This window comes from Methylicorpusculum oleiharenae (genome assembly GCF_009828925.2).
Classification (GTDB): Bacteria; Pseudomonadota; Gammaproteobacteria; order Methylococcales; family Methylomonadaceae; genus Methylicorpusculum; species Methylicorpusculum oleiharenae.
Genome location: NZ_WUTY02000002.1, coordinates 346,030 through 403,700 on the forward strand (window position 1 = coordinate 346,030; position 57,671 = coordinate 403,700).

General features: G+C 47.4%; 51 protein-coding genes and 1 riboswitch (2 of these 52 only partly in view). Of the genes, 39 read left to right on the forward strand and 12 right to left on the reverse strand.

Features of this window, described 5'->3' with window-relative positions; translation table 11 throughout:
* From GO003_RS24955 to GO003_RS25100, 30 genes are all read left to right on the forward strand, one after another.
* On the forward strand, positions 1-120 hold the end of the coding sequence (locus GO003_RS24955) for a hypothetical protein (RefSeq protein WP_159653803.1). It extends 213 nt beyond the left edge of the window; only the last 120 of its 333 coding nucleotides appear in the window; its start codon lies beyond the left edge, outside the window; its stop codon occupies positions 118-120.
* Between the two features lie 79 nt (positions 121-199).
* Complete coding sequence (locus GO003_RS24960; protein ID WP_159653805.1) at positions 200-517, forward strand: hypothetical protein; 318 nt, start codon at positions 200-202, stop codon at positions 515-517.
* An 81-nt stretch (positions 518-598) separates the two neighbouring features.
* The gene (locus tag GO003_RS24965; RefSeq protein WP_159653807.1) at positions 599-2,401 is read left to right on the forward strand and encodes a VWA domain-containing protein; all 1,803 of its coding nucleotides are present in this window, start codon (positions 599-601) and stop codon (positions 2,399-2,401) included.
* 306 nt (positions 2,402-2,707) lie between these two features.
* Positions 2,708-3,427 carry a hypothetical protein gene (locus tag GO003_RS24970; protein ID WP_159653809.1) on the forward strand — a complete coding sequence of 240 codons (720 nt, stop codon included), beginning with the start codon at positions 2,708-2,710 and terminating at the stop codon, positions 3,425-3,427.
* A gap of 90 nt (positions 3,428-3,517) precedes the next feature.
* Positions 3,518-4,336, forward strand: a complete 819-nt coding sequence (locus tag GO003_RS24975) for a hypothetical protein (protein ID WP_159653811.1) — start codon at positions 3,518-3,520, stop codon at positions 4,334-4,336.
* A 306-nt stretch (positions 4,337-4,642) separates the two neighbouring features.
* Entirely contained in the window at positions 4,643-5,092 is a 450-nt protein-coding gene (gene ssb, locus GO003_RS24980) for a single-stranded DNA-binding protein (RefSeq protein ID WP_159653813.1), read from the forward strand.
* A 144-nt stretch (positions 5,093-5,236) separates the two neighbouring features.
* Positions 5,237-6,175: a phage recombination protein Bet gene (bet, locus tag GO003_RS24985; RefSeq protein WP_159653815.1), complete on the forward strand. Its 939-nt coding sequence runs from the start codon at positions 5,237-5,239 to the stop codon at positions 6,173-6,175.
* 87 nt (positions 6,176-6,262) lie between these two features.
* The gene (locus GO003_RS24990; RefSeq protein ID WP_159653817.1) at positions 6,263-6,436 is read left to right on the forward strand and encodes a hypothetical protein; all 174 of its coding nucleotides are present in this window, start codon (positions 6,263-6,265) and stop codon (positions 6,434-6,436) included.
* A 2-nt stretch (positions 6,437-6,438) separates the two neighbouring features.
* Positions 6,439-7,503 (forward strand): YqaJ viral recombinase family nuclease, encoded by a 1,065-nt coding sequence (locus tag GO003_RS24995; protein WP_159653819.1) that lies wholly within the window; start codon positions 6,439-6,441, stop codon positions 7,501-7,503.
* A 90-nt stretch (positions 7,504-7,593) separates the two neighbouring features.
* Entirely contained in the window at positions 7,594-7,947 is a 354-nt protein-coding gene (locus tag GO003_RS25000) for a hypothetical protein (protein WP_159653821.1), read from the forward strand.
* 81 nt (positions 7,948-8,028) lie between these two features.
* Positions 8,029-8,526 (forward strand): hypothetical protein, encoded by a 498-nt coding sequence (locus tag GO003_RS25005; protein WP_159653823.1) that lies wholly within the window; start codon positions 8,029-8,031, stop codon positions 8,524-8,526.
* Positions 8,527-8,625: 99 nt separating this feature from the next.
* Positions 8,626-8,763 carry a hypothetical protein gene (locus tag GO003_RS25010; protein ID WP_159653825.1) on the forward strand — a complete coding sequence of 46 codons (138 nt, stop codon included), beginning with the start codon at positions 8,626-8,628 and terminating at the stop codon, positions 8,761-8,763.
* Positions 8,760-9,086 carry a hypothetical protein gene (locus GO003_RS25015; protein WP_159653827.1) on the forward strand — a complete coding sequence of 109 codons (327 nt, stop codon included), beginning with the start codon at positions 8,760-8,762 and terminating at the stop codon, positions 9,084-9,086. The genes GO003_RS25010 and GO003_RS25015 overlap by 4 nt, the downstream gene beginning before the upstream one ends.
* Before the next feature lie 91 nt (positions 9,087-9,177).
* Entirely contained in the window at positions 9,178-9,441 is a 264-nt protein-coding gene (locus tag GO003_RS25020) for a hypothetical protein (protein ID WP_159653829.1), read from the forward strand.
* Positions 9,442-9,443: 2 nt separating this feature from the next.
* A complete protein-coding gene (locus GO003_RS25025; protein WP_159653831.1) occupies positions 9,444-9,677 on the forward strand; it encodes a hypothetical protein in 234 nt (77 codons plus the stop codon).
* Between the two features lie 99 nt (positions 9,678-9,776).
* On the forward strand, positions 9,777-10,415 hold the full coding sequence (locus GO003_RS25030; RefSeq protein ID WP_159653833.1) for a hypothetical protein: 639 nt from the start codon (positions 9,777-9,779) through the stop codon (positions 10,413-10,415).
* Between the two features lie 380 nt (positions 10,416-10,795).
* The gene (locus GO003_RS25035; protein WP_159653835.1) at positions 10,796-12,403 is read left to right on the forward strand and encodes an ATP-binding protein; all 1,608 of its coding nucleotides are present in this window, start codon (positions 10,796-10,798) and stop codon (positions 12,401-12,403) included.
* 554 nt (positions 12,404-12,957) lie between these two features.
* Positions 12,958-13,185 (forward strand): hypothetical protein, encoded by a 228-nt coding sequence (locus GO003_RS25040; RefSeq protein ID WP_159653837.1) that lies wholly within the window; start codon positions 12,958-12,960, stop codon positions 13,183-13,185.
* The gene (locus GO003_RS25045) at positions 13,182-14,252 is read left to right on the forward strand and encodes a DUF7146 domain-containing protein (RefSeq protein ID WP_159653839.1); all 1,071 of its coding nucleotides are present in this window, start codon (positions 13,182-13,184) and stop codon (positions 14,250-14,252) included. Before GO003_RS25040 ends, GO003_RS25045 begins: the two co-directional genes overlap by 4 nt.
* Before the next feature lie 9 nt (positions 14,253-14,261).
* On the forward strand, positions 14,262-14,540 hold the full coding sequence (locus tag GO003_RS25050) for a hypothetical protein (RefSeq protein WP_159653841.1): 279 nt from the start codon (positions 14,262-14,264) through the stop codon (positions 14,538-14,540).
* Between the two features lie 185 nt (positions 14,541-14,725).
* Positions 14,726-15,151 carry a hypothetical protein gene (locus GO003_RS25055; protein WP_159653843.1) on the forward strand — a complete coding sequence of 142 codons (426 nt, stop codon included), beginning with the start codon at positions 14,726-14,728 and terminating at the stop codon, positions 15,149-15,151.
* Positions 15,152-15,157: 6 nt separating this feature from the next.
* A complete protein-coding gene (locus GO003_RS25060; RefSeq protein WP_159653845.1) occupies positions 15,158-15,721 on the forward strand; it encodes a metal-dependent hydrolase in 564 nt (187 codons plus the stop codon).
* A 53-nt stretch (positions 15,722-15,774) separates the two neighbouring features.
* Complete coding sequence (locus tag GO003_RS25065; RefSeq protein ID WP_159653847.1) at positions 15,775-16,557, forward strand: hypothetical protein; 783 nt, start codon at positions 15,775-15,777, stop codon at positions 16,555-16,557.
* Positions 16,558-16,633: 76 nt separating this feature from the next.
* Positions 16,634-16,718: riboswitch (cyclic di-GMP riboswitch) on the forward strand.
* A gap of 85 nt (positions 16,719-16,803) precedes the next feature.
* Entirely contained in the window at positions 16,804-17,223 is a 420-nt protein-coding gene (locus GO003_RS25070; protein WP_159653849.1) for a hypothetical protein, read from the forward strand.
* A 628-nt stretch (positions 17,224-17,851) separates the two neighbouring features.
* Positions 17,852-20,434, forward strand: coding sequence for a TonB-dependent receptor domain-containing protein (locus GO003_RS25075; RefSeq protein WP_231089278.1), 2,583 nt, complete (start codon positions 17,852-17,854; stop codon positions 20,432-20,434).
* Between the two features lie 406 nt (positions 20,435-20,840).
* Positions 20,841-21,506, forward strand: a complete 666-nt coding sequence (locus tag GO003_RS25080) for a response regulator transcription factor (RefSeq protein ID WP_159653853.1) — start codon at positions 20,841-20,843, stop codon at positions 21,504-21,506.
* Positions 21,503-22,828, forward strand: coding sequence for an ATP-binding protein (locus GO003_RS25085; protein WP_159653855.1), 1,326 nt, complete (start codon positions 21,503-21,505; stop codon positions 22,826-22,828). The genes GO003_RS25080 and GO003_RS25085 overlap by 4 nt, the downstream gene beginning before the upstream one ends.
* Positions 22,825-24,147, forward strand: a complete 1,323-nt coding sequence (locus tag GO003_RS25090; protein WP_159653857.1) for a TolC family protein — start codon at positions 22,825-22,827, stop codon at positions 24,145-24,147. Before GO003_RS25085 ends, GO003_RS25090 begins: the two co-directional genes overlap by 4 nt.
* Before the next feature lie 100 nt (positions 24,148-24,247).
* Positions 24,248-25,228 carry an efflux RND transporter periplasmic adaptor subunit gene (locus GO003_RS25095; RefSeq protein WP_231089279.1) on the forward strand — a complete coding sequence of 327 codons (981 nt, stop codon included), beginning with the start codon at positions 24,248-24,250 and terminating at the stop codon, positions 25,226-25,228.
* Complete coding sequence (locus GO003_RS25100; RefSeq protein ID WP_231089280.1) at positions 25,225-28,290, forward strand: efflux RND transporter permease subunit; 3,066 nt, start codon at positions 25,225-25,227, stop codon at positions 28,288-28,290. The genes GO003_RS25095 and GO003_RS25100 overlap by 4 nt, the downstream gene beginning before the upstream one ends.
* A gap of 456 nt (positions 28,291-28,746) precedes the next feature.
* On the opposite strand, the gene GO003_RS25105 is transcribed toward GO003_RS25100, so the two are convergent.
* The 7 genes from GO003_RS25105 to GO003_RS25135 all read right to left on the reverse strand — a co-directional run bounded on the left by GO003_RS25105 (position 28,747) and on the right by GO003_RS25135 (position 38,666).
* Positions 28,747-29,280, reverse strand: coding sequence for a DUF4400 domain-containing protein (locus tag GO003_RS25105; RefSeq protein ID WP_159657529.1), 534 nt, complete (start codon positions 29,278-29,280; stop codon positions 28,747-28,749).
* Between the two features lie 87 nt (positions 29,281-29,367).
* Entirely contained in the window at positions 29,368-29,928 is a 561-nt protein-coding gene (locus tag GO003_RS25110; protein WP_159657527.1) for a hypothetical protein, read from the reverse strand.
* Between the two features lie 11 nt (positions 29,929-29,939).
* On the reverse strand, positions 29,940-31,766 hold the full coding sequence (gene traD, locus GO003_RS25115; RefSeq protein WP_159657525.1) for a conjugative transfer system coupling protein TraD: 1,827 nt from the start codon (positions 31,764-31,766) through the stop codon (positions 29,940-29,942).
* Positions 31,756-33,978 (reverse strand): MobH family relaxase, encoded by a 2,223-nt coding sequence (gene mobH, locus GO003_RS25120; protein ID WP_159657523.1) that lies wholly within the window; start codon positions 33,976-33,978, stop codon positions 31,756-31,758. The genes traD and mobH overlap by 11 nt, the downstream gene beginning before the upstream one ends.
* A gap of 5 nt (positions 33,979-33,983) precedes the next feature.
* Complete coding sequence (locus GO003_RS25125; RefSeq protein ID WP_159657521.1) at positions 33,984-34,700, reverse strand: PH domain-containing protein; 717 nt, start codon at positions 34,698-34,700, stop codon at positions 33,984-33,986.
* The gene (locus GO003_RS25130) at positions 34,700-36,049 is read right to left on the reverse strand and encodes an ATP-binding protein (RefSeq protein WP_159657519.1); all 1,350 of its coding nucleotides are present in this window, start codon (positions 36,047-36,049) and stop codon (positions 34,700-34,702) included. The genes GO003_RS25125 and GO003_RS25130 overlap by 1 nt, the downstream gene beginning before the upstream one ends.
* A 172-nt stretch (positions 36,050-36,221) precedes the next feature.
* Positions 36,222-38,666: an MBOAT family O-acyltransferase gene (locus tag GO003_RS25135; RefSeq protein WP_159657517.1), complete on the reverse strand. Its 2,445-nt coding sequence runs from the start codon at positions 38,664-38,666 to the stop codon at positions 36,222-36,224.
* A gap of 12 nt (positions 38,667-38,678) precedes the next feature.
* Here GO003_RS25135 and GO003_RS25140 point away from each other — a divergent pair, with 12 nt between their 5' ends.
* Complete coding sequence (locus GO003_RS25140) at positions 38,679-38,969, forward strand: hypothetical protein (protein WP_159657515.1); 291 nt, start codon at positions 38,679-38,681, stop codon at positions 38,967-38,969.
* A 423-nt stretch (positions 38,970-39,392) separates the two neighbouring features.
* Here GO003_RS25140 and GO003_RS25145 read toward each other — a convergent pair whose 3' ends face one another.
* The 4 genes from GO003_RS25145 to GO003_RS25160 form a co-directional block, all read right to left on the reverse strand.
* The gene (locus GO003_RS25145) at positions 39,393-40,364 is read right to left on the reverse strand and encodes an AcrVA2 family anti-CRISPR protein (protein ID WP_159657513.1); all 972 of its coding nucleotides are present in this window, start codon (positions 40,362-40,364) and stop codon (positions 39,393-39,395) included.
* Positions 40,365-40,547: 183 nt separating this feature from the next.
* Entirely contained in the window at positions 40,548-41,621 is a 1,074-nt protein-coding gene (gene dnaN, locus GO003_RS25150) for a DNA polymerase III subunit beta (RefSeq protein ID WP_331001678.1), read from the reverse strand.
* Between the two features lie 279 nt (positions 41,622-41,900).
* On the reverse strand, positions 41,901-45,359 hold the full coding sequence (locus tag GO003_RS25155) for a YhaN family protein (RefSeq protein ID WP_231089281.1): 3,459 nt from the start codon (positions 45,357-45,359) through the stop codon (positions 41,901-41,903).
* A 7-nt stretch (positions 45,360-45,366) separates the two neighbouring features.
* The gene (locus GO003_RS25160) at positions 45,367-46,623 is read right to left on the reverse strand and encodes a metallophosphoesterase family protein (protein ID WP_231089282.1); all 1,257 of its coding nucleotides are present in this window, start codon (positions 46,621-46,623) and stop codon (positions 45,367-45,369) included.
* Between the two features lie 210 nt (positions 46,624-46,833).
* Between GO003_RS25160 and GO003_RS25165 the strand changes: the two genes are divergently transcribed.
* The 5 genes from GO003_RS25165 to GO003_RS25185 are packed head-to-tail and all read left to right on the forward strand — an operon-like array spanning position 46,834 to position 53,192.
* Entirely contained in the window at positions 46,834-47,721 is an 888-nt protein-coding gene (locus tag GO003_RS25165; protein ID WP_159658564.1) for a helix-turn-helix transcriptional regulator, read from the forward strand.
* Positions 47,718-48,962: a hypothetical protein gene (locus GO003_RS25170; RefSeq protein ID WP_159658563.1), complete on the forward strand. Its 1,245-nt coding sequence runs from the start codon at positions 47,718-47,720 to the stop codon at positions 48,960-48,962. The genes GO003_RS25165 and GO003_RS25170 overlap by 4 nt, the downstream gene beginning before the upstream one ends.
* Positions 48,959-49,516, forward strand: coding sequence for a condensin complex protein MksE (locus GO003_RS25175; protein ID WP_159658562.1), 558 nt, complete (start codon positions 48,959-48,961; stop codon positions 49,514-49,516). The genes GO003_RS25170 and GO003_RS25175 overlap by 4 nt, the downstream gene beginning before the upstream one ends.
* Positions 49,513-52,320: a coiled-coil domain-containing protein gene (locus GO003_RS25180; RefSeq protein ID WP_159658561.1), complete on the forward strand. Its 2,808-nt coding sequence runs from the start codon at positions 49,513-49,515 to the stop codon at positions 52,318-52,320. The genes GO003_RS25175 and GO003_RS25180 overlap by 4 nt, the downstream gene beginning before the upstream one ends.
* Complete coding sequence (locus GO003_RS25185; RefSeq protein ID WP_159658560.1) at positions 52,317-53,192, forward strand: hypothetical protein; 876 nt, start codon at positions 52,317-52,319, stop codon at positions 53,190-53,192. The genes GO003_RS25180 and GO003_RS25185 overlap by 4 nt, the downstream gene beginning before the upstream one ends.
* Positions 53,193-53,523: 331 nt before the next feature.
* Here GO003_RS25185 and GO003_RS25190 read toward each other — a convergent pair whose 3' ends face one another.
* Positions 53,524-55,179, reverse strand: coding sequence for a protein adenylyltransferase SelO (locus GO003_RS25190; protein WP_231089283.1), 1,656 nt, complete (start codon positions 55,177-55,179; stop codon positions 53,524-53,526).
* 1,063 nt (positions 55,180-56,242) lie between these two features.
* Here GO003_RS25190 and GO003_RS25195 point away from each other — a divergent pair.
* The 3 genes from GO003_RS25195 to GO003_RS25205 all read left to right on the forward strand — a co-directional run.
* On the forward strand, positions 56,243-56,773 hold the full coding sequence (locus tag GO003_RS25195; protein WP_159651862.1) for a winged helix-turn-helix domain-containing protein: 531 nt from the start codon (positions 56,243-56,245) through the stop codon (positions 56,771-56,773).
* A 10-nt stretch (positions 56,774-56,783) separates the two neighbouring features.
* Positions 56,784-57,236 (forward strand): transposase, encoded by a 453-nt coding sequence (locus tag GO003_RS25200; protein WP_159651864.1) that lies wholly within the window; start codon positions 56,784-56,786, stop codon positions 57,234-57,236.
* 371 nt (positions 57,237-57,607) lie between these two features.
* Positions 57,608-57,671: the beginning of an HMA2 domain-containing protein gene (locus tag GO003_RS25205; protein ID WP_159651866.1), read on the forward strand. 365 nt of this gene lie beyond the right edge of the window; only the first 64 of its 429 coding nucleotides appear in the window; it begins with the start codon at positions 57,608-57,610; the stop codon falls past the right edge of the window.

Consider the following 57,671-nt stretch of genomic DNA (forward strand, 5'->3'; position numbering starts at 1 on the left):
ACTGCTTCCGTTCTAATCCAAAAGGATTGCTCGATTGCAAATTTGATTGAGAGTTGCACCCAATTTTTAACGGATGTCGAATCGCGTATATCTCAAAGCTATGCCGTGAGATTGCTTTGACCCAATCTATTTTTAAACCCCTGAGGGAAACTATTTTTCCTCATGGATCATGGTTTTCCTCTTTTTTGAGAGTAAAACCATGGATACAGATTTGATCACAAAGGTTACCCAGGTTATCCCAAGGCAAGACGGTTCTGAACTTAAAATTGTTGTTGAACAGATGACTGGCCTTGGTTTGCATGGCTCCCTATGGATTTATGTTCATCGTCGCGAAACGATTGATCACCCTTGGATATTGCTTAGCGATAAGCCTCATCCTAATTGGCGATCTATGTCCGTAAATGACTATATTGAGCATGGTCGTTCTGAAATTTTCCAATCAGTTTCTCCTGGAGAAATCCTTAAATTGATCCACATGATTGGCAAACCAATGACTTCATTACAAGTCACTGTGTAATTTTTTAAATTTTATTAACCCTTGAGGTAAACCATTTGCCTCTCGGGCCCATGGTTTGCCTCTTTTATGGAGATACACACCATGAACAATCAAGACTTGAATAACGCCTTTCCAATCGTTGCTGCTGCTTTGGGCAACAAATTTGGCGTCAAAGTTTCTGTTGGCGGAGACGATGCTTATACAACTGGGGATCGCATTCACCTTCCAGCCTTAGACACGGAAGATAACAATATCAAGGATATTGCCTGGGGTTATTTGGCGCATGAAGCTGCGCACGTTCGTTTCACTGATTTTGGTGAGTTTCGAAACGCCGCAACAAATCCGTTACGTAAAAACATCGTTAATATCCTGGAAGATATCCGCATCGAGAAATCCATGCAGGATCCCTATCCAGGTACAAAACGGACTACGGAAAAAGTGGTTGAATACTTGGTGAAAACGGGTGGTTTTGGCTTTGTCACAAAAGATCAAGATCCTCATCCAGCCAAAGTGCTATCGCAATTCATGTTGTTCCGTTTAAGACACGATATTCTGGGTCAAAAAGCCTTGGCTTCGTTCGCGGATTCTGCTGAATCGCTATTGGAAGAAACTTTCCCAACCGGCGCGGTTACCCGATTGTTTGGCCTTTTGTCCGATGTGCCTCATTTGAATGAAACCCGTGATTGCGTTCGGCTTGCCGATCAGATTTTGCGGATGATTCAAGAAGAGCAAGAAAAGGCTGAAGAAGAAGCCAGGCATCAACAGTCGCAACAATCACCGAGCAGCGCTGGTGGACAATCAGATCCGTCTGATGACGCCACCGACGATCAAAGTGATGATTTATCGTCTGATACTGATGATTCTCAACAGAATCAACAGTCGCAGCCCGATAACGCCAATGGCCAATCAGATACGTCTGATCCTGCCGATGACAACTCGGATCAACAGTCTGGACAGGGTGCAACATCATCCCATTCGGGTGCCGATGACCCCTCTCAGGATGCCGAACAATTGGCGCAAATCTTGTCTTCCCTGCTTTCAGCCAGTCAAGATGATTTGCCTGATGATTTGTTTGAAGCCGTGCAAGAGTTGTTGGGTAATCAGCCAAGAAACAGTTACGACTCTGATATTCATTTGCCCCTGGCGATGGAATCGGCGCGTAATCCGTCGATTGGCAATGCGATATTGAATCGAGCCCTTTCTGAATCCGGCAAAATCCGGGCTTCGTTACAAGGCCTGATTCAATCCAGCCGTTATGAACGTCCGATCAACAAACGATCTGGTAACAGAATCGATGGTCGTAAGCTGGTTCGATTGTCTCAAGGGGATTCTCGTGTTTTCGAACGCAGAACTCACAAGCAGGCGCCCAATACGGCTTTACACTTGTTGGTTGATGCGTCGGGTTCGATGAATCGTTGTATCAGCTTGAATTCATCGATCACCCTGGCAGATCTGGCTATGGATTCGGCAGTTGCTTTGGCTTTGGCGCTTGAAGGCATTTCGGGTGTCAATCCGGCGATAACACGTTTCCCACATGAAGATACTGACAACGTCACTCCATTGTTGAAGCATGGCCAAAAGGTTCGTCCCAATGCGGCTGTGTTTTCTGCAATTACCAATGGAGGAACGCCGCTTCATACCGCAATTTGGTATGCCGCTGCGAGTGTTATGGCAACCAAGGAAGATCGCAAGGTCATCATGGTTCTCACCGACGGTGAGCCTGATGATTTCGATGCCACCAAGTCAGTTATCCGGCGCTGTCAAGCGACTGGTATTGAATTGGTGGGTGTGGGAATCTGTATCGACATCCGTCATCTGTTTGATCATTCGATCTGCATCAACAATGTGTCCGATCTGCGTTCAGAGCTGTTCAGAATCAGCAAGGATTTGTTGTTGGCTGCTTGATCTTAAAAAACCGTAGCCATTCATGTTTGAGTGGCTATTTCCTTTCCAGACATTGAGTGCTTTCCTTGTGAAAGCCTCTTTGTCTATTTTTCCCAAGAGGACGTTTTGGAAAGCGTTTAATAGTTTTTCTGATCATTTTTCAAAACGTTTTTTTGTAGTTCTCTAAGAGAACTCAAAAGCAAGTGCCCATTCAGCACTCAAAATAAAGAACCTGTTAAGCGCTTCGGCGTGATTTCTAAACCCACTTGGGAAACACATCCCCGGTGGGGTCTGTGTTTCTCTTATTTTATTTTTGGAGAACATAAAATGACGTCAAACATTCTATCTAAAGGAGTAGAAAAATCCCCTCGGATTGCTTTAATTACCTTATCTTCAGGTGATTGTGGATTGATTTTCAATGAACGTGTCATCATGACCGCTGATCCGAATTTCGAGCCTGTTGACCAGGTTGAGACCGTTGCATTTAATCTTGCCAATGCATTGCCATGTGACATCAATGTTTTCACTATGCCTGTGCCACTGAAAGAAGATTGGAATTGGAGTGATGTTTTGTCTCTTCATCTCAGACCCGATCTTAAGCTTTATCGAGTGGCATATCATGAAGAAATGGGTAACAAGGCCATCTTGCAATTCGATTGTTTTGCTTCTGATCCAGAGCATGCCATTGAGCAAGCAGAAGATGCTTATCCTGGCTCAGAGATTCTTTTTGCTGCTGAATTCGTTGCCACTGAGGATTGCTATCTATGGACGATTCGTGAGGCTTTGGAACAATCGAGGGCAGCATTGCCTGATCAAGCTTTTGCTAGGCAATATAGTGTTCAGCCTGACTTGATTTGCCGAATCAATTCAGCATTGGATGACGTTTCGGATGACGAACATCTCTTGCGACTGCTGACTGAAGCAAGAATTGCTTTGCCATTAGCTTGGAAAAATCAGGGCGGTTGTGATTTGAAATTACTCAGATCGATCGACTTGGTATTGCAGTCAAACGTCTTGCCAGTTCGTGAGTCTGTTATTGTCGAATAATTAATTCTATTAGTTTCAACCCATCGGGGAACATTATTTCCCGACTGGGCATGGTGTTTCCCGTTTCTTTTGTTTAATTGGAGAAATACTATGACTACCCGTCAAAAAACAATTAATTTGGTTATTCACCTTGAAGGCGGTTTAATTCATGCGGTTTACACCGATTCGCCTCTCAATATCCGTGTTGCTATACAGGATCTCGATGTTGAAGGAGCAGACTTGGACGAAATCGCAACTTTTCCAGACGGAACCGAGTTTGTCGGAAGTATCCAATCGGCTGTTTTCAATAGCATGTGTATTGATGAGGTATTTTCCGCTCTGGATTCGTCTTTTTTAACCGAATCCAAAACAGCCGATCCTCAACAGGAAAACTACATCAAAATGCACGCCAAATTCTGTCCAAACTGTGGCTCTGCAAACATTGAGTCTTACGGCGCGATGGAGGCAGATGGCGATCTGGCTTGGTCACATGTGACTTGCGCCAATTGCTCTTCAACTTGGCAAGACAACTATCGTTTGGAATCATTTTCTGAACTTAATGCTACTGCTCTAAAGGTCATTAAGTCTGATTCTGAGCGAGGCTATTGGTCTAATGGTCAGGGATGGGTTTTTGATGTTGCTTCTGCTACTAAATTTTCCATTTCAAGGCTTAGTCTTTATTTGCCAGCTGCCTCTGCTATGGACGCTGAATACATCCATCTTTCTGATGCTACAGACTACATCCCCAATGAAATTAATGTTGGTGATCAGGTTTTTTGGAATGACCCTGACCAAGGGCTAAGTAGCGGTATCTACACCATAGATGCCGTCCTGACCGAAAACGGTAAATTGCTCCACGGTAGCGACATCTGCCTTCTTAAAAATGATGTAGGCTCGCAAGCAGAAGTCTTTGCCCATGAGCTAAGTTAACATTCGAACGAAAGGCACGCTAAAACAGGTGTCTTTCGAATTTCACAGCCAGACGGTATCGTGCATAATGTTCATACCGTCTTCCCAGAATGTTCTTTCAGAGTGCATTGTGGAAAGACGGAATTTTTGCAGTTCTCTAAGAGAGCTCAAAAGCAAGTGCCCATTCAGCACTCAAAATAAAGAACCTGTTAAGCGCTTCGGCGTGATGTTTTTAACGGCATTGCCGTATTTTAACCCTCTGGGAGACTATTTCCTTTGAGGGTAATGGTCTCCATTTTTACTTTACTGTTATTAAGGAGCACCATCATGTACAACAAATCGCAATTAATTGGACGTTTAGGCCGTGATCCAGAAGTTCGCTTTACGGCGGAAGGCAAAGCAGTTGCCAACTTAGCCGTTGCGACCAAGGAATCATGGAAAGATAAAGCCTCAGGCGAGCGTAAGGAAAGTACGGAATGGCATCGAGTCGTTCTGTTCGGAAAGCTTGCTGAAATTGCGCGTGATTATCTTCATAAAGGCGCATTAGTTATGCTTGAAGGTCCTATCCGGACCCGCAAGTGGCAGAAAGATGGCGTTGATCAATTTACGACTGAAATTCATGCCGACACAATGAAAATGCTAGGAGGCAAAAATGATAATTCTTCTGGATCATCAACTTCCTCTATTCGTACAGCTAATTCATCCCCGTCATCATCTAAACAAGAACCTGCTTACAGCGCAGATTTTGACGATGATTTTGACGATATCCCGTTCTAGGAGTCACCTTAGACGCAAATTAGCCTGAACACTGTTCCGTCTTTTTTGAGCGTCGCTAACTATTAACCTTTGCCCTTTGGGACATCATTTGTCCCCTTGGGATTCGTGATGTTCCTTCCTTTTTTATCTTTTAGGAGTTACACCATGACTGTTAGTAAACAATCCCTGTTCAAGAAATTCGCCGATAAATTCAACTTTACCGACGAAAAAAAGCTCACCGACACGCTGAAAGCCACGGCTTTCAAGGTTAAAGACGGTGAAGTAACTGATGAACAAATGACGGCTTTGTTGATCGTTGCTGATCAATATGGGCTGAATCCTTTCACCAAAGAAATATTTGCTTATCCCGATAAGCAAAATGGCATTGTCCCTGTCGTATCAGTTGATGGTTGGTCTCGCATCATCAATCAGCACCCCGATATGGATGGTCTGGAATTCGTCTATGACAGCACCTGGATCACTGATCTTCCAGGCGCTAAACCCTGTCCGGCGTCGATCGAATGCGTCATTTATCGGAAGGGCAGAACTCATCCGGTTCGTATCAAGGAGTTTTTAGATGAAGTCTACCGGCCGCCGTTTCAAGGTACTAAAAATAATCAGCCCTATTCGATCAGCGGGCCTTGGCAATCTCATACCAAGCGTCTGCTTCGGCACAAGGCCTTGATTCAATGCTCTCGTATTGCCTTTGGTTTCACCGGTATTTATGACCAGGATGAAGCTGATCGTATTATCGAAGGCCAGGCAGAAGTTATTATCAATCCTGCTTCAGATCCAAGTGACAATGCCAAGCGCATTCTTCCCAAGCTCATCAAAAGAGCTTCTGAAAACGCTTCATGGCAAGCGGCAATTGATTACGCCGGCGAAAATTTCGCTGGCATTGATTTGAATTTCATTACGCAGGAACTCAATAAGGCTAAAGCAGCTGCTGAAGCCGTATTGCTTGATGCTCAGAATGAAACTCAATTGCCACTGGAACAAGGCGATTCGGCTCCCCATGAGAAAACCATGCCTCCATCGGGAGCCACTGACCCAAAAAAGCCAAACAGTCAGCATTTTACTAAAGCGCGCGAGGCTTTAAGCTGATTGTTTCGTTCTAACACTTAACCCTAATGGGCATCCTTTATGCCCATTTTGGGAATACAGGGTGCCTCTTTCTTTTGGAGAGTCATCATGATTAAAAAGTTATTTCTTAACAAAATACCGGTAAAAAAAATATCGCCTGACGTGTTTGTCAGACGCAATTACGACAAGTACGACCAACCAACCGTGATCCGTCGTCACGGCATGTATTTTCGAGAAAAACTTTGGAAGGTCAAAAAGTCAGATCATCATAAGGGAGATTGATCATGAAAGTGATCAGTCTCACGCAGCGAACGCCAGACTGGCATGCGTGGAGAAATTCGGGTATTTCAGCATCGGAAGCCGATATCGTCTTAGGACTCAATTCTTACAAGACAAGGTATCGTCTCTGGGCAGAAAAAAAGGGACTGATCCTACCTGAAAATCTAGATCGAAATCCCCATGTTCGGCGCGGCATTCGATTGGAACCAGTCGCTCGTCGAGCTTTTGAAGATCGCCACAACACCCTGCTGTTACCCCTGTGTGCGGAATCCGATGAGCACCCGTTCCTGCGTGCTTCATTTGATGGTATTGACGACAACGGTATCCCTGTTGAAATCAAAGCACCAACGGAAGCCAACTTTCGTGACGCCCATTGTGTTGACGATCCTGAAACATCATCGTCCATCATTTCAGAAGAAGATTTTCGCGATGCTCAACAAAATCGAAAGGAATCCAAGTTATACAAGCGCTATTACTTTCAAGTTCAGCAACAGATAGTGGTTGCGAATTCGGACAGGGCTTGGCTTTCGCTTTATCTCAATGAGCGCGAGTATTTGGATATTCCGATTCCTCGTGATGACGCGATCATCAACACGATCATTTTCGAAGCAAGAAAGTTTTGGGAATGCTTGAAGACCAATACACCTCCTGAGAGAGATCCCACTAGAGATGTTTTTATTCCATCTGGTGTAGAGCTCGATCACTGGAATACATTGTCTTTCTCATACCACAATGCCGAGGCAATGATTTTCGATTACAAGTCGAAAATTAAGGCGCTTGAAGAAGAACAATCTCAAATCGAAAGCAACTTGCTGCAATTGATGGGAGATTTTGCGCATGCTGAAAGTGCTGGTTTGCGTGTTAGTCGTTTTCTGCAGCAAGGCACCATTGATTACAGAGCAGCCCTCAAATCATTGGCTCCTGATCTTGATCCCGCTTTTTTGGAGCAGTTCAGGAAATCGCCTTCCGAGCGTTCTCGCTTCACGAGAAAAGATGAAGGCCATGCGTCTGTGCCTTATTCCATGGAAGAAATCATGTCTTCAATTCAACAAGATGATTACTGGTTTTAACTGACCATCAGTCATTTTTTCATTTACCCACCGGGGAACCTCGTCCCCGTTTGGGCACGCACGTTCCCCTTGTTTTTTTGGAGGTGTCATGTGCGCAAAACCTACTTCAAAGGGAAAGACCGCTCTTTCAATTTGGATTTATTTGACGATTGGGACTGGCTATTTGGTCCGGAACCTGTCGTTGAGGAAATTCCCTTGTGGTCGGAACAAGACATCATGGACATCAGCGAATGTCTTCTAGAGGATTCGTTGAGGAACCTGTTCGATACGCGATGTTCGATGAAAACCGTTGCGGAAATTCATCAATGGATGATCGCTATCAACGATCCCAATCCATTTAGTTTTGTGAATTGCTGCAAACTAGCCGGCCTTGATGCCGACGAACTTCGAGATACGATCCTTGATCGCTTGAAACGAATTCGTCGTACTATTCATTTACATTAACCCATACCGGGGAAACACGCTTTCCCCTATCGATGGGCATTGTGGTGTTTCCCCTTTTTTTCTTGAATTAGGAGAAACACCGTGTCCGAAATGAAAAATTTCGCCGTCACCTACACCATCGACTATCAACATCGCGTGGTTGTTGGTGTTTCGGCTTTGAATACCGAATCCGCCATCGAAATTGCCACCAAAGCATTTGATGATGGTGTGATTTGGGACGATACGCCTGAGATGCCGCTTCTTTTCGATGATTACGAAGAAGTTGAAGGCGAAACACTGCAATTTTCTGCTGAAGCAATTCAGGCTTTTCCAGAACCCGATTCTTCGGTCACACAGATCAAAGCCCATCAGTTTGCGTTTTATTGCGCACAGGCTTTGTTGGCTGGCGAAACAACGACAGCGCTTGAATTTGCAAACAAGGCTTTGCCCCAAGTCGTTCCTTCCCAACCGGAAGAATCGACCTGGCAAGTTAAAAGCAAAAATGGTTGCGAGCCTTTCGATGTGACCGCTGTTAATCAGGAAGAAGCGCTTCGTGACGCTTTGTTCGCCATTGGCTGGTCAGTTTCACCCAAAACGTGATCTGTCACTGGTTGTACTCATTTTTTTTAATTAACCCATTGGGGAGATGTTTTGCTCCCTCAGGGTGCTGCATCTCTCTGTTCATTTAGGGAGAAATCCATGCCCAACGAAATCATTGAAAATGCCTTTGCGTATCAAGCCTGCCAGTCGATTTTGGCCGGCGATCAAAAGCCGCAATTGACTACGCCAAAAAAGCATTTCCATCGCTACTGGATGAGCCAGAAACCGCTTGTTTGACTACTGTGCAGTTGCTTGATCTTGCTCAAGATCATCATCTTGATATTTCACTGTCTTTAAACGGGGGCTATCGCACAGGGTTTTATTTGGGGGCAAAATCGCCACTAGGCCTTCATAACCATAAAGGATTCGATGGACTGTCTCATCAAGTACTGCCTGTCGAGCTATTGCGTTATTACCCAAATCCGCTTGAAAAGGTTTGGCGTATCGATCGTAAAACGCCCGCAAAATCGGTCTATCGGACTCTATCCAGTCTTCGTCAATCGATAGTTAAGCGATTTATCAGCCTCTCGTATTGTTCGCCGCTGATTTACTTCTATTAACGCGATTGATTTTAATCTTTAACCCAATAGAGGGACGACCTATTTCCCTCTATCGGAAATTGGGCGTCACTCTTCATTTTAGGAGAGCAACGTGACGCTTAACTTGCAGACATCGATTGTTTCAAAAGAGACCGGATCATTTCTCGTTCGGAAAGTACCCAGTATTTTTACTAATCGTACTGGCAAACTCGACATTGTGATTCACAAAGAAACCGACGGAAGTTGGGGCGCTTTGTATGATGGCAAGCGCTATTTCATTGCGATGATTTTTGAAGCCGAAACCTATCGGCCTATTCGATCCAGTCATTCGGTTCCGAAAGAACTACTGGATAATCTGGTTGCATGGGGATTTTGATCATGAAAGCCAGACTCGAAGACGGCTCGATCGTCACCCTCGAAAAAGACTGTCGTTGCATCGATCACGAAGGACCTCATTGGCTCCATTCCGATCACGTGTACCGCCAACTGAATCTTCAGTTGCTCGGTCAAGGTATGTTGCAAACACAGGCTTTTGCCATCGAAGAGCGCGCCCGGTTAACGCGCAAACTTTCTATTATGAAAGCTAAACGCATCGCCGAACTGCTCGCATAACCGTATTCCTATCCAGGAATAGTGCCGTTAACCCTCGCGGGATCATTTCCGCCCGGGAATGACGCCGCGAATTATAATTTTCAATTCAAGGAGTCATCCATGTCTCACACCCTTTCTTACAAACATTTGGTCATCAAATTCCCGCATGAAACAGTGCAGGAACAACTGGCTGATTTTCCGCATTCCTTTTGGCGAGATCTGTTCATCTTGCTCGAACTCTGTGGTCCCAGCAATTGCACGACTTTTCATCCGCTCACAGGGCGAGAAGTTTATGCCAGAAACTGGACCACTCGCGCCATAGGCGATGCCACTGAAATCATCGAAGAAGCCTGCCGTTCAGCTGCGTATTGCGAAGGCCGGAATCTGCGCTTCTACAGAGAACGCGAGACAACCCCTGAACGCTATATCCGTCGGGTTCGAAGTGCTTTGTCTGCACCGGTATCCGTTCAAGAAGCGAACTATTGGGGAATTTCATTGCACGTTCAACTCGATCAAAAGCTCGTCAAAGACGCCCCGTATGCGATTGACCTACTCAATCAGCATGCGTCCTGGCACGAGAACGATGCCAACGAACGCTATTGGATGTTGTACCCGTTAACGTCCTTAAAGGATGCCGCCATCTTGTTCAAATTTCGGTTTTTACCTTTGTCGTCATGGTGCTTTATAGAAACCAACGGCCCTTGTTTTGAACATGAAGCCCGTGGACTTTTTTCATCATCAAATTCACGCGCTGCCTAAATGCTTGGGGTTTCAATTTTTTATTAAATTCGTCTGCAGTTTTGGCTTGTTCCTCAAGAACGCCCTAACTTAACTAGACAAAATTTTCATGCCACCGAAAGACGACCTTATTCAGGCGTCTTTCGAATTTCACAGCCTGACGGTATCGCGCATAATGCTCATACCGTCTTCCCAGAATGTTCTTTCAGAGTGCATTGTGGAAAGACCGAATTTTTGTAGTTCTCTAAGAGAGCTCAAAAGCAAGTGCCCATTCAGCACTCAAAATAAAGAACCTGTTAAGCGCCTTTGGCGTGATTTTTACTTTTACCCATCGGGAACAATTCAATTCCCATGGGGAATATTTTGTCTCCCGATTTTTTACTTAAATTTGGAGATAAGTCATGAAACAAGTTGCCATGAAAGTTAATCAATCCAACCTGGTCAAAAGCTTGAAATTCAGCTTTACCAATAAGACCACGGTTCTGGGTGAACTCATGCAAAACGCCCGACGCGCAGGCGCAACTTCAGTAAATTTCGATTTTGCACCCGAGACTAAGATTCTTCGCGTGACAGACAACGGTTGTGGCATCGATTCTATCGAGACGTTGTTGACTGTCGCAGAATCGGGTTGGGACGCTGATGTTGTGGCTCAAGAGCATCCATTCGGCATAGGATTTTTGTCGGCTTTGTTTGCCTGCCGACATATCACTGTCGTCAGTAAAAGCGGAAGAATATCCGTCAATACCGATGATGTTCTGTCATTCAAACCGGTTGAAATAACACCTGTCCCAGAATGGGACAACGTAACAACCATTACCATGGTTGCTGTTGATCTTGAATTGAGCCGTGTCGAACATGAACTTAAGCGTCTTGCTTCGGCGTTTCCCATAGCTGTTCTGTTCAATGGCACCGAACTCGATCGTCCTCATGCGATAAATTCCGGTCTTAAATTTTTAGAGACTGAAGTTGGCCTGATTTCTCTTGCTTGTTTTGATCAGCCGAACGTGAACAACTATGCCTATGTCATGTATTTACAGGGCCTACCTATCTACAAGTCCTCAAGCTATGGATCATTTGGTTCGCCTGGTTATCATGTTATTCACCTTGACTCGTCAAAGTTTTTCGGCCGGTTACCTGATCGAGACGAATTGGTTGACAAAGATGAAGTGGTAAATTTGGCAAAGGCTGCTTTAAAAGGCGAAATAGAGAAACACTTGCTGTTAATGAAGTCCAGTATGCCTTTCGAAACATTTGTTGCTTATTACGACATGATCAGTGAATGGGGTTTGTTATCAATTCTCAACGATGTGCCGGTAATTCCCATCAAAGCGTTAACCGAATATTCATCCTATCCGAATTGCTCTGAAGAAAGCTTTGGTGAATTTGAAACTCGTCCAGCTAAACCCATACATCAAAACGAGGTAATCTCTGGCCAAGTCCAGTTGGTAACTTTCGATGAATGTATCGAAGCAGAAGGATCTGCTCTGTCGATGTATGTATTTAAAAAAGGATTCTACGTCTATCCTGCAGGTTCAAAAAAACTGGATGAAGGCCATTGGCTGCTCAATCATCTACGAGATCTCAACCAAGAATCCGTTCGTATTGAACTTATCAATGAATCTCATCGCGCTTATTTCGATGGGCAATTTATTTGTATTAATGCGGTTTTTTGTCAGTCCTATCAGATTTGGGTTGGTGACGATAATGCCGAAATTGACGATGACGCCATGTTTGATGGTTCCAACGCCATTGTTCCCGAAAAGGATACAACTGGCTCTGTTGTAACGCAGGCTTCTTCGTTCCGGGATGAAGGCGATTTTCAACAGTCTGCTTACGATCAAGATGAATATGATTTCTCGCAGTTTGTTGTCGCAAATACCTCATCGGATCCTGCCCATGCCTTGAAGCAATTGCTGCCTGGTTTTAGCGCCTGTCCTTCGGTATTTGGCAAATCATTCGTTGTTACGCTTGATGAAAATGGTCGTGTTGCCTCAGTAACATCTGCCTAATCTTTTTTTCTTTAACCCGACCGGGGATCATTCTCCGTTTCGGATTGATGGTCACCGGTCATTTTTATAAGGAATTATTTATGAATCTGTCCCTTAGTAACCCAGTCGTTCAATCTCAAGTTGCTTCCGATTTGTTTTTAAAGCAAGCCCGTTATGACCGGCTTCATCATTTGAGACGACTTCAATGGCTTAGCCAGCAAGAACCATGCTGGTCATGTGGAACGCCTGTGTCACCGTCCGATGTTTACCAAATGATCAGGGCGAGCAAGCTTGTCCTAGATATGCCTCCAATGGCTTTTAACCATTGCGACATCAACAATAGCCACTACGTTGCTTTACTCGATCAATTCGCATTGAAAAACGCTCTTTAATGAAGCATTTATAAGAGTAATTACTAATTTAACCCCATCTGGGAGAACTCAATCTCCCATTCGGGCGCATGTTTTCTCTTGGATGGTTTTCCTTCCTGGCGGCCGGGGCTTAGTTGATGTTCCCCGACATACGGAGGGCATCAAGTAAGTCTCGGTTGTTGGGACATTACTAGGAGAAAAATCATGTTTTACCACGCTATAAAAATTGGGACTAAAGTTCGTCCCTTTTGTGAAGATGCACTTCCTGATGTCACTACTGATTCTATAGGCGAAGTTATTATGTTTAAAGAAATCGGTCGCAACCGGAGAGATTTTTACACCATCATTCGCTGGGATAACGGAACAGAATCTTTCCTGAATGCCAGGTTCTTCTTCAAAGCCGTAACGGTCGTCGAAGAGGTGGTGGTATGAATACATCGACCCTAAAATCGCACCGTGTTAGAGATTCGGCTCGCGGTGATTGGCTGTCTGTTTTGGATGCCCTTGCCCCAGAGTTGCAAATCGCTATTGATAAACCGGGTCGGCACATGGCCTGCCCTGTTCATGGCGGTAAAGATGGCTTCAGGCTTTTTCGTGATGCCAATCTTTCCGGTGGGGGCGTTTGTAATACCTGCGGGTTCAAACCCGATGGGTTTTCATTATTGATGTGGTTAAGAGATTGGAGTTTTCCAGAAGCGTTGTCGGCTGTTGCCAATGAGCTTGGCCTATTAACTGATTCCAATTACAAAAAGCCTGTTGTTAGACGTAAGCCTTTTGATCATTCAAAATCCGTTGTGGATGATGAACAATTGAAAGTAATCTTTCGGAAAATATTGCAGGGATCTAAACCGATCAGTCATGCTAGCTCCAAACCTCTTCGACTTTATTTACAGTCGCGTGGGTTGGATAGCGCTATCCCGGATTGGCCAGCTATTCGATTTCATCCCAATATGCAGTTCAAGGATGAAGACGGAACCGTCATTGGGCATTTCCCCGCCATGCTGGCATTGGTCGAAAAAGGTAATGAGTTGATTACCATCCATCGAACCTTCCTGACGCAAGAGGGATGCAAAGCCCCGGTCGATTCACCTAAAAAAATCATGCCGGTGCCGTCTAAAAAGCTTCTTGCCGGTTCCGCTGTTCGTTTAGGTTGGCCTGGTCGAGTTCTTGGTGTGACTGAGGGCATTGAAACGGCTTTTGCTGTTATCGAGGCAACCGGCATGGTCACATGGCCTTTGATCTCTTCCTCGATCATGCCTCAGTTTTCCATTCCTATGGGGGTTGAAAAGCTGATTATTTGGTCTGATCTAGATCGCTTGTTTGTGGGTTCTTTTGCGGCTCAAAAACTTGCCGAATGTGCTGAAGCCCAAGGTATTGAAGTGGTCATACATGAGCCCAAAGGCCCTTTGCCTGCCGATATTAAAAGCATTGATTGGCTGGATGTCTTTAATGAGGTCGGTCCGAATGCTTTTGCGCTTCGGTCTTGTTCTTCACTATAGGAGGTATTCATGAGTCGGTATGTCTTTAATGCTTATCAGCTGGATACGACTCCTGGCAATCTATCGTCGCCCTTTTCTCCTTCATTGGATTGGACAGGCGACGATAATGCCTATCTTCTTTGGCTAAGAGAGCGGTTCCGGTCAAGCCCTGAAGTCAGGGAAAGACTTGGCCTTGCGCACAGAGCTAACCGTCGTGCCGATCAGGAACTTGATATTGTCGGTCCTTACCGCCAGGTTCTTCGCTATGCCATCGATAATTATGGAAAAGCCAAGCAGGTAAGTCTGTGAATCTGCTTTCCTCAACCCAAAACCGAACCTGATTCTTTCAGTGTTCGGTTTTTTTTACTCAAAATTCTTGAAATCAAAACAAAAGGCACATCAAAAAGCTTGTCTTTCGATGCGGTGGAAGCCTCATTTTTTCTTTTTAATGCATATAACTTTACCAATCAATTTAGTTTTTGCTTATGAAATCCATGAATCAGATAGTTAATATTTCCAGGCACAACTATTTATTTTTTATCTTTTTTTTGTTCTTTTCAATGCCAAGCAGTTCAGCTCAAACACAGCAATCAGGCACACAATCGCTCAATGAAAGCAGCTCATCTGAAAACCTTACTAACAATGCTCAGACTCAAATTGAAGAAGCGGCCGAACACTTCGATTCGTTCGCTCTGCTGATGCCACAAGTGTTGAATTCGAAACTCCAGTCTTTTTTAAAGCACGGTTTCAAAGTGTTTTTACTCGAAGACCCTCAAACAAAACCTGCTGAAGAGCAGATGATTGACTCTTTGATCAAAGGGCTACAAGCATTGGGCAACTCACTCTCAGAGGATTTAGCGAATAACCCTATTCATCAAGACGTTAAGCCAATACCTAAAAAGCCTAATCCTAAACAGTAATAGACAATGACACCTGTTGGACACTTGATCACTGCTGCATCAATGGCAACGGCATTCATGCGTGTCAATAGTTTATCCTGGACTCATGGAATTGCAGGTCTTCCTGACTTCTTTGTTGTCAATTCATCACTGGCTATGTCCTCTTCCTCTGGGTTGACTTTAATCAGTCTCGGCATGGTTCTCGGCGCCAGAGGTCCGGATCGTCTTGAGTTTCCTGTTTTTAATCGATTAACCAAGGTCAGACGATCATTAATCCCGCATCGCACATTGACGCATTGGCCTGGCTTTTGGATATTGGCTACGGTAATTTCTTGCACTTCATTTTTTGCAATGGATGACATCCTTTTCCAGACGATTGCATGTGTCGCAATCGGATTTTGCAGCGCGTCATGGCTTCATTTGATCATGGATATCATGACACCCACAGGGATTCCTTTGCTCACGCCTTTTGGGAAGCGAACAACGCTTAATCTTTACAAAACCGGATCCTTTGGTGAATGGTTGTATATTTTGGTTTTTTTAATATCCTCTCAGTTGTTAGCAAGCTTGCTTTCCAGTTTTTTCGCGTGAAATAGATTAAGCAATTCGTCATATCGTCATAAATTCATCTGTAGGAATAAATAATGGCTTTGGATACTTTAACTGTTTATGCTGCTTCGAAAACTGAACATTCCGATCATATACTTGTTCGTGTTTATTGGATGACTGGCAAGAATCGTCGCAAAGCGATCGATGTCTCCTTTCCATTGAGTTGCCATGATTACCTGGCTGCCGCTGAAGCTGTAGCCATTCGTTATCTACTTAGCGAGGCGAACATTTTTAATGTCAATCGAACGGGCCTAAACTTAAAGCTTGTCTTTTCAAAAGGCGCAATCAAAAAAATGGCCAAAAATGCGGCAAACAGAAAGAGCTCCCTCAACAATCGAGATCTTTATGAATACGGCTACCCAATCTATACTCGCTATGCTGAAGCCCAGATAGAGGTGTCAAAAGATAAATCTTGGTTCCCAATCCAGGAAGAAATTACTGAGGTCCCGGTTGTCAATAGCCAAGAACTTAAAGGCATCGAAAAGATTGATACAGATTCCTTGGGCGTTATAGCCATAACCCGACATGCCATGGAAAAATATGGTGTGCATTGCGGTACGATCGACATGAACGCAACCTGGAAAAACATCAATCGTCGATTTAAGTCTGGGAAAATCGAGCAGATTGAATTGCCGTCAAAGGTTTTAGCCCACAAATTGAAAAAATATGGCTCAGCCCCGGAAGTATGGAAGCATCCAGACAATCCACTGCATTATGTTTTTTGTAATCGCACTAATCACAAACTCCTTGTGACAGTATTCAAAAAGGATCCTGATGAACTAGTCACATTTAATCCCTCCTTATATAATAAAATCTGACTAAATTATAGAAATACGATCTCGCTGTTTTCTACGGTTAGCACCCTAGACTATCACCGTAGTTAGGAATTTCTGTGACAGATAAAGGCAAACCAGTTGTGAGGCTGAGACGCAAAGTCACCGATCCATGGCATTATGTCAGGGGCAGCGGGATTACCAGAGTCGCGTGACTACCATAATAATAGGCTAGTCCTCCACGATCTATGAATAACCTCAAAGTCCCTGTCTCAAAATAGGAGACAGGAAATGTTCACTTTAGCAAAAGCAATAATTGCTTCAGGCGCATTGATTTACGGTGCTGCCAATATCGATCCAGTTACCCCTCCAGAAAACACTGGTTTTTCATCAAAACCAGCTACAACTAAGTTCCTTTTTGCTCCAGATCAAAAAGCCCCTGACACTTTTGCTCGTAATGGTAGCGACATTGAAGCCAATGTCGAACAAGGCTCAGAGCACTTCGATGACATTGCGATGCAATTTCCTGGTGTTTTGGGAAAAAAACTTCAATCTGTCATGAAGCACGGTTCTAAAGCAATCCTCATGGAGGACTCAGAAACCAAAGCTGCCGAAGAAAAAATGATTGGTTCTTTGGTTCAAGGTCTAAGACATATTGGCGATGCGATGGCCGCAGATATGGTTCGTTCCGCACAAAAGGCTCGCGGCTAGAAATTTGGGCTATTTGCATTCTGGGGTTGGAAATCAGAACGATACATGTTTTTTAATCGCGCAGTTTTGTGCAAAACAGGGTTGGATCGTTGATGAGCGAGGTTACTTGTTATGTGCAATAGTCGGTTGTGCTGTCAATGCTCGTTACCGGCCATCACTTGTCGGTCGGGATGACTATTCAATTTCAACGATTAATACATTCTATAATCCAGTCGAATGTCCGGTATCCGGCGAGCAAATTGAAATTATCACTGTGTCATAACGACCCATTTTTGCCACTCGCGCTTCTCCAAAGCGGTCATTCGGCCAAATCCAGATCCTGCGAACTAGAAAGCTACAAAGCAGTCATTGGCGACCTCAACCAATCGGCCAAAACCGGCCACTGAGGATGCAGGCGAAATTTTCCATTCCTAAGTTCAGCGAATGGCAGCTTTTCGGCGAGCAATTTTGCGTTCTCTTTGGCTTGACCCGGCCAAAACCGGACATTTAGTTTTGTCCTTTTTCATGTAAGACAGTGTCGAATATTTGTCGATATAGAGTCTCTAAAATGCTATAAATAATCATCACTTTATATTTATGATGATCCAGGGATTTTATGCGCATCAATCAAAAGACTCTGCTGTGCCTTTTGGGGCTGCTGCTGTCTCTATCACCCTCACTCGTCCAGGCCCATACCGGCAGCCTGACACTGAGTGGCTGGACTAACGGCTTCAATCATCCTCTGCACGGCTGGGACCATCTTTTAACTATGCTCGCCGTTGGCGTATGGGCGGCGCAATTGGGTGGCCGGGCGGTTTGGCAGCTTCCCCTTGCCTTCGTCGGGGTGATGAGTCTCGGTGGGCTGGCCGGCATGATGGGGGTGTCCGTGCCGGGCGTGGAAACGATGATTCTGCTGTCCGTGTTGGTTTTCGGTTTTCTGGTCGTCCGCAGCATCCGCTTTCAAGCAGTGATCAGCGTGCTCATCGTGGTTTTTTTCGCCTTTTTTCATGGCCATGCGCACGGTCAGGAAATGCCCACTTCGGCCAGTCTGCTGTCATTCGCGCTCGGCTTCATGTTGGCGACCTTACTATTGCATGGTGCGGGCATCCTGGCCGCGCGTCTGGTTATCCTAGCCTTCGCCTATTCTCTGGGCAACAGCGCTTACGCAGAACCGTCTGACAACGCTTCAACCGATAAACCCAACGCCCAAGTTACCAACGGGGAACCGGTGACACTCTCAGAAATGATCGTGACTGAACGCGCCGATTCAATGGTCGGTTATGCCGACAGCGCCTCACAAGGCAATGTGGGGCAGGCGCAGTTGGAATATCGGCCTATTAACCGGCCCGGTGAAATTCTCGAAACAGTGCCGGGCCTCATTACTACTCAACACAGTGGCGAAGGCAAGGCGAACCAGTATTATTTGCGCGGCTTTAATCTCGATCACGGTACGGATTTTCTGACCCAGATCGAGGGTGTGCCGGTCAACCAGGTCTCCAACGCGCACGGACAAGGCTGGACGGATACCAACTTTCTCATTCCCGAATTGATCAAGACCCTCAACTATCAAAAGGGTAATTACTACGCCGAAAACGGAGACTTTTCCAGTACCGGCGCGGCCAATATCAAGTACTTCAACGACCTGCCCGACAACATCGTTAAATTTACCGGCGGCAGTTTCGATTACTATCGGGGTTTAGCGGCGGGATCAAGCAAACTGGGTGATGATAGCAGCCTGCTTTATGCTGGCGAAGTCGTCAATAACGGTGGCCCGTGGACGGTCAGCAATGATTATCTTAAATTTAATGGCGTGCTCCGTTACAGTAAAGAACTTGAAGATTCCGGCTGGAGCGTCACAGCCATGGCTTATCAGGCCGATTGGCAATCAACCGATCAGATCCCCAGGCGCGCAGTTGATTCCGGCGTGATTGGCCGGTACGGGACTCTAGATCCAACTGATGGGGGTAGTAGCCAACGTTACAGCCTGACGGCCGAATGGCATCGTCAGGACGCCGCCGGTGCTACCCGGCTGATGGCGTATGGACTTTATAGCGAAATGGCTTTGTATTCGAATTTCACCTATTTCCTGAATGATCCGGTTCGCGGCGATCAATTTGCCCAACCCGACCAACGCTGGACCTCCGGTCTCAAAGCAAGTCATACTTTTTTTCATCAACTCGGCGCTGCCGATTCCGAGACTACCCTCGGGCTGCAAATCCGAAACGATACTATCGAAAACGGCCTGCTCTTAACCCAAGCCCGAGTAAGTTATGACACCGTTCGAGCAGATGATGTCTGGGTGACCAGTGCCAGTCCCTACGCGGAAAACAAAACGCGCTGGAATGACTGGCTACGCACCACTTTTGGTGTACGCTTCGACGGCTTTCGCTTTAATGTGGACAATAGCAATATCCCGGAAAACAACGGCAACACTACCGACGGCTTGGTCAGTCCAAAACTCGGCATCGTCTTCGGACCTTGGGCGGATACGGAGCTTTACCTCAATGGCGGCCTCGGTTTTCACAGTAACGATGCCCGCGGCGTGAACACACGCGTTGACCCCGCTAGCGGTAAATCGGTCGATGCCGACGGAAATCCCGTCAAACCGGCAGCCCCGCTAGCCCGCACGTATGGCGCGGAAACCGGGCTACGCACCACTTGGGTCAAGGGCTTGCACAGCACGTTGGCGCTATGGTGGCTGGATATTGATTCAGAACTCTTGTTCGTGGGCGATGCCGGCACCACCGAAGCCAGTCGTCCCAGTCGACGCTACGGCGTGGAGTGGGCTAATTACTACTCACCGACTGATTGGTTGACATTCGATGCGGATTTCAGTTTTTCCAGGTCACGTTTTCGAGATGATGCGCCGGAAGGTAATCATATTCCTGGGTCAGTGGAAACGGTCATCGCCTCCGGCGCTACGTTTCATGACCTCTATGGCGGCTTTTTTGGCGGTCCGCGTCTGCGCTATTTTGGCCCGCGATCACTGATCGAAGATAACAGCGTCCGTTCAGACTCAACTATTCTTCTGTCTGCAATGCTTGGCTACGCAGTCAACAAGAACTGGACTGTACAGGCGGAGATGTTTAATCTTCTGGATAGAAAAGACAGCGCCATTGACTACTACTACCCATCCCGGCTGCCCGGCGAAGACGCTGCCGGCATCGATGATGTTCACTTTCATCCGGTCGAACCGATGAGTTTCCGTATCAGTTTGAAAGCAGCATTCTGAACAGGGAGTATTCCAATCCGCCTATCAAATAATCACTATCAGAATGTATATATCGAATGACCGCAATGGGCCGATTGGTTGAGGTCGCCAATGGCGGCTTTATAGTCCTTCAATCCCAGAATATGGCTTCGGCCGAATGGCCGCTTTGGAGAAGCGTGAGCGGCAAAAATGGGTCGCTCGGCGACCGTCCGCTCATCAGATTCATCGCCGAAAAGCTGTCATTGAATTCCGATTCCCGAAAGCTGCCGTTCGTCACTGTGTCAAACCGACCCCAAGCCGCCGTTGATCAACTCCAATAACGAACGACCGTTATCGATACCTTCCCGAACATTCGAAGTGCCTTAACTATTACTTAAATCTTGATCATTTACACTGTTGGCCAGATGAACATACTTTAAAGGTCAACATGCGTTTGATATTAGCGGAAGACGATCCGATGATCGGCCAGTCGATCCGGGATGGATTGCAGTTGGATGGCTTCGTGGTCGATTGGGTAAAAGACGGGGAACAAGCCAAACAAGCTCTATCACATGCGGCGAGCGAGTACGCTTTATTGTTGCTCGACTTAGGGCTTCCGCGCCTATCCGGCCAGGAGCTGCTGGTCGAACTTCGTAAATCAGGCAACGCCATCCCGGTGTTAATCCTAACGGCACGCGATGGGCTTAGTGATCGAGTCCTCGGTCTCAATAGCGGTGCGGACGATTACCTGGTTAAACCTTTTGCCTTGGAAGAACTCGTTGCCCGTATTCATGCGCTGGTACGCAGAAGTGCTGGACGCGGCACTTCAGAGATTGAATACGGCGCCTTACGCATTAATCCGCTGCGTCACGAGGCCTGGTTGCGCGAAACCTTAGTAGACTTATCCGCTCGCGAGTTCGCATTGCTGCATGCTTTGATGGAACAGCCGGGCGCTGTCCTGTCCCGTCCGCAATTGGAAGAGCGCCTCTATGGATGGGGCCAGGAAGTGGCGAGTAATGCGGTCGATGTCCACCTGCACAATCTGCGCCGCAAACTCGGTGTTGATATTATTTTTAATGTCCGTGGCGTCGGTTTTAAAGTGGTGAAGCCATGAACACCTCTATTCGTAAACGGCTAACTTATTGGTTAATGCTCGTCCTACTGGTTGCCGGTATCGCGTTTGCCGTGCCGACTTGGCTGAACGTTCACGAAGAAATTGACGAACTATTCGACAAGGTGTTGCGTGAAGCAGCTTATTCCTTGTCTCATTCAAGCAGCTTGCAAGATGTTAAGCCCAACACAAATAGCTCTGGTTTAAACAGCGATGGGATTGATTTAGTCAGTCAGATCCGTGGCCCGAATGGTCGAATTCTGTTTCGATCCCATTCGTTTTCATCATTACCGCAAGGCGGAAATCTGGGATACGACACGGTTAACTGGCAGAACCAAGATTGGCGAGTATTTAATTTAAAAACCGATAGTGGATTTGTCCAGGTCGCTCAAACGACGCAAGAACGCCGTGAAACCGCCAACGAAGTTGCCTTGCATGTATTGACGCCGTTACTGATTTTACTGCCGGGATTAGCTTTATGGGTTGGCTGGGCGATTGGTCGCGGTTTAGCGCCATTGGCTCATGTGGCTGAAGCTGTGGCGTGTCGCAATCCTCATTCATTAGATCCGATCCCGAATAAGGGCTTACCGGAAGAAGTTGGCATCCTAGTTAGCGCAATAAACACGCTGCTGAGTCAATTGGATCAGGCACTGGCGGCGCAGCGCCAGTTTACTGCTGATGCGGCGCACGAACTGCGTAGTCCACTCACTGCACTGTCCTTGCAAGCACAACTGGCCGAGCGTGCCACTGAACCCGTTCAGCGTGATCTAACTATGCAAACTTTACGACAAGGTATAGCCCGTGCCAGTCATCTGGTTCAGCAATTGCTGATCTTGGCTCGGCTCGATCCGGAGGCTGGCGATTATCCGCTCACGCCGCTATTTTTGGATGATTTGGCGCGGAACGTGGTAGCCGATTTTGCCCCACAAGCCGCCCATAGCCACATTGATCTCGGCCTGTCGCACGCGGATCATGTCAGGGTTGCCGGCACCGAAGAGGCGCTGCGCATTCTCCTCGGCAATCTGCTCGATAACGCCATCCGCTATTCACCAGCAGATGCACGGATTGACGTCAGTGTCACCGGCGAAGCCACTGCGATTCGTCTGGAAGTCAACGACACCGGGCCAGGCATTGCCTTGGATGAGCGGGCTCGCGTGTTCGACCGATTCTACCGCGTATTGAATAGCGCCGAATCAGGCAGTGGTCTTGGCTTATCCATTGTGCGGCGAATAACCGAGCAGCATCAGGCTGATATTAGGCTGGCCGATGGGGATGGCGGCATTGGCCTCAAGGTGATTGTGACGTTCCCGGAGGCGAGCGCATGACGCCTTTTGCTTCCAGTCGTTTTCCAATAACGCTTCTCGCTTTGTCGTTGACTGCCTGTACCCCGCAAGGCAAGGGTTTGAGTGACGTCGCTAACGATCTGGAACAACGTACAGGTCAGCATTTTGCCGAAACCGGTGCCGACGAAACCGCATGGCCCGCCAATATCTCATTAAATGACGGCTTATCCGATGACGAGTTGGTCAGTTTGGCGCTATGGAACAATCCGGCCTTTCACGCGACCTTGGCGGATTTAGGCCTGTCTCGCGCCGATCTCGTGCAAGCTGGGATGCTGCCCAATCCCACCCTCTCGATGCTGATGCCGTTTGGTGCCAAACCTTTAGAAATGACATTGATTTATCCGCTGGAAATTTTCTGGCTACGCCCGCAACGGATCGAAACGGCAAAGCTGGATGTTGAACAGACCGCACATCGTTTGGTTCAGACAGGCTTGGACTTGATCCGCGACGTGCGGGTCGCCCATGCTGAATTGACCTTGGCCAAGGAGCGCCTGAAATTGGCTCACTCCTCCGTTACACTGAATCAGAACATAGCCGAGCTGACTCATGCGCGATTGCGAGCCGGCGACGCTAGTGAACTGGAAGTCACCAATGCCCAAGTCGATTCCCTTCAAGCACAGGAACAACAAGGTCGATTCCGGCACGATTGCGAGATAGCAAAAGAGCGGTTACGTAATTTGGCTGGGTTGAGTCTGGAACAGTGGCCTGAAAACATTAGTGCGGAAAAGTTACCCGATAGTAATAAGTTCGATGCTGAAAAACTGCTGACCGAAGCTTTAAATGCTCGTCCCGACCTGCGTGCCGCAGAAATCAACGTCGAATCAGCAGCCGAACGTATCGGCTTGGCGAAGGCTGAGGTATTTAAACTCACCGCCAGCCTCAACGCCAAGCAAGTGAACGGGCCCTTATTGGCAGGACCAGGCTTAGACGTGACATTGCCTATCGTTAATCAAAATCAAGGTGGTATCGCGCAAGCGCAGGCACGCTTCGATAAGGCCGCCAGGCAATATGTCGCCACCCGACAACGGATTGCCTTGGATGTCCGAGAAGCCCATGCCCGATTGCAACAGGCCAGTGAAAGCCTGAAACAGTGGCAACAGACTATCCTGCCGCCGCTGCGAATTGCCATACAGGATGCTGAAAACGCCTATGCGGCCGGTAATGTCACCTACCTCTTCGTACTCGAAACCCAACGCCGTTGGCTGGACGCGCAATTGAAAACCGCGCAAGCCGCCGCCGATTTACGCCGCGCCCGCGCAGAACTGGAACGCAGCGTCGGCCAGCGTCTGAAGCCTGCTTAACTTAGACATTACTGGACTCCAAGGTCGGATATTTATGAACCCCGCACATCCAAACCACAAGTCATCGACTTGTCGGCTCCTGCTGTCAGTTTTATTACTAATGACCGGCAACCTACCGGCCGCCGAATCAACATCGCCGCCGCCTGCCAAAATCGAACATCCCGTTAAGGAAAGTGATCTGACCAAAGTTGTCTTGACAGCGGAAGCCGTCAACCGGCTAGGCATCGTTACCACGACGGTTGAAAAACGGGGGCTGATGCGCACGCGCTTGTTCGGCGGCGAAATCACACTGCCGGCGCTGAATGCTTCAGCAAACAGTAACAGCCAATCGGTTTATACCATCCTGCCATCGCTGGCACCGGCAGAGCTCGTGCGTTTGGCGCAATCGCAAATTGATGCCGACGGTCAGGTGGAGCAGGCCAAGGTGCAAGTGCAAGCCGCGCAGATAGCCTTGAATCGCACCGAACAGATGCGCCGCGACAAGGTGGGCACCGAACGCTCGGTCGATGATGCGCGAATACAGCTAGGCTTGGCCGAGGCCAATCTAAAAACCGCGTACGAACGCCGCGATTTGCTTGGTCCAGCGCTGTTAGACGTCAACAACCGGAGCACGTTTTGGGTGCGGGTGCCGGTCTATGTCGATGATGTATCGGGATTGAACACCACAGCCCAAGCCCGTGTTGGCGGGCTGAAAGATTCGCCTGAAAATGTCTCTCGTCCTGCCGTGCCGGTCGCTGCGCCGCCTTCCGCCAATCCGGCTGCCGCCACGGTCGATCTGTTCTATGCGGTGAAAAATTCGGATACCTCATTACGCCCCGGTCAGCGGGTCGGTGTTTCAATCCCGCTGCGTAGCGATGACGAAAATCTCGTCGTACCCTGGTCGGCGATTGTGCATGACGTAAGTGGTGGCAGCTGGATATATCAAGTGTTGGAAACCAATAGGTATATGCGCCGACGGGTACAGGTACTGCGGGTGGTTGACGATCAAGCCGCCATAACGGGCGACATCATGGCGGGTATCGAAGTGGTTACTTCCGGTGTGGCCGAATTGTACGGCACCGAATTTGGAGTCGGCAAATGATGCGCTGGTTGATTACTGTTGCCTTACGCCAACGTCTATTAGTGTTGGCCTTGGCTGTGGTACTGGTGATATTGGGTGTGCAAGCCGCCCGGCAAATGCCGTTGGACGTGTTCCCGGAATTCGCGCCGCCGCTGGTGGAAATCCAGACTGAAGCACCCGGATTGTCCACAGAGGAAGTGGAGAGCCTGATCACCGTACCCTTGGAAAACGCGGTCAACGGCACGGCCTGGCTCAAAACCCTTCGTTCCAAGTCGGTGTTGGGTCTGTCGTCAGTGGTCTGTATCTTTCAGGAGGGCACGGATTTGATGCGGGCCAGACAGTTGGTGCAGGAGCGCGTCGCCACCGTCACACCACGACTACCGGCTGTGGCTCGCGCTCCGGTGATGTTATCGCCGTTATCGTCCACCAGTCGGGCGCTGAAGATTGGCGTTACATCGAAAAAACTGTCGCAAATGGAATTGTCCGAATTGGCTTTGTGGACCATTCGCCCACGCTTGATGGCGGTGCCTGGTGTGGCCAACGTAGCCATTTGGGGGCAACGTGATCGGCAGTTACAGGTACTGGTCGATCCTGATCGCCTGGCCGCCAACGGCGTGACGCTGGATGCGGTGGTGCGTGCGGCGGGCGATGCGGCCACCGTATCGGCTGGCGGCTTTGTTGATCTACCCAATCAACGCCTGCCGGTGACCCATGTGTCTTCGCTGCAAACACCGGACGATATGGCGCGCACCGTGGTGCAGTTCACTGGCGGTGCGCCTTTGCGCCTGGGCGATGTGGCTGAAATCGTTGAAGGTCATCCGCCGCCGATTGGCGATGCGGTGATCAACGATGGGCCGGGCTTACTGCTGATTGTCGAAAAACAACCCTGGGGCAATACCTTGGATGTGACTCGCAAGGTCGAAGCGACATTGGCGGCTTTGCAACCCGGTCTGCAGGAGGTCGACATCGATCCGACTATCTTTCGTCCGGCAACCTTCATCGAACGTTCGATAAATAATTTAAGTGATGCACTGATATTGGGTTGCGTGCTAGTCGCTGTAATTCTGATCGCCTTTTTGTTCGAGTGGCGAACTGCCGTGATCAGCCTGTCGGCGATTCCGCTGTCGCTGCTGACGGCTGCGGTGGTGCTTTATTTGCGCGGCGGCACGCTCAACACCATGGTACTGGCCGGCTTGGTGATTGCGGTTGGTGAAGTGGTCGATGATGCGATTATCGACGTCGAAAACATTATGCGGCGGCTGCGGTTGAACCGAGAGGCAGTCCATCCGCTGTCGACATTCCGCGTAGTCTTGAAGGCCTCGCTGGAAGTCCGCAGCGCGGTGGTGTATGCCAGTTTGATCGTAGCGCTGGTGTTCGTACCGGTGTTTTTCCTGGACGGCTTGGCCGGTACCTTTTTTAGGCCGCTGGCGTTTTCCTATTTGTTGGCGATTTTGGCTTCGCTGCTGGTGGCGCTGACCGTAACGCCGGCTTTGTGCCTGATGCTGCTGCCGAATGCTAAGCCGCGAGAAGACGACGCACCGCTGACGCGGGTTTTAAAGCGGCATTATCGCCAGCTCTTGCCGGCTATCGTCAGACGTCCGCAATGGGCAACAGGTTTCCTGCTGGTGGCTTTTCTATCAACGGCCATCGCGTTACCGCGACTCGGTGAGTCGTTTCTGCCCAACTTCAAGGAAACCGATTTTTTGATGCACTGGGTCGAAAAGCCCGGTACCTCGCTGGAAGCCATGCGCCGCATTACCGTGCAAGTTAGTAAGGAACTGCGGGCGATTCCCGGTGTGCGTAATTTCGGTTCGCACATTGGCCGAGCTGAAGTGGCCGACGAAGTGGTAGGGCCGAACTTTACCGAGTTATGGATTAGTTTAGATACGGCGGTCGACTACGACAGCACCGTGGCGAAAATCCAGGCAGTTGTCGAAGGTTATCCGGGCCTGTACCGCGATGTGTTGACTTATCTGCGTGAACGGATCAAGGAAGTGCTGACCGGTGCCAGTGCGACAGTGGTGGTGCGCTTGTTCGGACCTGACTTGGATGTGCTACGAGATAAGGCTGCCGAAGTCAGTAAAACCATCACTGATGTGCCCGGCATCGCCAACCTAAAGGTGGAGCCGCAAATATTGGTACCGCAGATACAGATACGGCTTAAGCCTGACGTGGCGGCCAACTTTGGTTTGACAGCCGGTCAGGTGCGCAGGGCTGCCGGTACGCTAATCAAAGGCAGTAAGGTCGGCGAAATTTACCGTGACCAAAAAGTCATCGACGTGACGGTTTGGGGTGCTGAGCGGGTCCGTCATGATCTCGCTGCACTCAGGCAATTAACTATAGATACGCCATCCGGGGCACGCGTGCCGTTGGGCGATGTGGCGGACATCTACATTGCACCTACGTCGAATGAAATCAAACGAGAAAACGCCTCGCGCCGAATCGACGTTACCTGCAATGTCAGTGGCAACGATTTAGGCGGCGTGGCGAGGGAAATTGAAAACCGCGTGAAAAACCTGACGTTTGCGCAAGGCTATCACCCGGAGTTTCTGGGCGAATACGCAGCACGACAAGCGTCTAGCGAACGGCTGGCGTGGTTGAGTTTGGCTTCATTGCTGGGCATCCTGGTGTTACTGCATGTTGATTTTCGCTCGTTGCGCTTGGTGCTTTTAGTGGCGTTAACCTTGCCGTTTGCGTTGATCGGCGGCGTTGTCGGAGCGTTTTTAAGTGGCGGGGTACTGTCGCTTGGCTCGCTGGTCGGTTTCATCACCGTATTGGGTATTGCTGCCCGAAACGGCATCATGCTGTTAAGCCACTATCGACATCTGGAACAGCAAGAAGGCCAGGTATTTGGGGCGGGATTGGCGATGCGTGGTGCCGAAGAACGTCTGGCACCGATACTAATGACCGCTGCCTGTGCCGGTCTGGCCCTGTTACCGCTAATCCTGAAAGGCAACGTGCCCGGCCACGAAATCGAATACCCCATGGCGGTAGTGATACTCGGTGGCTTGATTACCTCGACGTTGCTGAATCTGTTTTTAATGCCTTCCCTGTATTGCAGGTATGGCAACGCTACAGCATAAAAATTAAAGGAAGTTACAGGATATTCAGTGTCAGAAAACGGGTGACGTGCGGACCTCCAAAGAAGGGAGTTTAAAGAGTTGTGAGTGACTGGTTTTGGCCGGCTCAACCCAAAGAGAACACAAAACTGCTTGCCGAAAAGCTGCCATTCGCTGAACTTAGGAATGGAAAATTTCGCAGGCATCCTCAACGGCCGGTTATGGCCGATAGGGTGAGGTCGCCAATGGCTGCTTTGTAGCCCTTCAGTTCGCAGAATCTGGATTTGGCTGACTGGCCGCTACAGAGAAACAGGACCGTCAAGAATATATCGTAACAAGACAATCTAATCCTACCCAACCTACTCATGAAATATCCGAAAGTCAAATTCCAACCACTTGATCAAGTTCAATGATCAAGCTTGTCGGCCTTCATTCCAACCTCATTTGGCAAATAACCAATTAATTAAAGGGTGACGAGCATTAATAATTTGGATAATTTGCAATCGCCAAACTGATAAAGACACTGATCAATACTGCAAGCACAGGAACAATCGATAACGGGATTGGAATGGGACAAAGTAGCCACAATACAATCATGCAACTCAGAGCTAAAATCATGTGTGCGGAGGTATTATAAAGGGGCGGCACAGGGGAACTGAAAATTTCCAACTTTAGTCTCCTCTCGAATACACCCGCTACAAATCCCATGACAATGGGTAGCCCCAACCAAATCCCGAATTTTGACAAAATAACAAGTCGTAATGCCAGGCTGTAAGCCTGAAGTTTTACCGACGCAGCCCAGTCACCCGGAATATCGGCTATGGCTTCGCCAATAGGGTCGCCGCTATTTCTGAACTTTTCAGAATCATCGTGACGATCTCTGAATTCATTCGCGAACGCTGCAACAACGGTCAGATTTCTTTTGTAGAGGCTAATCAATTCCTGGTTTAATTTTTCTTTCCCGCCCAGAATAGTGATCGCAGCATTGTAATCCGACCTGATAAAGGCAGACATCTTGCCCGGGCTCATTAGCAATGGCAATCCGAGGGGTGTAAAAAACAAGATCATGACCCAAACAAGAAAATGTTTTCCCATTTAGCTTCATTCCAACAGGCCAGCTAATTTTAGTTCTGTCATCGTGAACACTCTTGAAGCGCAAAGCAATTTGCTTTGTGCGCTTTTAAATGCTCCATGAGGTTGTTTGACCCAGGATAATTCTTCGCTCACCGAGGATTTCATTATTTCATCCAAATAGCCGTCAATACTGGGGTCATAAATAGTCCATACACCACTTCGCTTTATCATAAGGGTCATTTCCAGGCATTGAACCAATTCAGATGATACTTTCTGGATAAATACCTTCTGTTCTTTCATGTCGTTATTGTCTTTAACTATCGACCTTTCGGCCTCCGCTAAACCTGCATCAAGACAATTCACCAACAAGCTTTTTCTCTCATTTCTAGGGTCTGGCCAATACAATGTCAACAATGAAGTTAAACGTTGAGACGCCTCGCGGAGATTAGGCCATCGCGCGAATAATTCCTGAGAACCAGAATAGCGTTTTGTCGCCCTGCAAGCTTTCTTCATTTCAACGCAAGCGGAATCAAGCGGTATCGATAAAGGTTTTTTCAATGAAATTATTTCGACTGGGTGATCAAGCATACTATTCAATCCTAATGAGTAATGATTGGCAGCCGTCCCTTGATGACCCTGCCGCCGGCAATTGATGCGATGTAATGGAAATTGGGCAAATGCCCAAGAAGGTGTTGTGGAAATAGATCATGCTCGCCAAATATCAATGACTGGCCGCTGTTTCCCGAATAATTGATGATGTTTTCGGCCGAGTTGACCGCGGTGGATCTGCTTTGCTGAACCGTTTTGATGTAGGTCTGCCCGAATGTTTCGGCAACGAATTGTTGTGTATCCCCGTCTTTGATTCTAAGCGTGATCAGGTTATTGCAGTTTCCGAGCACCTGCCTGGCCCTCGCCTCGTCGCCGAGTCTGGCCACAATATCCGGCAAGGTTTGCGTGGCCATGACCACTTGGAAGCCAGCCCCGCGTCCTTTATTAAGGATCTGGATAAACGGCAGATTGACCACTTCATTAGCCTCGTCCACGAACATAGAAATTCGTCCAGGCTTGTTGCCGCTGTTGTAAATCATCCCGGCTACAGACGCGAAGTCGGCCAGGACGATTGACCCGATCGCCGATGAAACGATCGAATCCGATAATGAATCCAGGCCAACATATAAGACATGTTTGCCAGAAATTATTGTCGATGTATCACAGATGGGTCTTTTGTCCCACGCATCTTCTTCGTTGGGCGATAGAAGCTCGCCTAAATCACCCGAGGTCAGCATGTTCAGAACCGGGATAAGCGATGCGATCATTTTCGAAAAGTGCATCCGGTTATGTTCAACCAGCGAGAGCAAACCGTCTATCCCTTCTGATCCTTTGGGTGTGTTGCTCAATTTTGCGCGATACCACTCGATTGTCGCCAGCCAATCCGAATTGGTAATGGTCTCCATTTTTTTTGCCTTGCCGGCTTTAGCTTTGATGAAAAAAGGCTCCGCACTGCCCCCTTCGCTATTCCAGCCCGCCTCAACCCGGTTGGCGTGCGCTTCAATCGCGTGGACCAGCAATGCTTCTGCTCCACCCTCGATGTAGTAACGCAATTGCTTGATCGATGGCCGCTTGCCGGTCTCCACAAGCCCTTGTGCAACCAGGTTTAGCGTCCTGAACGCGAAGGCCGTAAAGGCATCTGATCCGCCAGTTTGAGAAGGAAGTAATGCCGCTATCCGCGAAGCAATTTCGGTTGTTCGCGTAAAATTTCGCAGGGGATCAAGGCGGATGGATGACCGTGGAAATGCAGGATGAAATAATAAAAAAGCATCTTTTCTGCCCGCTCTTACGCATTCAAGCTCCATCCTATCCCGCAATTCTTTATCGCCTTTCGGATCGATCATGATTACCGTATCGCCGCGGTGAATCGCTTGAGTCACCATGATTTCGTAGGCTCTCGTCTTCCCTGATCCGGTTGTTCCGAACATGATGGTGTGTCCTTCTAGGGATTTCAGAGGAATTAAAACCTCTTTTTCTTTACCCAAATTAAGACCATGAATCCAAGGGCTCCCAGGGCTCTCTTGGTTATGATTCATTTTTGCCCCAGACAACATGTAGTCGATCGCTCGTTGAGTATGGATAGGCATCCAATCGAACCCCCAGCCAAACCACATTCGTTCTGGTTTTAACAATGCCATGAATTGCTCGACACTCAAATACGTCAACATTTCACCCAGCTTTCCTCTACCTACCCAATCAAGGCCTTTAATCGCTGATTTCAATGACATATATCCAAAACACATCCACGGGATCATCATCGCATTCCCGCCTGGCAACATGATGTAGCCGGCAAAGGTAATAGCAGTAGCCACCAGCCAAGCCGATGCAATATAAAGCTCATAAGGCTTTCTTATGTAGGGGTCATAATTACTTGCCATCGAACAAATTCGCCTTTATCAAAAAGTAGCGTGAAGTCCCTTTTCCTGTCTTGGTTAAGCCAGTTATATTCCCGTCTATTAATTTAATTAACCCCGCCGATTTCAATACTGAAATACAGTCATTCAATTCGAGACCGGTTTCTTTCAACCCCTTTGCCATCACTTTCGTAATGCCGCCCGGCAATACTGATAAGTGTTCTTCAGGCAAGCGCTTCAATTTTTTGAGTACCAAGTCGACACGGCCTGTTTTTTGGGTTTTTGATTGCGGATCATTTCCAGTCAAATGACTGATTTCAGATGGCGAGTTTTGCAGTGAATTCGATTGTTTTTTCTTTTTGGTGTTCGTGTTTTCTTCAGGTTCGTTTTTTGATTGCGCTATCAAAAGATCAATTAAAGATTCAACACCTTTATCGCTTGTCATTTCCCCACAGTCCTCATTAAGAAATGGCTTGTTGGCCTGTGCCCAATCTGCTTTTCCGGCCTGTTTCTGGTTGCCTTTTTTATGATGGTTATCGGGTTGCGTGACAGTCACTGCATTATTTTTAATGCTCACTTTGTCCTCATCGACCCGAATTTCATCACCCGCAACGTTATAATCCCTCCCCTCCGGAAACTCGTAGTCTGCGGCATAATCATCATCGTAGTTATTAGCGATCAATTCTTCTGATGATGCCTCAGCTATTGCGTTTGAACCCAGTTCATCTTTTTTTTTGCCTTGTGATAAGGCTTGGCTTTGTTTTTTTAATTGATTGTCTTGTTCAACAAGAGGGTGCTTGCCGCTTTCCTCTCCATTTGATTCAGTCGATGCATTACGTTCATTGTCTTTACGAGCTATCCGCGATTCACGATTTCCTGTTCCTTTTTGATTATGTTTTTTTAAATCTTCCAACTCATTTTTAACTTCTTGCCACTCTAATTCCTCTTTTATCTCCTTTTCGTTCTTATCCTCATCGAGTTCATTCTCTTGATGCGCATCTGTGCATAACTCTTCGTTAATCGGCTGATGGTGTGTCTTTACAAACAAAATCTCAGGCCTTGCTATCTTTAGACTATCCAGACACTTCCTGTCTTTGCTGTCGATCACGGGTACCGAAATTTCGTACACATATCCTCCCAAATGATTTCTGCTCACAATTCCAGCTTCCAGCAGGATATCCGCTAGGACTTCGTTTGTATTCGGAATAAAAGGGCATTCGTTTGCTCTCAGTTCATGTTGCATATCCGTCGCTGCCAAAGGCCATACTAAAAAAACACCATCCTTTCCATGCCAAACTCGGCCATTTTCATCGTTAGGCGTCCACCGTTTTTTCTGCACCAGATGTCTCATGGCATCAATTAACCAGGGTTCCAAATGCATCCCAGGCAATGGTTTACCATAGCGATCCGCGTGACTCCATTCATCACGTTCCATGATTTTGTAGGTCACCGCGGCGAAAATACGTGCCAAGGGATTGCTTTTGTCTTTTTTGTCCTGAAGTGCCGAATAGAGTGTTTTGTAAATCGCCTTTTCGCCGGCAGCCAAAATATCCGCCTGCTCTTTTTGAATTGCTTTGCCCATCATGATGTAGATCGTCGATCGATCTTCGGTTTCGTTCCAGCGGATGTGATAACGCGCCAATTCATTGTTTATCAGCCACTCGTACAATAACTCTCCACCCGGGCGCCACTCGATCCCAAGACCCTCGGCATACACTGAAATTTTCGACAGTGCGGTGATCGCTTCGCAAAACAATCCATTTAAAAAAGCGGCATGCGCCCAAAGTGATTCTTCTTCCTTTCTGATTTCAGGTGTTGACCTCGTCAATATCCGTCTCTCGGCATACCTGATTGAAAACAGGGATACTTCTAAGCAAAAAGCAAATAGCCCACCGATTAATTTGAAGTGGTTTTTTTCCGATGCCGGCAGAAGGTGTGTCATCTCGGCGAGATGTCTGATCGGAGACATCACTTTTTTTTCTACCTCATCTTTGTTATGTTCCCCTGCCAAGCCTCTCGCCAGGATGATCTGCTTGATCATGTCCCTGTTTTTTTCGATCAAATGCTCTACAGGGATCACTGGAATTCCTAAAGGAAATCCAGGCAGTCTTTGGGCATATTCATCGAAAACATCCCATTTTGTTTCTCTGTGCTTTTCAATGGGCTTCTTGTCAAGATTCAACTTACTCTTTTGCGCATTGGTTGTTTTAAAAAGCGCAGCAATTTTTTTGATCATCGCAATTAACCGTGATCTCTGATGTAATCGTCGATCATGCGCTGAATACTTCGCCTTATCGATACCGGGTCAATCATGTTTTTAAATTCAATATCTACAGTTCCATACTTGCCGCTCTTCCCGGTCGTGCCGGCAGAATCCAAACGTAGGGTACCGATTCCTAATAATCTATCTAAAATCCCCTGATGAACCCCAATGGTCTTGATGTCACTAAACCGAATTTGGACCTGGGTTTGAGCAATAATTCCTTTTTTGAGAATTAATCCGTCGTCGTCGATATAGAGTTTTGCGGCAAAATAGCTGTATATAAATCTCAATCCGTAAAGAATTAACAAGATTCCGCTGATTCCTATGACCTCCCCAAAACTCTTCAAGTCAAACCCTGTCGGAATGTTTTCTATTTCTAATAAAGAAACCACTAAACTAACAACCGTGTAGGGCCTTAAAAATATCAGGATTCCTATCAGGATTTGGAAATAATTGGGAATGAATCCTCGCCACGCTTGACGAAAATCATTATTTTTTAAACGGCCATCTTTATTTTCAATTTTCGAAGTATCTTGATTGGATCCAACTTTTTTAGCTGTGAAACCAAGCTGGTTATCAGCCATGACCGAGTATTTTTTCCCTGTCTCTCGTGCGAGCAGTTCACACATATCCAGTGCGTCATCAAAACTCGCAAAGGAATTCATTCTCAAATTGATAGCGTTATTTCTGGCCATTATTGTTTTCCTGCTTGAGATTTTGATGTTGGCAGTCGAACCATCGTGAATCTTGATTTCGTCTCGCCTTTATTACTCATTTGTACGCCAATGACGTAAAACGGTTTGATGTACTGCATCAGCTTCGATTCGATTTTCAGCTTCCGTATCAAGTTGTCCCAATACATTTGGTCAACGCCAAGCACCACCTTGGTCGCAACATTGGAAAAAAAGTCTTCGGAAAAATGCGTCGGCGATTGACTTGCGCAGACCAAGCCAAGCCCAAATTTGCGGCCTTCTTTTGCAATGGTGTTCAGAATGTTGTTCTCATCGTCTCTAAAGAACAAGTGTGCCTCATCGATGATCATGACATCCCTAAGCAATCCCTCTTCTTCTCTTCGAACAGGGCCTCTTTCGAGTGACGATGAAAAGATTTCTTGAAGCCTAAATTCGACAAACATTCGTTTTTCATCTTCACGCAGTGCTGTGATGTCGTAGTGCCAGACCGGATTGGATCGGTCAAATGGAGGGCTTTGGTTCTTGAAAATCCCACTGGCTTTGAGATTGTCGAAACGCTCTACCACGGACTTTAGAACTTCCTTGGATTCATATTTAATGAAGTCCTCCAGTTCCTTGCCGGTTTCAAGGTTTTGGATGTAATCCTTATAGGCTTTGCTTGCCTTTTGACGCAGATCCATCGCTTTCTCGAGCAGTTCTTCATCCGGTTTTGCACCCGGCGCTGAAACCTGTTTCGATATTTTGTAAAGCTTACTGGTGATCTTGTTGAGTTCCTCCAAGGCTCTCCCTGCCTTGGTGTCACTGCCAATGATAAGTTGTTTGAGCTTGATAAAAGCATACCGGCAGGCGTCATCCATGGTTGGGTAGCGCTTTGGATACTTACGATCAAAGCCGTCGTTCAGCACCCATGACTTGTAGTTGTCAGCAAAAAACCCATGAGCGGCATACAGGTCTGTGATCAAATGCCGCATGACCGCTTCTTGTCTTGAGCCGATTGGACGGCATCCGTTAATCGTCGCAATGAAATCCTGCGTGCGTTTCCTAACACCGCCGAAATGCCGGTCAGAACTGACTGCGAATGGATTTAAACCGTATTCAGTGGATTCTGAGAATCTGACTGAAGAAGCGCCTGGTAAGTCGATATCGCCATGCACGTCCATAATATGAATTCTGGGCGCCGGTGAGAAACGACGAGCTTGCTGTATAAAGCGTCTTAAAAACGTGGTTTTGCCCATGCCGGTTTTACCCATGACCAACATATGGGCGTTGACCAGGCAATCAAAATCGCAAAATACCGGTGTTGTTTGATTTTTTGACAAGAGGTAATCATCTTGTCCCAGCTCGATTTTCATAGAAGCACCATGAACCATGCCGGATTGCAACTCTTTGTGGCCCACTGCTCATCCTGATGCCATCCGGATTTTGGTTTTAAAAGTTAAGATTAATAGAATCTTACGAAAAACCTTTTCTCTTCATCGCGGTGAAAGACGCGGTTTTTCGGCCTCTTTAGATGAAATCGTTCGTCTATCTCAATGCGCAATTAATCACCGTCTCAGACTCGACATCCCTAAAGTGCTTATAGTCATAAAAGCGCTGATTCGCGTTTTGATCAGTTGCTAACAAATGCGTGCAATCGCTTATATTCTTTTGTCTTGTCAGTTTGGCAATTTTTGTCCGGAACGCCTCGAGGCGATCCTCACCGTACGCTTTCATGACATGAGGATGTAACGGATTCAAGTAAAATCTGGCATCCACCTTTTCGTCGTCAAGCCACTTGACCAATGCTTCAAAATCATCAAATCGTGACTTGATCCATGGCGGAGCATTAGCGGGTTTGGCGTTTACTGGAAATTGCTTGTTAATGAAGGCGGCTTGATCCCGCGCTATTTCTTGGTCGTAGCGATCTAAAAAGTAACGTCCATCACCGTCAATAGCGTATCTCACCGAATGCATTCCTTTCGCTTCATTAAGCAGTCTGCCCAATCCTTCCGATAAGCTCGATGCGAACAAGTAATCAAAAATGACACGCTGTTTCGTTTCGCCACCGGCTTCTGGATGAAGTCTGTAGGCGGGCCCATACGACTTGATATCGGTAAATGCGATAGGCTCCAAACCATAGACCACTGTTTTTATCGGCACGCCTTTGCGCTTCAATGCTTTTAATGTGGCCAAGATTTCTTCAGGCTTCGCCGCCAGAAAAGCAAGATTGTAGAAAGTCCTCCCCGGAAAACGCTTGTTCAGCAGTTCAGGGTCGACTAAACCCATAATGGATGATCCAACAATAAACGCGTCACGTTGTGGCGACTTTTTCACAGTTCGTTCGACTGGTAGTTCTCTGTTAATGGTTGAAACAATCGCTTCTGCAGAATCCGGAGATCTTTCTTTCGCGTCACGTAATAGATATTCAACCTTCAGGTAACGCTCGTTGGTGGTTGATGAGGTGTATCGACGCCCCATTGAATATTCCGTCTTGAAAATCTGATACGGATTGACGATCACGTTCCAGACAGGCAAACACCAAGCTGCAACACCGCCTGTTAATAGCGCGGCTTTCCAGAACGAATCAAAACTGCCAATAGATAAAGCTTTCATGAGAACCTGACATCCAAATGCTGGAAAAAAAAGGGCTGTGAACAAGGCTAGATTTTTCCCGTTTGCCTCAAGCAGCTGTGCTTCTTTTTGAGCGTTCGCATAGGCCATGCAAACGGTTAGCAGAATTGCGGCCTGAATCACTTCTATACCCGTGACCAGACTCGTCTGGGTACATGTTTGGCAAAATCCTGAAATCATGCTCGGTAGTGCAATTCCGTTTAGACCTAGCATTCCTTTCCAGATAGAAAGCGCTTGCTCAAGCGATTCAGCTCTAAAAACCACCCAAGCGAGGGTGACTGAAATAAATGTCACTGCCATAGCGAGGTTGTCCGGCAATTCAATTTTTAATGTCTGCCAAATACGATGCACCCCGATGAACATACCCTGGAGAATCCCCCAAAGAATAAAAGTCCATGCGGCGCCATGCCAGAGCCCACCAATGGTCATTGTGACAGCGGCTGCTAAAATGCCCTTGAAGAGGCCATTCCTATTGCCACCCAAGGGAATGTAAAGATAGTCTCGTAGGAACCTTGATAAGGTCATGTGCCACCGTTTCCAGAATTCGGCAATGCTTACCGATTGGTAAGGGGAATTGAAGTTTTGTGGCAATAGGATTCCGAACATAAGCCCGATCCCAATCGCCATGTCCGAGTATCCAGAAAAGTCGAAATATATTTGCAAGCCATAACCAACAGCTGCTACCCAGGACTCGAAAAACTGCAAAACCGCATCCGCGGCGAACAGTGGATCGACCTTTTCGGCGACACGGTCAGCAATTACAGATTTTTTGAATAGCCCGACAGCAAACAGGAACAAGCCTTGCGAAAATTGCTGTGCGTTGAAGTTCACCCGATCTTTCAATTGCGGCATTACATCGGAGTAATGAAGGATTGGACCTGCGATCAAATGCGGATAAAACGAAATGGAGAACGCGAACCGTCTCAGGTTGAAATCTTCAACATAGCCCTTGTAACAATCCACCAGGTAAGCGATCACTTGGAAGGTAAAAAATGAGATTCCGAGAGGCAACACTAAATGCATAACCGGCACATCGTTAGCCGTTGCCGCGTTCCAGTTTTCGATGAAGAAGTCTGAGTATTTGAAGTAGCCCAACAGCCCAACGTTGAACAAAAGTCCAGCAATCAGTAGCTTTTTGGACTTTGTTTGAGAAATCCTTTGCCCTACATAAAAATTTGCTACTGCGTTCCCGATAAGGAGTGGGACATATCGCGTATCCCACCAGCCATAGAAATAGATCGAGCAGAGAATGACGAACAACTGCGCATCATGCTCTCGTTCGAGTTTCTGCAGCAACCACCAGGTTGCAATGGAAAAAGGGAGGAAGAAATAAATGAATTCAGGTGAGTTGAATAGCATGTTTGAATCCAAATGATTGAAATCTGCATACTACTCATTGCACAATCACCTCATGGCACCGAAAGATCGCCTAAAAACGACTCTTTCGACTTTGGCTTTTGGATTTTGGGTAACTTGATACGTGGTTTTTTGCCAAGGGATGTGAATGTGTATTTGGGTATTCGGAATTGGGTGGTGAAAAGCGGTGAAGACCGGGCGATCTTGACGCAACGCCAAGCGGTTTACGAGGCCGCTAAGGCCAAAAACCGGAGCGTTGGAGTCGTAACACCCGAAACTGGGATTGGCAGCCAAAAGGCTGTTTAAATCCTGATAAACCAAACAATAATGCGGCGAAAAAACCGACACTACTGTCCACTAATTTTTAACTGATGCGACAACTACGTTGACATTTACCGCTTCCCTTACCCCTATCAGAGCACAAGGAAGTGTTCGGCCCTTGCCATCCATGGCGACTGGATCTTGGCAACCCCTGCCGAGATGACGATTTTTGACTGAGCTGATGATCTTTATAATCAAGTGGCTTTTTGGGCTCCTGTAAATATCTTCCGTTTGCTTTTGCTCATTTTCTACCTTTCATTTCCCGTCAGGGCATAGCTTAAACTACTTCCGGGATTCCGGGGATCCACTTTACAATGCGACATCAAGGAATAAACTGCGTTATATGGACAACTAATCCGACCCGAATGCGTTCACTGGACATTTGTCGTGCTGTCTACATTATTTTCATTACTCCCGATCACCGCCAACCACCATCGGCATGAGCCATTGGTAATTAAAGCGCCGCTCACCATCTCGTGGCCCCGTCCAGAATCCGTGCCAGTGTCCACGCCTGACATGGGTTTTGACTGAGCGGCCAGTGTCCTTCACGGTTTCCGTGTTCGTTCGCAACAGTTCACCGATTTCCCGACCAACCGACCACACGCGCGGCTTATCGGCTGGAAACCATCGCCAGCCACGCTTAGTTTTTGTCCGCTGTGGGCGTTTGGGTGACGTTCCGGGTTCGCGGTCGTTGTCGATTTCCGGCACATCACTGCAGAGGTACAGCAGCAGCGAAATCAACGGATTGATGCTTGCCGCCAGTTGCTGAACATGATCCTTATTCGGCGCAAAGTCTATGCGGTGTGCTTCGGCTTGACGCACTGCTTCGCTATTGGCGCGATCAATGGCCTCGGTCACAGTCCATGGCCCGAGATGCACGGGAACCGGAATCAGATGCTCATCGGTATCGAGCAATAGCCGCAACTCGCTACGGTACGTATTGATGTCGTATTCCAGATGCGCCCAATAGCCATGCAGCAGGCTTCCCAACCAAGTGAGCCCCGGCGTATTTATATAAATACACCATTCCGGCAGCCGATACAGGACCTCGCTAGGCATGTTGCCAACGACAAGCGTATCAGCCAACGCGGCCATAAAATCGGCATCAAATTGATAAACACCCTGGCTGTAACGCCAAGTACCGATTGCCGCCAGTCGTCCCAAATCGATAGCCAGATGCAGCGGTAATCGGCCGCCAGGGTCGATTTGAACGGCGTTGTCAATGCTGACAATCGCGGCCCAACCGGCCATCGGTATGAAGCACCATGATGGCCAATCAGGCAGATCGCGGCTTTTGCTTTGCCGGAATTCGTCTACAAATTTACTAGTAGAGGGGTATAGTCGCATCGCTGCCACTAGGTGTTCTAAGGGACGAATCATTCCAATAAATCTCCCAGTTTCATAGTTGTGGCTGAAAAAATCACAAAAACTGTCATAGCGTTTTTTTCTTGTAATTGTGTACTCATAGCTATCAGTTATATGATTTTACCCGGATTTCGACTAGTTCGAGACCTGCCTGCCGCTACCATCGATTTGTTAAATTTCCATCAAACAGCTCCTAATTCAAATGCGCATCGGCATCACAAGGTACCAAAACAGAGAATCACTTTGACCCTCAATAAAACAGACGCTGGTATTTTCGGCAACCGTCATCTTGACGTCTTTGCCATCTATATTATTCACCGCATCGAGCATGTATTTTGCGTTGAAGGCTATTGAAATAGGATCGCCGTGATAATCGACAACCAAGTCTTCCTCTGCTTCATCATGCTCTGGGTTATCGGTACTTATCTTCAACGAAGCACTTTTTATGTCAAAGCTCACTCCTTTGTATTTTTCGTTGGAAAGTACCTCAACCCGCTTTATCGAGTCTTTTAACAACCCGCGATCTACGATTATCGGATTCAAAAACAATTGATTCACTATGCGATCAAAATTCGGAAACTTATCAGCCACCAACTTAGAAGAAAAAACAACGTTTTTATATAAAGCCTCAAGGGTGTTTCTCGAAACTCTAATTTCTACATCTTCTTCCAATCCATCAAGTAAACAACTTAATTCTTGAACCGCCTTTTTGGGCACTATGATTTTTGCGTTGACCCCTGTTGACCCAATATCTTCCTTGTACACAGCCAAGCGATTACCATCTGATGCTACTAGCTTGAGCATGGCGTCATTGATAGTCATTTCTATCCCGTTTAGGTAATTCCTCTCACTGTTGAGAGCCATGCAAAAAGCCGTTTTATCAAGGCCGTCTTTCAATTTATCTGCTTTGACATTGAAGCAGGTCTCTGCTTCGGTGTGATTGAATTCCGGAAAATCATCAGCGGATAGCGTGTTCAGTATATAACTACAACTGCCTGACGACAGATTGATCTTGTCACCTTCCAAATCAAAATTGATATCGCTACCGGTAGGTAACAGCCTGCAACTATCCAATACCTTTCGTGCATCTAAAGTTATAGTGCCTTCTACGCGTATATCGTTCAGGTTCAATTGAATGACGATCTTAACTTCAAGATCTGTAGCCGTGATAACCAATTTGCTATCACGACATTGGAGAAGTACATTCGAAAGGATCGTACAGGTCTGCCTTTTATCAATGATGCGAGCTATTTGTTGCAGTGGACCTACTATCTATTCCCGGTTTACAGTGAATTTCATCGGCTTTTCCTTTTGTTCAAAAGACGGTTTAGTCCATTGTATTCGTCCGCAAAATAATGCAAGTCTCATTTATTCGACTGGCTGGTAACCGGAGCGGGTGTCGTTGAATCCCTCCGCCTGTTGAATAGCATCGATAGCGGTTTGTAGGGATTTGACAAAACCTAAGTCGCTGCACGCCAAGAAGCCTGTTTTGATTCAGATCCCTCTAATCGTTCGTTGGTCTCTTCTTGGCAGACACAGCGAAGCTACCCATCACAACCATACAACATTCACTTGTTTGCCAAAAACCTCTTGAACTAGTGGAATCAAGTGGTCATGGTGACTAAGAAAAATAACTTGGGTTTGTTCGGATAATGCCTTAAGTGCTTCAAACCCCGCTTTTGATCGGACATCATCGTAGTTGATAAATAGATCGTCTGCGATGAAGGGCAATGGCATGGCCTGCTCCAAGTGCATTTCCAGGGCCGCTAGTCGTAGTGCCAAGTAAAGCTGATCTCGTGTGCCGTCACTCATGCCAGAAATACCAACCAGCGTGCCATCGGAGCGTAGCCCCTCTAGGACCATGGGCTCCCGTTCAAAATCAAGAATCAGCTTGGTAAATGATCCGGACGTTAATGTCGAAAAGATCGCACCCGCTCGTTGCAACAGGGGTCCCTGCTTTTCTTCTCGATAGCGGTCTATAGACCAACGGAGCAAGCGGCCGGCGGTGAAAACTTTTACATAGCGTTCTGCAACATCCGACATTTGCGCAAGCGCTTCTTGGCGTTGGGCCTCCGCCTGTGTTGCCGCGTCTGATCCACCGATTTCGGACAGAACCCCCAAGGCATTTGCACGGTCAGCCGAAAGAGTCGTTTGCTGCTGCACTGCATCAGCAATTTCATCGTTGATGCGTGTGAGTTCAGCGGCAAGCTGAACCAGGTTGGCTGCATCAATCTCAGCCTCGAGTTGTTCCCGTATAAGACCATCCCCCCCACTGAGAAGAGCGGCCTTAGCCTCTGCCAGCGCGGCATTTAGGCGACGTTGCTCGTCAGATCGGCCAATTGCTTCATTCAACAAAGCCGTGGTGTCGACCCCCGCTTTTTCCATGAGCGGCTTCAAACTCGCCATTGCGGTTTGACTTGATTCCTTGGCTTCCAAGACCTGACTGTTTGCAATTCGCAGGGCTTCTTTAAGCCGACTGCTTTCAGTAAAAGACTCGCGGGCTCGATCTAAACGATTGGCTAACGTTTGAGCAATTTGCTCGGCTGGCTGATCTTTGAGCTCAGCGGCAATGATTTGCGCGAGTCGATTCCCTTCAATAGAAAACTCCTTTAGGTCAGCATTCATGGTGTCGATGCGCTCGACTTGAATCTGCCGCATCTTTTCTAACTTTTCAGCTATTTGCTCGATGAGCTCAAGAGCACCTTCAGTCGTGCCAATATCGCTGTCAGGAGGCAACCCCGTTTTAGCCAGAGTTGTTGACCAAGCTTTAGACCAGCGGCTTTCCTCAGCTTTCGCATTCTCAGTGGCTTGCCTTAACGTCGTCGCCAGTGACTGCGCGGTAAGCAATTGAGCCGATAAAGTTTCGTGCCGAATTTTGGCGCTGTCGGTGGCGTGGATATAGCCTTCGGCCTGAATGCACAGGACAGACAAGCTATCCGTCTCGACCACAGGAAGCCGCGTTTCTTGTAACGCCTTGACGAGATTGAGTCGGGACTGTGCAACTAAACGGCTAAATGAATCAAATTCATCCTGTGCATCTTGATATGCAATACCAGCAGACAGCGCCTTTTCCCGTCTAATAATCCAGGCCCCCATGTCTTCTAAGGGCATGCCGTTTAAACCCATTGACAGTGCTTCCTGCCCCCATCGGTCATCGAACACGTGAAGCTCTGCTTCCCATTGTGCACATTGGTGTTCAATCATTGATAGGCTCTGCTGCTCCCGTTCAAGCAACTGATTCAAGCTTTGGAGTTCGGTTGCTTCTTCGACATCGTCGAGTCGCTTATCGGCAACTTGGTCGGCATGGGTCATTTTCTCTTCAAACGTGTGTCCCTCTCGCTGCAGATCAATTTCACCGGTTTTTATCGCTTCCCAAGACGTATCTCGTTCAGTCCGCGCTTCAATCACCGCCGCTAGTGTCATAGGATGATGGAGCGCTTTAAACTGGGCAATTTGTAGTTCAATTCTGGCAACCTCAGCTGTTTGATTTTTTAGCCTTAATAATTCAGCTTTCCTGTCAGCAATAAGGGATTGCCGCTCTTGGATCAATCGGTTTACTTTTTCTTGGCTAGGCGGCTGCAATGCGATTAACTCAGGCAAAGGCTTTTGCCATTGCCCCAACTCCAACAATAGATTGTCCAAGGCTGACTTCGTCTTGGTCAGCGTAGCTTGGCGCTTTTGGAGGGCTAATTCGGTGTCACCGAATGATTTGGTGTTGGCTAATGCTGCACGTAGCGCGGGTTTGACCTCGCCCATCTGCAACTCAGCCAACTGCTTTGATAGTGTTTCGATTTCAGAACACTTGGTTTTTTCTGCCTGTTCTGCTGCCCGTAGGGTTTGAATAATGCCGCCGCGGTCGCGGACCAGTTGCCTGAGTTCGCGCCGGACCAGCAGTGTTGGCATGCGGTGGGCAATCGCGCTTTCAGAGTCTGGCGCCCAATCCAGCTGGGTGCAGGCTTGACCCACCGCTTGCCAAAGCACGGCTATTTCATTTTTTCGATTGGCGATATCGCGCTCATAGGCGCTGTATTGAAGGCGAAGGTTATCGAGTTTGCTGATGTCGGCAGCCAGTTCAAGTACGACTTCGTCCACATCGATGTTGGATAACGCTTCAGTGATCTTTTCAACTTCGCCAGTGCGCAGTTCTAGACGTTCAAGGGCGATAGCCAGCTCTCGTTCTGCAGTTGCGAGCGTAGCAGCGGCGTCGACAGGCAGTTCTATCACTTCACCCAGTTCAGCGAGTTTATGTTCGTTATCCCTCAGGGTCATCAAAAACGGGGCGAGCCTTCGAATGCGCTCAAGCCGATTACGCTGGCTTTGGAGTTGCTGATGTCGTTCGCGCTCATGACTGAGCGCTTCTTGCAGAGATTCGACCTTACTATTGGCGTCTACCCAGACTTTGGTGCGGACAGTGGCTTCCTTTAACGCGGTGGTCGCCTTGTCGAGCTGATCTGCGGCGATGTAATACTCTCGGTTATTGGCTTTTCGGGGTGCCCAAAGCTTATCCGCCTCGGCGATCAGCGCATCACGAATTTTACCGAGACTGGCAACACCCGCCGCCGACTGAAACAGGATCTGGCCGACGTCGTTCTCGGCATTGAGGATGCTATTGCCTCCGGACACCAAGCGCGTATGGTCAAGACCAAACATTTGATCAAAGAAATGTCTATCCGCACCATCTAAGAACGGTGTCAGCGCGGTATCGGGCAAGACGACATCCTGTGGTGAACGTAGGGTTTGTTTTAGAGCCTTTGCCCGGTGAAAGTCTAACGAACCTGAGGCATTGCTGATGGAGGCACCCAAACGTAGTTCATTAAGCGGATGTAAAAAACTGAGCTGAGAACGCGGCGGGATGCCGAACAACAAATCAACAATGGCGGACCGCAATGTCGACTTGCCGGCCTCATTAGGCCCGACAATTAGATGAAAGTCCTGTTTGGCTACTGGAAACATAACCGAGCGGTCAGAGAATTTGCCGTATTTGATTAAGTCCAAGCGGTTGAATCGCATCGTCAGTTCACTCTACCTTGGCTAAATGAGACAGCAGTCCCGGGCGGACTTCGCGAACCAAGTCCACTAACTCGCCTGAACGGATGGCTTTAAAGTAAGGGACTGAGGTTTGCAACTCTAAGGGAGCTTTATTGACGAGCCCTAAAAGATCGTCTTGCAGGCTCTTAAGGAAATCAGCGTCTGATTCAGCCGCCTGAAGCAGATCCTGCAAATCGGATAAGGCATCGGCTCGTGCTCGCAGCGCCTCACCGTCATCTGCCGAAGCAGTCGCCACCTTGACCTTTTCAATCCAAAGTCGCTCCGTCCCCAGGGTGACTGCCAAAGCCAAGACTTCGGCGCGAAGTTGCGATTCCAGTCCGAAAAGATCACCGTGCGCAGCCGTTTTACCGGTGACGGTGACTCTAACTGCTAAAGGGATGGTCGAGAGGCTACTTTCTACAAGTCCGTCGAGCGCTTTTCCTATCATGAACACTACGTCCGATAGCGATTTGCACTCGGTTGCATCGACCTCAAGACTGGCCCAGCGCAGGACATCGACGAACAGGCGCTGAATGTCATGAATGCCTTCTTCGTCCGCAGTCACAATAACCGCGCCACGCGGTCCGGTCTCCCTGATATGGCGCCCCTGAAGGTTGCCTGGGAAAACCACTGTCGACTCACCTTGCCATATTTGATGTTCATGAACATGACCCAATGCCCAGTAGTGATAGCCCTTGGCATGAAGTTCATCTAAACTGCACGGGGCATAAGTAGCGTGTGCTGCGTTGCCCTCAAGTGCGGTGTGGAGCACGCCAATGTTGAACATGCCTGACACCGGAGACGGGTACCCTGTGACGAGGTTTTCTAAAGTCTCTTTTTCCTTAAAGCTTCGGCCATGCAGGGCAACCTTAAGATCTTCCAGACGAAAAGTGCTGGGTTTGCGGGTGTCGAAGGCAAATACGTTGTCAGGGAGTTGCAGTTTCTTGGTCATTTCACTTTCGGCATCGTGATTGCCGAACAGCAGATAAACCGGAATGCCCGCTTTCTTCAGACGCCCCATTTCTTTACAGAAAAAAATGCCGGTGTTGTGATCCTTCCAAGTGCCATCGTACAGGTCTCCGGCAATCACCATGAAGTCAACCGCTTGCTCAATCGCTTCGGTAACCAGGTTGGTAAAGGCATCGCGAGTCGCCGTGCGCAGCATGTCTACAGGGGCATCAGCATAGGCACTCAATCCCGTTAATGGACTATCTAAGTGTATGTCTGCCGCATGGATAAATTTCACTAATTTTTCCTTTGTTGTTTTGAGACTAGCCTTCCTAGGCAGCTTATAGATTTAATAATATGTTGTCTTGGAAATTCAACCCATCCTAAGCTTTTAAATCCGTTTTTCAGCAAGTGCAGGTGAAATCGCTATGAATGTCGGTATTTTACTTCCTTACAAAATAGTTCGATTATTTTGATATGTCAACTTTCATGACATATAATTCCAACAATGAAAAAGATCTCTAATTTGCAGCCCTCCGGTCAATCTGATATCCCATTAAAATGGGATACCCGGCAACGTCTGGCCTTGATTGAAGCCACCGTATTATGGGAAGGCCGGATAACATCCAGCATATTAATGCAGCAGTTTGGTATTTCCCGGGGCCAGGCTTCCAAGGATTTTTCCTTGTATCACCAATTAGCCGAAGATAATCTGCGTTACGATCTCAATCAGAAAGCCTATGTTGCCAGTGAGTCCTTCACTCCTTGTTTCATGCGCGGCACGGCAGATGAATATTTACGCTTGCTTGAGGCTGGTAATTATCTGGGACAATCTGTCGTGTTGCCCATTACGCCTACAGACATAGGTGGTGAAATACTCCGTCCGCCTCAGCGGAGCTTGGATTTTCAGGTGGTGCGGTTCGTGCATCAAGCCATTCGTGAAAAACGCCAATTAAATATCACCTATCAAGCAATGAACAGTGAACCGAGCGCCTTGACGCTGGAACCGCACAGCTTGATATTTAACGGTTTTCGCTGGCATATTCGCGCTTACAGTGAGACACATCAGGCTTATCGTGATTTTGTTTTAGCCAGATTTTTAAGCGCTCAATTAAAGAGCGAAAAGGCCGTTAATTTTGCTGAGCAGGATATCGAGTGGCAAACCTTTGAAACATTAATTATCGCGCCTCATCCCGATTTATCTGCGACTCAACAAGCACTCATTGCTGATGATTTTGGAATGGAAAACGCTAGCTTAGCGCTGACGGTGAGACGCGCTTTAAGACCTTATTATCTGCGCATGTTGTATCTTGATGGCCGGCCGGAAATCCCCCAAGTGCACCCCATCGTGTGGCTTAACCGGGCTGATTTCGAGCCGGAGTCGCACCGCCTATGATTAACCCACGCAGTCTGATTCGTGCGCTGGATAAACACTGGGAAGTAATCGAGCGCGTTGTCATTCAAAGTCGTGACCAGATAGCCCATGAACGTGACGGGCTTTTGATGCTTCTGGCTAAAGTTTATGTCAATGAAACGACCGAGCAACACATCGAGCGTTTGCAACAGTTAGTCAATGCTGAATTATTGATTGAATTGGCGCACAGCAATTCATTGCAACTCAATGAAAACGTCCGCCAATTTGTTGCTGGCTTGTTACATGAACATGAATTAGGGCTATCTGATATTTTGAAAGTCCGAATTGTTGACATTAAAACGGGTCTGGAACAATTGCAGCAGGCTATGCAGAATCGTGATATGGCAGCTTTACAACAAGGCGCGGTGCGCATCGACAGCCAACTTCGGCAGATCATGCAACAACTCGATCAGGATGCGCATGCTATCCAAGATATTGCTGAACGCGCGAAAGGAAATGATGAACGAATGCCATTGGCTAGACGGTATCGGGAGGTTCTGGAAGCCTATGATCGTTATGTATTACCCATGACTGAATTGATGGATACGGGATCCGGAGGTAATTTTTACCCGCTTTTGGAAGAAGCCGAACACGTTTTGGAAGCTCTGATTCAGCAACTGGCAATTCAAGGTGGCCTGTACAGCCACCAGCTCATGCTGAGACAAGTAGGCTTTCACGTAAGAGATTTACGGCAGACCGGTCTTATTGTATTAAAACAATGCACCAACACCTTGATGCCGCTGAGAGAAGAAATTCGACGCCATAACCAGTTGAGTGCGGCCATTGGACACCTATTGGGGGAGGTGCGTAAAAAAGGCTTACGCCGAACTTTTCCGGCTCAATGTCTGCCGGTTTGGCGTAAAGAGCGCACATTCTCGGTAGCTATCGGGCCTGAATTATTATCGTTAATGGAGCAAGTGCGCCATTATCAGCCTAAAAGCGTTGAATTTCCGGAGTTAATGACGGATGAAACCCTCATTCAACTGGAACAGATTAATGAAGAGGCCATTCGTCGCCATTTTTATCAGAGCCTGCCTTTAGCTGATTTGATGCGATGGCTAACGCAGCATTATGGCCATTATCAGGATGTCACTGTGTTGAGGCTTTATCACAAATTGATCCGTTTACCGGATATTACTGCGACGCCTAATCCAGACGAAACGACCCTTACTCTCAAAGCCGTTTCAATTCGACTTCACAGTCACGCCATTGAGTCCTTATGAATATCGATTTAACCAAGCTTTCTTTGCTCCAGCCTCTGTTTAAGCTTTTGAGTGCGGGTACCCATTTAAACCGATTACAGGATACCGAACTTTGGGTAGAACTGGAGTCTCAACGCGAGCTGTATGAAACCTTATTTGCTGCCTGTGGTTTTACCCTGGTACTCGATGGCCGCGGATTTGCTTATTTTAAAACGGATCAAGCGTCTTCCTATACCGGCAAACTGACCCGTCGCTTGGCATTGTTGTTAATGTTACTGTTTGAATACCAAGCCGATCAAGGCTTGCATTTATTTCAATTTCAACAATGGCGTCTCGATAATGAGCTGATTGATAAGCTTTGGCAGCACTATCACGCGGTCTTGGAAGCGGAAGAATTGACCGGTCAACACCTGTTAAAAGAGATCTTTGACAGTGCTGCCCGCATTGGCTTTCTGGTCAGTGAAGACGGCGAGTACCGACTCCTTCCTGCCGTGCATCGCTACCTGGATTTGTTTGAAGAATTAGCGCAAGCAGAACGGACGGATCACCTTCACTCCGAAGGAGAGCTGCTTTGAGTCTTGCCCACTACGGATTTCAAAAGCTAGTGCTATTAAACAGCGCCGGTTATAGCCGGGCAGAATTGCCGCTGGACGATTCAGTCTCGATCATTGCGCCCAATAATACCGGCAAAACCAGCTTGATTAATGCGCTGCAGTTTTTGCTCATCCTTGATAAGCGGCACATGGATTTTGGCGCACACAGTGTCGAAAACTCAAGACGATTTTATTTTCCGGATAACAGTGCCTATATCTTACTGGAAGTGTTGCTGCCTTCGGGTATGGCGGTGATTGGTTGCGTCGGTAAAGGATTGAGTCATGATTATGAGTATTTCGCCTATCAAGGCAGTCTCGACCTTGAGGATTACCGACTAGAAGACGGTAAGTTAGTTGCCCAACCCAAATTAATGAGTCGCCTGTTCGCATGCGGTAAACCCGCCAAAATTTATCAACAAGCTGATTTACGGGCACTGCTCTATGGTAACCGCCAAAAGCAGCGTTCAGACGACCCGGATTTCACCATTTTTCCGTTAGAATTTAATTCACAGGCAGCGACGTATCAGCGTATTTTGACGCGCACTTTACGCCTTGATCGCTTGGATAGCAGGCAGGTTAAAGATTATATTTTAGAGATCTTCAAAAACGATTTGCAAGATCGCAATGTCGATTTTAAAAGTGAATGGGATAAGTCTTTTGCCGATGTCAATTATGACAAATCTCAATATGATGCGGTGTTCCTCAACCAGGAGCTCATTGCTCGCATGGAAGACAGTCAGCAAATGCGCAGAACCTTAAGAGGCAAGATTATTCTATGGCGGCCTTTGATTGAACAAGGCTTGAATGAATGGGAAGCCTACAACCGCAACACAACGGATGACAACAAGGAACACCTTCGCGCGTTGGACGAGAAAGTCCAGGACCTGGAAACGCGACAGAAAACGATTTATAAAGACCAGGCTGATGTCAAAGTTTTATTAAATGAGCAACAAAGAAGTGAACAGAAATTTCAAGAATTGACCGTTCAATTTGCGTTTGTGAATGACTTAGCGCAACTTGAAACGCAACGGGACGCTTTACAACATCAACGTGACGAGTTAGTGCGTATCATTGGCAATGCCGAACAGCAGCAATCACCGGATGCCATCAAAAGAAACATCGCGAAGCTCACTAAAGAACAAACCGAACTGCACGGTCAGTTGGCCAGCCTTAACGACAATCTCTACCTTCAACTGCAAAAGCTACTGCCGGCAAACAGTTTTGAACTGCTAACCCGGTTATTGGCAAAATCCGTTTTGAGCTTGCCCGTCGCGCAAGGCAATGCTGTTAAGCTGAACGACCCGCATTCATTTCAATCATTTGCCGCAAAACTTGAAGATCGACTGACATCCAACCAGTTGCAACTGCCGGGTTTGGTATTGGATTTGTCGGCATTGGCGCCCAATCTCACCATCAAAACCGCACAAGAACTGGAGATGGAAATCGGCGATTGTGACCGACAGTTGGTTGACTTAAAGCAGTTGTTAAAAACCGTTGAGACATTGTCACAACAACAGCAAAAGCAACACGCATTGGAACAGCAAATTGCTGATCTTGATAAAGATATATCACACTATAAAGAATTTTTATCCCTGCACAGGAGTGCTTCAGAAAGGCTAAAGCTTACACACGAATTGAAAAAGAAACTGCAGGCGCTTGAATTTGAAGAATCCACCTTGGCTGAAAATAAAAAGGCCATTGCCCAGGCTCAAGAAAGCCATAAAACAAAGCTGAAAGAGCTCCAAAGCCAACATCAACGTATCAACACTGCCCGTCAGCAGCGCGTGGATCAGCAGTCGCCGTTTGACTTTTTGGAGCAACTCGCCTTTTTGCCGTGTATGGACGCGGCTGAGTTGACTATGCCGACGCTTGCAGATCGAATCGAGCGCTATAACGCTGATTGCCGACAATTAAGGGAAATCGACAGTGAACTCAACAGTCAGCTGAGTGAATTGCATGGCTACGGTATTAATAAATTTCAACTGCAGGATTCTTCAGAGCTTGAGCTCAATGCCTTGTTTGCCTACACCCTGAACTTAAATCAGGAAAAGGCGGCGATAGAACGAAAAGCCCGTTCGGCTGTAGTGCAAGTGGCAGCTATTTTAAGGGATTTACGAAACAGTCTGGAAACCCTGAAAAGTCGAATGCGCGAATTTAATAACAAAATCAATAAACGCCAACTTTCCGATCTTAAGGTGTTTAAAATCGAACCTCGCGAGGAAGAAGCCTTAGTCAAGGCGATACAAACATTGATTTCGACCTCGGAACAGGTTGACTCGGGAAATTCATTTGATTTGTTCGACCACAACGCGGTGCTGGATGATAAAGCCCTGAATAAGGCTAAAGATACTCTCATAAAGGAAGGCGAAGCCCGAGGCGGATTGCGGGTTGAACATTTGTTCCGCCTGGTTTTTATTATCGCCAAAGAAAATCAAACACCCGCGGAATTCGAAGACATGGACAGTGCCGCATCGAACGGCACGGTTCTAATGGCCAAACTGATTACTGGCTTGGCCATGCTGAATCAAATGCAGGACCCTCGCAAAGCCATCAAAACGGCGTGTTATCTGGACGAAGCCGCATCACTGGATCAACGTAACCAGCGCAATTTGATTGAAATAGCGGCCGGATTTGGTTTTACCCTTATCTTCGCCTCGCCCGAACCGCAAATCACCGCACGCTATTGCGTCCCCATTGGCACCACCAATGGCAAAAACCATATCAGCCGATTAAATTGGCAAATTTTGGAACCTGTTTTAGCGTCAAATTTGGATGAGCGATCATGACCGTTTTATCCGAAGCGCTAAAATGCCTGCTCAACAGTGACCAACCGTTAACCGCCTCTTCGTTTACGCCCAGCCAGCGAACTCATCTGGATCAGTTTTCGCGTGAAACCCGGCTCATAGAACGAAATTCGCAAGGTCGAGGCACAGTTTATAAGGTGATCGACCGACACAGCCTTGTTAGCTATCTACGCCAACTTCACCCGTTGGACGACGAGTCTTTACTGATGGAACTACCGGCACGTAGCCGTAACATCGGTAAAGACCGGAACAGCAAGACCGGTCAGACGAGCCATGAGTCTTGTTATTTGTTGATGAAAGCGTGGGATGCTAATGTGGTGTGGGAGAGTGAAAAGACCATCATGTTTCCTTCGGAACTCACTGAACGCTTTGGCGTTGCAGCCTTACGGATAGGCGCGGGACAGGGTTGGCAGTGCAACAGCCCTCTTTTATTAGTTGAAAATCAGGCGCTGTTTGATCGATGCGATTGGTTACCGTTAAATTTTAAAGGCTGTCTGGCCTATTACGCAGGTCACTTATCAGACCTATTATTACACTGGTTTTCAGCTCAAAAACGATCCGAAAATGTCATTCTATTCCCGGATTATGATGGCATCGGCTTATCCAACTATGTCCGGTTACTGGACGCTCTTCATCCTGAAACGACGCTACACTTTTATTGGCTACCCAATTGGGAAGACAAATTGGTAATTTTTGGTAACTCGGATACGTGGTCAAAAAGTCGAGTTCACTTTGAAAATGCCATTGCAAAACTTAGTGCAAAGAATGCACTCAACGATGATTTTATTAAATTAGCAAGATTGTCACAACACCATGGTAAAGCGTTGGAACAAGAATCAATTTGGTTGCATTGACATCCTCATCGCCCTAAAGAGAAGGTGATTCCTTTCGGAATGATAGTGCGTCGCCGCTTCTCACGGGGTGCTAAAAAATCTCCCTCCTCACAGGGCAATGACTGGACTTTCAGCAGCTTGCTGACTACCATGCCAGTCGCACTTTGGTTCGCGTTGCTCACAAAATCTAACCTTATTCGTTATGTGTTTACTGACAATAATCGTGGCTATATATACGATAAGTAGGGTCCAATCAGTAAGTTCAGATACAACTTTTAGCCATCTTTTATTGATATTAACCTAGCCTTTACAATTAAGTTGTATCTGGCACTACTTTTTCAATTCCAACGAATCACGACGAGCAACTAAGGTGGGACAATCCACCCACCTCAAAGAACTCAGGCGGTTTCAACCTATAGTATTTATCTTCCACGTCCTTCGACTGCTCTTCATATGGCTGCGTCATCACGTCCTGAAGTTCTCGAATTAGAGAATAATTTCCCACAGCTGCTTGCTGATATGCCGGCACAACAAACCACTCTCGCAAAATGTACTTTGGGTTTACAAGCTTCATCTGCCTAGAAGTTTCCTCACTGGAACTGCTGAGAAGTGTTTTCCATTTCGCGAGCCACGCTGCCCAACGCTTATCTATCTCTTTGGGGGTAGTATCATGCGCCGCTTTATTGTAGAAGCTTTTCTTGAGTGAGCCAATGTCGTCGGGTACCGACGAGAGCTCGCGGAAGAAAATAGTGTAATCGACAGGCGTTTGCATCATGAGTGTTCCTAGCTCACTGAGTAGTGCGCTGCAAAGTGCCTTATGAGACGCTGTTTTCAAAGTACTAAGACCCAGCTTGGCGGCCCACATCTTTTCCATTTGCGTTTCCATAACTTTCGAGAATCCACTTTGAATCTCGTCGAGCTTTAGCAAATAGTCCTGATGCGATGCCAGCAACGGCCGCAACGACGAACAAAACATATCGAAATTGCTTTGCGCTGCGTTTGGTTGATTCATGAACGAGAAGTGATGACCGCCTCCCGTCCAAGGCTGATAATGGGGGTTAAACACATCGCAAAAGCCGAAAGGGCCATAATCAAGTGTAAAACCACCGACTGCACAGTTGTCGCTGTTGAAGTTACCTTGGCAGAAGCCGACGCGGATCCAGTTCGCCACCAGTGACGTGAGGCGGCTACGAAACTCGTGTGCCAGCAACATCAATTTATCGGGAGTTGTGAATTGCTTATTGACAACGTCAGCGTACTCACGATCAATCAAGTGCAGCACAATCTTCTCCAGTTCTTCCAGCGCTTTCGGATGTTCGTTTTTACGGGTACGGCGAGCGAAAAGTTCAAGTTGGCCGATGCGAATGAACGACGGCGCGACACGTGTCGATATGGCGACAGCCTCAGATATAAGCATGTCAGGATTCTCCGAGCGCGAACCCTCCGAGTACCACGGTCGCTTAACCTTCTCCGTTTTTGAAACGTACAAACTCAAAGACCGCGATGTCGGCACGCCCAGTGCGTGCATGTGCTCCTGAGCCAAGAACTCGCGGATACTCGACCGCAAGACAGCGCGACCGTCTGCGCCGCGGCAATATGGCGTGCGGCCGCCACCTTTCAGCTGCATCTCCCAGCGTCGACCGTTGATGACGGCCTCAAGTACAGAAACTGCACGACCGTCTCCATATCCGTTGCCAGTTTGGAACGGACACTGCAGGATGTATTCAGTGCCGTAAATGGAAAGTGCGTACCCACTCGCCCAACCGACCTTGCGCATCGGCTCTGGAACCTGAGAGATGTCGCCGGAGAACATGCGGACGAAATCGGAGGACTCTGCCATGCTGTCGGCAAAGCCAAGCTCGGAAAAAAAGTTTTTGCTGTGAGCTACATACTCAGGGTCTATGATTGGAGTCGGCTTGACGGGGACATAATGTCCCGTAAAGACTTGTCGCGGCGCGTGGTCGTCACCGTTTTTTGTCGCGTCAGGGTCACAGTTGAGCGTGTCCATGAGAGAATAGTTTGCCAACTTCGCAAGATCCTGGAGCATCGATATAGTCGAGGAGGCTTTCTGGGGCAGTCGGTTTGTCATAATTGTTTATGCCAAGGCTCGTTAAGATAAATTCCAATACTTTGTATCTGATCCCGTTATTTGTCTAGATATCTGTACTTTCACCAAGTTATAACGATTCAGCTCAGGCGTCTACCTGAGTGGCTTGTATGGTTTCATATCCCTGTTTTTCAAAATTTATTCTTTGCTAAAGTGAAGCCCGTGGACATCAGTAACTAGTTACCGGAGGATTAGTCCGATGCGCGCCAGGTACTTTGATACCGTAAACAAGCCTGGACGCTTCTCCGACCCGATTTTTATTTCGAACAGTCGGATGGGCTTCGAGCCCGAATTTAGCAAGCAAGGAACACTATGACAAACAAAAATGAGAAAACGTGCATCAATGTAGGTAAATTCCAACTGGATATTTATCTGAGGAAGCGCCATAAACATTTTACGGCTATTTGCAGAATGAGGTTGGATTGATGGCCGACAGTCTTGATCGCTGAATTTGATCAACTGGTTGGAATTTGACTTTCGGACATCTCTTGGCTTGGATGATTAGAGATTGATCGTCCTGTTACGGCCAAAACCGGTCGTTGAGGATGCTGGCGAAATTTTCAATCCCTGAGTCCAGCGAATGACAGCTTTTCGGCAAGCAATTTTGCGTGCTCTTTGGCTCGACCCGGCCAAAACCGGCCGTTGAGGATGCCGGCGAAATTTTCGATACCTAAGTTGAGCAAATGACAACTTTTCGGCAAGCAACCTTGACTCGTTTTCGGCTCGACTCGACCGATTTAATACATTTAAGTAGTCAAATTCCAGTGATCACGAGCGGCAGGTTTAGGCTGCTAAGCGGTCTTTTCTGTAAGTTTCCAAAATGTGTTTCCCGATTTGTTTGAATAGGAAATTAACTTTTAGACAGTTTCTTATCAAAAATTGTCTGGCGTTTCTTGCTTACTCCCTTTTGACCGAAAAAACGTCTATCTTTATTTAGTGAGACAGCGAATCAAGGAGGTGTACTATGATCCGCAGGATACGCCTTCAACGCCTAGCTCCGCAAGACCGTGGAGCTTGGCAAAAAGCCTATTACAGTCATCAAAAATTCTGGCAACGCAGACGACTGATTGTCCTGAGAGCGATTTGGGACGGACTGACTCTGGCGGAAGTTTGTCGCCAGTACAAAGTCCGTCGCCAAACCTTGAACGAATGGCTTGACAGCTATTTGCATGGTGGCTTTGATCATTTACTAAGGCGTCAGCCGGTTCACCGGCGGCAGCGACTCTCCGATCAGCAGCAGAAAATTCTGCGCTTCATAGTTCTGCATAAAATGCCGGTCGACTACGGAATAGACCGTTATCAATGGACCGCAGAACGTGTCAGAACTGTGATTGAGGAAAAATGGCACATTTCAGTCAGTTGTGCACGCCTTTATCAATTGTTTGACCGGTGGGGTTTATCTTTGCAAAAAGTTCATCGTGACTATGGACCGACCAATCCCCTCGAACAGGCGAAATTTATCGTCGACTTAAAAAAAAACGGCGCAGATCACTGAACACACAGCCGTGATTGCGCTGGATGAGTTTGCACTACAAAGCCTCCCTGATACCCATTACGCGTGGGCTGAAAAAAACACCAAACCGCGTGTTCAGAGTGATGAACGTCATCGACAAAAAGTGAATGGCTTCCTGATAGTCGATGTGCAACGAGGCGACACGCGGGTGGAGTTCCATGAAAAAAGCCACTCCGAACAAGTCGCAGGTGTCGTAGTGACACTACTGCTAAGTTACCTACAGCAAGGTTATCATCAGATAACGGTGCTGTTCGACAATGCCCGGACCCATGGCAAACGCATGCAGACGGAGGTCAGCCGATTGCTGCAAGAACTCAGTAGTCCGAGTGCGTTAAAAAACTTCATGGTGAGCTATTGGCATACGCCGGTTTATTCACCCCAGCTCAATCCGGCAGAATATGTCATTCATGCCATCAGGCAAAATGCTTTGTATCATGTTCCCTGAAGGCTCAGTTTGGCGGACAAGATTGAGCGGGTACAAGCGCAACTAGCACGCAGTTCTCCGATGAATGACGTGCAAATGCGCAGATTGCTGGACTACATTGCTCGTTACAAAGCTAAACGGTTTTAGAGTCAAAAGGGAGTAGTTAAAGGACTGGTACCTATCTTCCAGTCAGCCAAATCAATTTGGGATAGTTTGTTTTTAATTGCGATGATAGCCGGAGCATAATAAAGTATAGCGCTGCGATCGTAAATACGTATAATTCTTATTAGCGCTTTCCAGGGTCTGCCTGGAAACTTTATTGTTTAATTTTCCATGCATATTGCAGTGGAACTCGTTGGGGCGAACAGTTTGCAACATAAGGCAGAATACAGATGAATAGAATCGTATCTTCGATTCCAGGGCGGATAAGAGTCCGCGACAAACGATTGCGCCATC

Excerpts from the sequence above, each read along its gene's own strand:
- GO003_RS25190 (WP_231089283.1), bottom strand. The coding sequence starts at position 55,179 with ATGGACACGCTCAACTGTGACCCTGACGCGACAAAAAACGGTGACGAC.
- GO003_RS24960 (WP_159653805.1), top strand. The coding sequence starts at position 200 with ATGGATACAGATTTGATCACAAAGGTTACCCAGGTTATCCCAAGGCAA.
- GO003_RS25030 (WP_159653833.1), top strand. The coding sequence starts at position 9,777 with ATGTCTCACACCCTTTCTTACAAACATTTGGTCATCAAATTCCCGCAT.
- GO003_RS25195 (WP_159651862.1), top strand. The coding sequence starts at position 56,243 with ATGATCCGCAGGATACGCCTTCAACGCCTAGCTCCGCAAGACCGTGGA.
- GO003_RS25060 (WP_159653845.1), top strand. The coding sequence starts at position 15,158 with ATGACACCTGTTGGACACTTGATCACTGCTGCATCAATGGCAACGGCA.
- GO003_RS25010 (WP_159653825.1), top strand. The coding sequence starts at position 8,626 with ATGCCCAACGAAATCATTGAAAATGCCTTTGCGTATCAAGCCTGCCAG.
- GO003_RS25125 (WP_159657521.1), bottom strand. The coding sequence starts at position 34,700 with ATGGCCAGAAATAACGCTATCAATTTGAGAATGAATTCCTTTGCGAGT.
- GO003_RS25140 (WP_159657515.1), top strand. The coding sequence starts at position 38,679 with ATGATTGAAATCTGCATACTACTCATTGCACAATCACCTCATGGCACC.
- GO003_RS24970 (WP_159653809.1), top strand. The coding sequence starts at position 2,708 with ATGACGTCAAACATTCTATCTAAAGGAGTAGAAAAATCCCCTCGGATT.
- GO003_RS25055 (WP_159653843.1), top strand. The coding sequence starts at position 14,726 with ATGAATCAGATAGTTAATATTTCCAGGCACAACTATTTATTTTTTATC.
- GO003_RS25105 (WP_159657529.1), bottom strand. The coding sequence starts at position 29,280 with ATGTCTGCCTTTATCAGGTCGGATTACAATGCTGCGATCACTATTCTG.
- GO003_RS25175 (WP_159658562.1), top strand. The coding sequence starts at position 48,959 with ATGAATATCGATTTAACCAAGCTTTCTTTGCTCCAGCCTCTGTTTAAG.
- traD (WP_159657525.1), bottom strand. The coding sequence starts at position 31,766 with ATGGCAAGTAATTATGACCCCTACATAAGAAAGCCTTATGAGCTTTAT.
- GO003_RS24990 (WP_159653817.1), top strand. The coding sequence starts at position 6,263 with ATGATTAAAAAGTTATTTCTTAACAAAATACCGGTAAAAAAAATATCG.
- GO003_RS24965 (WP_159653807.1), top strand. The coding sequence starts at position 599 with ATGAACAATCAAGACTTGAATAACGCCTTTCCAATCGTTGCTGCTGCT.
- GO003_RS25065 (WP_159653847.1), top strand. The coding sequence starts at position 15,775 with ATGGCTTTGGATACTTTAACTGTTTATGCTGCTTCGAAAACTGAACAT.
- ssb (WP_159653813.1), top strand. The coding sequence starts at position 4,643 with ATGTACAACAAATCGCAATTAATTGGACGTTTAGGCCGTGATCCAGAA.
- GO003_RS25135 (WP_159657517.1), bottom strand. The coding sequence starts at position 38,666 with ATGCTATTCAACTCACCTGAATTCATTTATTTCTTCCTCCCTTTTTCC.
- GO003_RS25070 (WP_159653849.1), top strand. The coding sequence starts at position 16,804 with ATGTTCACTTTAGCAAAAGCAATAATTGCTTCAGGCGCATTGATTTAC.
- GO003_RS25155 (WP_231089281.1), bottom strand. The coding sequence starts at position 45,359 with ATGCGATTCAACCGCTTGGACTTAATCAAATACGGCAAATTCTCTGAC.
- bet (WP_159653815.1), top strand. The coding sequence starts at position 5,237 with ATGACTGTTAGTAAACAATCCCTGTTCAAGAAATTCGCCGATAAATTC.
- GO003_RS25090 (WP_159653857.1), top strand. The coding sequence starts at position 22,825 with ATGACGCCTTTTGCTTCCAGTCGTTTTCCAATAACGCTTCTCGCTTTG.
- GO003_RS25130 (WP_159657519.1), bottom strand. The coding sequence starts at position 36,049 with ATGAAAATCGAGCTGGGACAAGATGATTACCTCTTGTCAAAAAATCAA.
- GO003_RS25110 (WP_159657527.1), bottom strand. The coding sequence starts at position 29,928 with ATGCTTGATCACCCAGTCGAAATAATTTCATTGAAAAAACCTTTATCG.
- GO003_RS24975 (WP_159653811.1), top strand. The coding sequence starts at position 3,518 with ATGACTACCCGTCAAAAAACAATTAATTTGGTTATTCACCTTGAAGGC.
- GO003_RS25100 (WP_231089280.1), top strand. The coding sequence starts at position 25,225 with ATGATGCGCTGGTTGATTACTGTTGCCTTACGCCAACGTCTATTAGTG.
- GO003_RS25085 (WP_159653855.1), top strand. The coding sequence starts at position 21,503 with ATGAACACCTCTATTCGTAAACGGCTAACTTATTGGTTAATGCTCGTC.
- GO003_RS25080 (WP_159653853.1), top strand. The coding sequence starts at position 20,841 with ATGCGTTTGATATTAGCGGAAGACGATCCGATGATCGGCCAGTCGATC.
- GO003_RS25185 (WP_159658560.1), top strand. The coding sequence starts at position 52,317 with ATGACCGTTTTATCCGAAGCGCTAAAATGCCTGCTCAACAGTGACCAA.
- GO003_RS25050 (WP_159653841.1), top strand. The coding sequence starts at position 14,262 with ATGAGTCGGTATGTCTTTAATGCTTATCAGCTGGATACGACTCCTGGC.
- GO003_RS25040 (WP_159653837.1), top strand. The coding sequence starts at position 12,958 with ATGTTTTACCACGCTATAAAAATTGGGACTAAAGTTCGTCCCTTTTGT.
- GO003_RS25035 (WP_159653835.1), top strand. The coding sequence starts at position 10,796 with ATGAAACAAGTTGCCATGAAAGTTAATCAATCCAACCTGGTCAAAAGC.
- GO003_RS25170 (WP_159658563.1), top strand. The coding sequence starts at position 47,718 with ATGATTAACCCACGCAGTCTGATTCGTGCGCTGGATAAACACTGGGAA.
- GO003_RS24995 (WP_159653819.1), top strand. The coding sequence starts at position 6,439 with ATGAAAGTGATCAGTCTCACGCAGCGAACGCCAGACTGGCATGCGTGG.
- GO003_RS25145 (WP_159657513.1), bottom strand. The coding sequence starts at position 40,364 with ATGATTCGTCCCTTAGAACACCTAGTGGCAGCGATGCGACTATACCCC.
- GO003_RS25095 (WP_231089279.1), top strand. The coding sequence starts at position 24,248 with ATGACCGGCAACCTACCGGCCGCCGAATCAACATCGCCGCCGCCTGCC.
- GO003_RS25165 (WP_159658564.1), top strand. The coding sequence starts at position 46,834 with ATGAAAAAGATCTCTAATTTGCAGCCCTCCGGTCAATCTGATATCCCA.
- GO003_RS25045 (WP_159653839.1), top strand. The coding sequence starts at position 13,182 with ATGAATACATCGACCCTAAAATCGCACCGTGTTAGAGATTCGGCTCGC.
- mobH (WP_159657523.1), bottom strand. The coding sequence starts at position 33,978 with ATGATCAAAAAAATTGCTGCGCTTTTTAAAACAACCAATGCGCAAAAG.
- GO003_RS25025 (WP_159653831.1), top strand. The coding sequence starts at position 9,444 with ATGAAAGCCAGACTCGAAGACGGCTCGATCGTCACCCTCGAAAAAGAC.